Origin of the sequence: Virgisporangium aurantiacum (assembly GCF_016863635.1) — a bacterium.
In the GTDB taxonomy this organism is placed as follows: Bacteria; Actinomycetota; Actinomycetes; order Mycobacteriales; family Micromonosporaceae; genus Virgisporangium; species Virgisporangium aurantiacum.
In genome coordinates this window covers 115,343-171,048 of sequence record NZ_BOPG01000004.1, presented here as the reverse complement: position 1 = coordinate 171,048, position 55,706 = coordinate 115,343, and the positions used below count along the sequence as shown (strand labels likewise).

Annotated in this window: 54 protein-coding genes, 2 tRNA genes, 1 pseudogene and 1 riboswitch (2 of these 58 running past the window's edge); of the genes and pseudogenes, 34 read left to right on the top strand and 23 right to left on the bottom strand. The window is 71.2% G+C overall.

Annotated features, from left to right (window positions below; all coding sequences use genetic code 11):
• A protein-coding gene (locus tag Vau01_RS03265; RefSeq protein WP_203986961.1) for an electron transfer flavoprotein subunit alpha/FixB family protein crosses the window boundary here: on the top strand, nt 1–41 show its 3' end. The gene continues 910 nt to the left of window position 1, outside the view; the window shows 41 of its 951 coding nt (coding positions 911–951); the start codon falls outside the window, past its left edge; its stop codon occupies nt 39–41.
• 36 nt (nt 42–77) lie between these two features.
• Here the strand turns inward: Vau01_RS03265 and Vau01_RS03260 are convergent, their stop codons facing one another.
• Nucleotides 78–887: an anti-sigma factor gene (locus tag Vau01_RS03260; RefSeq protein WP_203986958.1), complete on the bottom strand. Its 810-nt coding sequence runs from the start codon at nt 885–887 to the stop codon at nt 78–80.
• Nucleotides 874–1,452 (bottom strand): RNA polymerase sigma factor, encoded by a 579-nt coding sequence (locus Vau01_RS03255; protein ID WP_373320159.1) that lies wholly within the window; start codon nt 1,450–1,452, stop codon nt 874–876. Before Vau01_RS03255 ends, Vau01_RS03260 begins: the two co-directional genes overlap by 14 nt.
• Nucleotides 1,453–1,632: 180 nt before the next feature.
• Between Vau01_RS03255 and Vau01_RS03250 the strand changes: the two genes are divergently transcribed.
• The 3 genes from Vau01_RS03250 to Vau01_RS03240 are packed head-to-tail and all read left to right on the top strand — an operon-like array spanning nt 1,633 to nt 4,326.
• Complete coding sequence (locus Vau01_RS03250; protein ID WP_203986955.1) at nt 1,633–2,454, top strand: DUF4397 domain-containing protein; 822 nt, start codon at nt 1,633–1,635, stop codon at nt 2,452–2,454.
• Nucleotides 2,451–3,092, top strand: a complete 642-nt coding sequence (locus tag Vau01_RS03245) for a class F sortase (protein ID WP_203986952.1) — start codon at nt 2,451–2,453, stop codon at nt 3,090–3,092. Before Vau01_RS03250 ends, Vau01_RS03245 begins: the two co-directional genes overlap by 4 nt.
• Before the next feature lie 55 nt (nt 3,093–3,147).
• Nucleotides 3,148–4,326, top strand: coding sequence for a cysteine desulfurase family protein (locus Vau01_RS03240; RefSeq protein WP_203986950.1), 1,179 nt, complete (start codon nt 3,148–3,150; stop codon nt 4,324–4,326).
• Here the strand turns inward: Vau01_RS03240 and Vau01_RS03235 are convergent.
• Both Vau01_RS03235 and Vau01_RS03230 read right to left on the bottom strand, forming a co-directional pair.
• Complete coding sequence (locus Vau01_RS03235; protein ID WP_203986947.1) at nt 4,323–5,573, bottom strand: hypothetical protein; 1,251 nt, start codon at nt 5,571–5,573, stop codon at nt 4,323–4,325. The two genes, Vau01_RS03240 and Vau01_RS03235, sit on opposite strands and share 4 nt — an antisense overlap.
• On the bottom strand, nt 5,573–6,082 hold the full coding sequence (locus Vau01_RS03230) for a SigE family RNA polymerase sigma factor (RefSeq protein WP_203986945.1): 510 nt from the start codon (nt 6,080–6,082) through the stop codon (nt 5,573–5,575). The genes Vau01_RS03235 and Vau01_RS03230 overlap by 1 nt, the downstream gene beginning before the upstream one ends.
• 73 nt (nt 6,083–6,155) lie before the next feature.
• Between Vau01_RS03230 and Vau01_RS03225 the strand changes: the two genes are divergently transcribed.
• From Vau01_RS03225 to ligA, 7 genes are all read left to right on the top strand, one after another.
• Nucleotides 6,156–6,332, top strand: a complete 177-nt coding sequence (locus Vau01_RS03225; protein WP_203986943.1) for a hypothetical protein — start codon at nt 6,156–6,158, stop codon at nt 6,330–6,332.
• Between the two features lie 22 nt (nt 6,333–6,354).
• Entirely contained in the window at nt 6,355–7,443 is a 1,089-nt protein-coding gene (gene mnmA / locus Vau01_RS03220; RefSeq protein WP_203986941.1) for a tRNA 2-thiouridine(34) synthase MnmA, read from the top strand.
• The gene (locus tag Vau01_RS03215) at nt 7,440–8,435 is read left to right on the top strand and encodes a uroporphyrinogen decarboxylase/cobalamine-independent methonine synthase family protein (protein WP_203986939.1); all 996 of its coding nucleotides are present in this window, start codon (nt 7,440–7,442) and stop codon (nt 8,433–8,435) included. Before mnmA ends, Vau01_RS03215 begins: the two co-directional genes overlap by 4 nt.
• A gap of 43 nt (nt 8,436–8,478) precedes the next feature.
• A complete protein-coding gene (locus Vau01_RS03210) occupies nt 8,479–9,285 on the top strand; it encodes an alpha/beta fold hydrolase (protein ID WP_203986936.1) in 807 nt (268 codons plus the stop codon).
• Entirely contained in the window at nt 9,278–9,895 is a 618-nt protein-coding gene (locus Vau01_RS03205) for a TetR-like C-terminal domain-containing protein (protein WP_203986934.1), read from the top strand. Before Vau01_RS03210 ends, Vau01_RS03205 begins: the two co-directional genes overlap by 8 nt.
• Before the next feature lie 146 nt (nt 9,896–10,041).
• Nucleotides 10,042–10,893, top strand: coding sequence for a slipin family protein (locus Vau01_RS03200; RefSeq protein WP_203986931.1), 852 nt, complete (start codon nt 10,042–10,044; stop codon nt 10,891–10,893).
• A gap of 157 nt (nt 10,894–11,050) precedes the next feature.
• Entirely contained in the window at nt 11,051–13,183 is a 2,133-nt protein-coding gene (gene ligA, locus Vau01_RS03195) for an NAD-dependent DNA ligase LigA (RefSeq protein ID WP_203986928.1), read from the top strand.
• A 71-nt stretch (nt 13,184–13,254) separates the two neighbouring features.
• Here the strand turns inward: ligA and Vau01_RS03190 are convergent.
• Nucleotides 13,255–13,404: pseudogene (locus Vau01_RS03190) on the bottom strand (alpha/beta fold hydrolase); the annotation flags it as partial.
• Between the two features lie 5 nt (nt 13,405–13,409).
• Nucleotides 13,410–14,669, bottom strand: a complete 1,260-nt coding sequence (locus Vau01_RS03185) for a glycosyltransferase (protein WP_203986926.1) — start codon at nt 14,667–14,669, stop codon at nt 13,410–13,412.
• Nucleotides 14,670–14,689: 20 nt separating this feature from the next.
• Between Vau01_RS03185 and Vau01_RS03180 the strand changes: the two genes are divergently transcribed.
• From Vau01_RS03180 to Vau01_RS03165, 4 genes are read left to right on the top strand one after another with little or no spacing between them, the layout of a single operon-like run.
• Nucleotides 14,690–15,181 carry a MarR family winged helix-turn-helix transcriptional regulator gene (locus tag Vau01_RS03180; RefSeq protein WP_203986923.1) on the top strand — a complete coding sequence of 164 codons (492 nt, stop codon included), beginning with the start codon at nt 14,690–14,692 and terminating at the stop codon, nt 15,179–15,181.
• Between the two features lie 48 nt (nt 15,182–15,229).
• On the top strand, nt 15,230–15,529 hold the full coding sequence (gene gatC, locus Vau01_RS03175) for an Asp-tRNA(Asn)/Glu-tRNA(Gln) amidotransferase subunit GatC (RefSeq protein WP_203986920.1): 300 nt from the start codon (nt 15,230–15,232) through the stop codon (nt 15,527–15,529).
• A 22-nt stretch (nt 15,530–15,551) separates the two neighbouring features.
• Nucleotides 15,552–17,009: an Asp-tRNA(Asn)/Glu-tRNA(Gln) amidotransferase subunit GatA gene (gene gatA, locus Vau01_RS03170; protein WP_373320157.1), complete on the top strand. Its 1,458-nt coding sequence runs from the start codon at nt 15,552–15,554 to the stop codon at nt 17,007–17,009.
• Between the two features lie 23 nt (nt 17,010–17,032).
• The gene (locus Vau01_RS03165; RefSeq protein WP_203986914.1) at nt 17,033–17,398 is read left to right on the top strand and encodes a PH domain-containing protein; all 366 of its coding nucleotides are present in this window, start codon (nt 17,033–17,035) and stop codon (nt 17,396–17,398) included.
• On the opposite strand, the gene fxsT is transcribed toward Vau01_RS03165, so the two are convergent.
• Complete coding sequence (gene fxsT / locus Vau01_RS03160) at nt 17,395–19,815, bottom strand: FxSxx-COOH system tetratricopeptide repeat protein (protein ID WP_203986911.1); 2,421 nt, start codon at nt 19,813–19,815, stop codon at nt 17,395–17,397. The two genes, Vau01_RS03165 and fxsT, sit on opposite strands and share 4 nt — an antisense overlap.
• Nucleotides 19,816–19,904: 89 nt before the next feature.
• Nucleotides 19,905–20,072 (bottom strand): DUF4236 domain-containing protein, encoded by a 168-nt coding sequence (locus tag Vau01_RS03155; RefSeq protein WP_203986908.1) that lies wholly within the window; start codon nt 20,070–20,072, stop codon nt 19,905–19,907.
• 118 nt (nt 20,073–20,190) lie between these two features.
• Between Vau01_RS03155 and gatB the strand changes: the two genes are divergently transcribed.
• Nucleotides 20,191–21,675: an Asp-tRNA(Asn)/Glu-tRNA(Gln) amidotransferase subunit GatB gene (gatB, locus tag Vau01_RS03150; protein ID WP_203986906.1), complete on the top strand. Its 1,485-nt coding sequence runs from the start codon at nt 20,191–20,193 to the stop codon at nt 21,673–21,675.
• Here the strand turns inward: gatB and Vau01_RS03145 are convergent.
• The 5 genes from Vau01_RS03145 to Vau01_RS03125 all read right to left on the bottom strand — a co-directional run bounded on the left by Vau01_RS03145 (nt 21,668) and on the right by Vau01_RS03125 (nt 27,998).
• Complete coding sequence (locus tag Vau01_RS03145) at nt 21,668–22,753, bottom strand: PQQ-dependent sugar dehydrogenase (RefSeq protein WP_203986904.1); 1,086 nt, start codon at nt 22,751–22,753, stop codon at nt 21,668–21,670. The genes gatB and Vau01_RS03145 overlap by 8 nt on opposite strands.
• A 70-nt stretch (nt 22,754–22,823) precedes the next feature.
• The gene (locus Vau01_RS03140; protein WP_203986902.1) at nt 22,824–23,510 is read right to left on the bottom strand and encodes a lytic polysaccharide monooxygenase auxiliary activity family 9 protein; all 687 of its coding nucleotides are present in this window, start codon (nt 23,508–23,510) and stop codon (nt 22,824–22,826) included.
• A 216-nt stretch (nt 23,511–23,726) separates the two neighbouring features.
• Nucleotides 23,727–25,331, bottom strand: a complete 1,605-nt coding sequence (locus tag Vau01_RS03135) for a metallophosphoesterase family protein (protein WP_203986900.1) — start codon at nt 25,329–25,331, stop codon at nt 23,727–23,729.
• Nucleotides 25,328–26,548, bottom strand: coding sequence for a PQQ-dependent sugar dehydrogenase (locus Vau01_RS03130; protein ID WP_203986898.1), 1,221 nt, complete (start codon nt 26,546–26,548; stop codon nt 25,328–25,330). The genes Vau01_RS03135 and Vau01_RS03130 overlap by 4 nt, the downstream gene beginning before the upstream one ends.
• 40 nt (nt 26,549–26,588) lie before the next feature.
• Nucleotides 26,589–27,998 (bottom strand): pectate lyase family protein, encoded by a 1,410-nt coding sequence (locus tag Vau01_RS03125; RefSeq protein ID WP_203986896.1) that lies wholly within the window; start codon nt 27,996–27,998, stop codon nt 26,589–26,591.
• Between the two features lie 170 nt (nt 27,999–28,168).
• Between Vau01_RS03125 and Vau01_RS03120 the strand changes: the two genes are divergently transcribed.
• The 3 genes from Vau01_RS03120 to Vau01_RS03110 are packed head-to-tail and all read left to right on the top strand — an operon-like array spanning nt 28,169 to nt 30,502.
• The gene (locus Vau01_RS03120) at nt 28,169–28,453 is read left to right on the top strand and encodes a GNAT family N-acetyltransferase (RefSeq protein ID WP_203986894.1); all 285 of its coding nucleotides are present in this window, start codon (nt 28,169–28,171) and stop codon (nt 28,451–28,453) included.
• Nucleotides 28,454–28,505: 52 nt separating this feature from the next.
• Entirely contained in the window at nt 28,506–29,024 is a 519-nt protein-coding gene (locus Vau01_RS03115) for a SigE family RNA polymerase sigma factor (protein WP_203986892.1), read from the top strand.
• A complete protein-coding gene (locus tag Vau01_RS03110) occupies nt 29,021–30,502 on the top strand; it encodes a hypothetical protein (protein WP_203986890.1) in 1,482 nt (493 codons plus the stop codon). Before Vau01_RS03115 ends, Vau01_RS03110 begins: the two co-directional genes overlap by 4 nt.
• Nucleotides 30,503–30,605: 103 nt before the next feature.
• Here the strand turns inward: Vau01_RS03110 and Vau01_RS03105 are convergent, their stop codons facing one another.
• Entirely contained in the window at nt 30,606–30,983 is a 378-nt protein-coding gene (locus Vau01_RS03105) for a PH domain-containing protein (RefSeq protein ID WP_203986888.1), read from the bottom strand.
• A 66-nt stretch (nt 30,984–31,049) separates the two neighbouring features.
• On the opposite strand from Vau01_RS03105, the gene Vau01_RS03100 reads away from it, so the two are divergent.
• Nucleotides 31,050–32,075, top strand: a complete 1,026-nt coding sequence (locus tag Vau01_RS03100) for a hypothetical protein (protein ID WP_203986886.1) — start codon at nt 31,050–31,052, stop codon at nt 32,073–32,075.
• On the opposite strand, the gene glyA is transcribed toward Vau01_RS03100, so the two are convergent.
• Nucleotides 32,064–33,332 (bottom strand): serine hydroxymethyltransferase, encoded by a 1,269-nt coding sequence (gene glyA, locus Vau01_RS03095; RefSeq protein ID WP_203986883.1) that lies wholly within the window; start codon nt 33,330–33,332, stop codon nt 32,064–32,066. The two genes, Vau01_RS03100 and glyA, sit on opposite strands and share 12 nt — an antisense overlap.
• A gap of 32 nt (nt 33,333–33,364) precedes the next feature.
• A riboswitch (ZMP/ZTP riboswitch) is annotated at nt 33,365–33,451 on the bottom strand.
• Nucleotides 33,452–33,506: 55 nt separating this feature from the next.
• Between glyA and Vau01_RS03090 the strand changes: the two genes are divergently transcribed.
• A complete protein-coding gene (locus tag Vau01_RS03090) occupies nt 33,507–33,665 on the top strand; it encodes a hypothetical protein (protein WP_203986881.1) in 159 nt (52 codons plus the stop codon).
• Nucleotides 33,666–33,679: 14 nt separating this feature from the next.
• Here Vau01_RS03090 and Vau01_RS03085 read toward each other — a convergent pair whose 3' ends face one another.
• From Vau01_RS03085 to ilvD, 3 genes are read right to left on the bottom strand one after another with little or no spacing between them, the layout of a single operon-like run.
• Entirely contained in the window at nt 33,680–35,698 is a 2,019-nt protein-coding gene (locus tag Vau01_RS03085; RefSeq protein WP_203986879.1) for a caspase family protein, read from the bottom strand.
• Between the two features lie 2 nt (nt 35,699–35,700).
• The gene (locus tag Vau01_RS03080) at nt 35,701–36,501 is read right to left on the bottom strand and encodes a gasdermin (RefSeq protein ID WP_444546017.1); all 801 of its coding nucleotides are present in this window, start codon (nt 36,499–36,501) and stop codon (nt 35,701–35,703) included.
• Between the two features lie 14 nt (nt 36,502–36,515).
• Complete coding sequence (ilvD, locus tag Vau01_RS03075) at nt 36,516–38,363, bottom strand: dihydroxy-acid dehydratase (RefSeq protein WP_203986875.1); 1,848 nt, start codon at nt 38,361–38,363, stop codon at nt 36,516–36,518.
• A 161-nt stretch (nt 38,364–38,524) separates the two neighbouring features.
• Here ilvD and Vau01_RS03070 point away from each other — a divergent pair, with 161 nt between their 5' ends.
• From Vau01_RS03070 to ilvC, 4 genes are all read left to right on the top strand, one after another.
• Nucleotides 38,525–40,756: a putative bifunctional diguanylate cyclase/phosphodiesterase gene (locus Vau01_RS03070; RefSeq protein WP_203986873.1), complete on the top strand. Its 2,232-nt coding sequence runs from the start codon at nt 38,525–38,527 to the stop codon at nt 40,754–40,756.
• A gap of 195 nt (nt 40,757–40,951) precedes the next feature.
• Entirely contained in the window at nt 40,952–42,817 is a 1,866-nt protein-coding gene (locus Vau01_RS03065; protein ID WP_203986871.1) for an acetolactate synthase large subunit, read from the top strand.
• Between the two features lie 9 nt (nt 42,818–42,826).
• Nucleotides 42,827–43,345: an acetolactate synthase small subunit gene (gene ilvN, locus Vau01_RS03060; protein ID WP_203986869.1), complete on the top strand. Its 519-nt coding sequence runs from the start codon at nt 42,827–42,829 to the stop codon at nt 43,343–43,345.
• Nucleotides 43,346–43,366: 21 nt separating this feature from the next.
• On the top strand, nt 43,367–44,380 hold the full coding sequence (ilvC, locus tag Vau01_RS03055) for a ketol-acid reductoisomerase (protein ID WP_203986860.1): 1,014 nt from the start codon (nt 43,367–43,369) through the stop codon (nt 44,378–44,380).
• Nucleotides 44,381–44,445: 65 nt separating this feature from the next.
• On the opposite strand, the gene Vau01_RS03050 is transcribed toward ilvC, so the two are convergent.
• Nucleotides 44,446–44,859 (bottom strand): hypothetical protein, encoded by a 414-nt coding sequence (locus Vau01_RS03050; RefSeq protein WP_203986857.1) that lies wholly within the window; start codon nt 44,857–44,859, stop codon nt 44,446–44,448.
• A 314-nt stretch (nt 44,860–45,173) separates the two neighbouring features.
• Between Vau01_RS03050 and serA the strand changes: the two genes are divergently transcribed.
• The gene (gene serA, locus Vau01_RS03045; protein ID WP_203986854.1) at nt 45,174–46,784 is read left to right on the top strand and encodes a phosphoglycerate dehydrogenase; all 1,611 of its coding nucleotides are present in this window, start codon (nt 45,174–45,176) and stop codon (nt 46,782–46,784) included.
• 1 nt (nt 46,785) lies between these two features.
• Here serA and Vau01_RS03040 read toward each other — a convergent pair whose 3' ends face one another.
• Nucleotides 46,786–47,016: a hypothetical protein gene (locus tag Vau01_RS03040; RefSeq protein WP_203986851.1), complete on the bottom strand. Its 231-nt coding sequence runs from the start codon at nt 47,014–47,016 to the stop codon at nt 46,786–46,788.
• 128 nt (nt 47,017–47,144) lie between these two features.
• On the opposite strand from Vau01_RS03040, the gene Vau01_RS03035 reads away from it, so the two are divergent.
• The 3 genes from Vau01_RS03035 to cimA all read left to right on the top strand — a co-directional run bounded on the left by Vau01_RS03035 (nt 47,145) and on the right by cimA (nt 51,160).
• On the top strand, nt 47,145–48,170 hold the full coding sequence (locus tag Vau01_RS03035) for a 3-isopropylmalate dehydrogenase (RefSeq protein WP_239151261.1): 1,026 nt from the start codon (nt 47,145–47,147) through the stop codon (nt 48,168–48,170).
• A 70-nt stretch (nt 48,171–48,240) separates the two neighbouring features.
• Nucleotides 48,241–49,338 carry a branched-chain amino acid aminotransferase gene (locus Vau01_RS03030; RefSeq protein WP_203986845.1) on the top strand — a complete coding sequence of 366 codons (1,098 nt, stop codon included), beginning with the start codon at nt 48,241–48,243 and terminating at the stop codon, nt 49,336–49,338.
• Nucleotides 49,339–49,549: 211 nt separating this feature from the next.
• Entirely contained in the window at nt 49,550–51,160 is a 1,611-nt protein-coding gene (gene cimA, locus Vau01_RS03025) for a citramalate synthase (protein ID WP_203986842.1), read from the top strand.
• Here cimA and Vau01_RS03020 read toward each other — a convergent pair.
• Complete coding sequence (locus Vau01_RS03020) at nt 51,130–52,095, bottom strand: endonuclease/exonuclease/phosphatase family protein (RefSeq protein WP_239151260.1); 966 nt, start codon at nt 52,093–52,095, stop codon at nt 51,130–51,132. The two genes, cimA and Vau01_RS03020, sit on opposite strands and share 31 nt — an antisense overlap.
• Nucleotides 52,096–52,110: 15 nt before the next feature.
• Nucleotides 52,111–52,863, bottom strand: coding sequence for a 3-methyladenine DNA glycosylase (locus Vau01_RS03015; RefSeq protein ID WP_203986997.1), 753 nt, complete (start codon nt 52,861–52,863; stop codon nt 52,111–52,113).
• 31 nt (nt 52,864–52,894) lie between these two features.
• Between Vau01_RS03015 and Vau01_RS03010 the strand changes: the two genes are divergently transcribed.
• From Vau01_RS03010 to Vau01_RS02995, 4 genes are all read left to right on the top strand, one after another.
• Nucleotides 52,895–53,704: a fumarylacetoacetate hydrolase family protein gene (locus tag Vau01_RS03010; protein ID WP_203986840.1), complete on the top strand. Its 810-nt coding sequence runs from the start codon at nt 52,895–52,897 to the stop codon at nt 53,702–53,704.
• A 63-nt stretch (nt 53,705–53,767) separates the two neighbouring features.
• Nucleotides 53,768–53,839: transfer RNA gene (locus Vau01_RS03005), tRNA-Gln, on the top strand.
• 69 nt (nt 53,840–53,908) lie between these two features.
• Nucleotides 53,909–53,981 (top strand) — tRNA-Glu (locus Vau01_RS03000).
• 101 nt (nt 53,982–54,082) lie between these two features.
• Nucleotides 54,083–54,640, top strand: a complete 558-nt coding sequence (locus Vau01_RS02995; protein WP_203986838.1) for a Uma2 family endonuclease — start codon at nt 54,083–54,085, stop codon at nt 54,638–54,640.
• Nucleotides 54,641–54,649: 9 nt separating this feature from the next.
• Here the strand turns inward: Vau01_RS02995 and Vau01_RS02990 are convergent, their stop codons facing one another.
• Nucleotides 54,650–55,336 carry an IclR family transcriptional regulator gene (locus Vau01_RS02990; protein ID WP_203986995.1) on the bottom strand — a complete coding sequence of 229 codons (687 nt, stop codon included), beginning with the start codon at nt 55,334–55,336 and terminating at the stop codon, nt 54,650–54,652.
• Between the two features lie 49 nt (nt 55,337–55,385).
• On the opposite strand from Vau01_RS02990, the gene leuC reads away from it, so the two are divergent.
• Nucleotides 55,386–55,706: the 5' portion of a 3-isopropylmalate dehydratase large subunit gene (gene leuC, locus Vau01_RS02985; RefSeq protein ID WP_203986836.1), read on the top strand. 1,083 nt of this gene lie beyond the right edge of the window; the window shows 321 of its 1,404 coding nt (coding positions 1–321); the start codon lies at nt 55,386–55,388; its stop codon lies beyond the right edge, outside the window.

The following is a 55,706-nucleotide window of genomic DNA, read 5'->3' as shown; positions in this document are numbered from 1 at the left end:
TCGTGCCGCAGGCCATGGAAGAGATCCGGAAACGCAAGTAGCACGAAAGGGCCGGTCCGCCAGGGCCGGCCCTTTCGCTATGTCGTCAGCTGGCCCCGGAGCAGGCTCTCGCCCGAGTGCGCCTGGTTGTTGTCGTACTGCTCGGCCGAGATGTCGACCAGCCGGTACTTCCGTAGATCCGTGGTCGACGCGAGCGGCAGCAGCACGTCGCCGCCGTCGCCGAGCACGCCGACCGCGGTCATCTCCATCGAGTCCGGGTCGATCAGCCACACCTCGTAGTAGCCCGGCTGCAGTGGCAGGCCGGCGACGTGCAGGTGCAGCCGGCGGTCGGGGCCGTTGCACAGCACGCGGGCCTCGCCGGTGGCACCGGGCGGCGCCAGCGGCAGCGCGGCGAGGTCGGCGCGGGCGACCACGGTGCCGCAGGTCGCGTCCGGAACGACGCGGTCGCGGGTCGCCACCAGCGTGCCGGCCACGCCGGCGACGAGCGCCAGCACGGCGGTGGCGGCGATCAGGGCCCAGCGCCGGGTCCGGCCGGGGCCACGCCCGGCCGCCGGGCCCGTCGTGCGGTCGCTACGGCGCGGTGACGCGGTGCGCACGCCGCCCCGCCGCCGGCGCGCCGGGGGAACGGTGCCCTCGACCGGGGCGTCCACGGTGGACCCGACGTTCGTGGCGGCCGCGATCCGGTCCCACACGACGTCGGGCGGCCGGTGCAGTTCGCGGACCTCCTGCGTCTCCGCGCCGATCGTCGCCACCCGCCGCAGCGCCGCGACCTCCGCCCGGCACGTGTCGCAGGTGTCGAGGTGGTCGGCGTGCGCGCTGCCGGCCTCGCCGAGTGCTGCTTCGCCGAGTGCCAGGAGCACCAACGTCTCCGCATCAAGATGCGCCACCGTCCACCTCCAATCGCTGCCGTAGCCGGGCCATGCCCCGGCGGATGTGACTCTTCACGGTGCCCAGCGGCAGCGCGGTGACCGCCGCGATCTGCGGGTGGGTCAGGTCGTCGTAGAAGGCCAATTCCAGCACCCGGCGCTGTTCCGCCGGCAGTTGCGCCAGTTCGTCGGCCATCACCAGGCGGTCGACCACCCGGTCGGGGGCACCGCTGGGATCCGGCGACGCGGGCAGCGCGCGCACGGCGTCTTCGACGCGGTTCTCCCGGGCGGCGGCCCGCAACCGGTCGACGACCTTGCGCCGCGCGATGGCCAGGAGCCAGCCGAGCAGGCTGCCGCGGTCGGGGTCGAACGTCTCGCGGCCCTGCCACGCGGCCACGAAGGTGGTCTGGGTGACGTCTTCGGCGTCGGCGCCCGTGCCGAGGGTGCGCAGCGCCAGGTGGAAGACCGCGCTCCCGAACCGGTCGTAGATCTGCCGCAGCGCCATGGGATCACCGCCACGGAACGCCTCCGCCAGCGAGTGATCCGGATGCGCGGCCCCGAGCGCGCTCATCCGGCGCGGTGCCATCGCCGGGTCACGCCTGACTGTAGCGACATTTCCCCCTCCACCGTGCGGTCCTCGGGCTTACTACGACGGCACCGGTGGCCGTGGATGCGATGTGTGGGCAATTTCCCTGCGTGCATCCGATACCCCCGTCGGCGGGCGAAGGACCGGCCGTAATTCGTCCCATGACGTTGGAGGCTTCACATGCATCTCGCACGATTGTTCGCCGCCGCCGGTCTGGCCGTGGTCGCCAGCGGCGCCGGGCTCGCGATCGCCGCGCCGGCCCACGCGGCCAACGCGAAGGTCTCGGTGGTGCACGGCATCCCCGGCACACCCGTCGACGTGTACGTGAACGGGAACCGCACCCTGCAGAACTTCCAGCCGAAGCAGGTCGCCGGACCGCTCGACCTGCCGCCGGGGCAGTACGACATCGCGCTCACCGCGCCGGGTCAGCCGATCGGCAGCGCGATCCTCAAGGTCGACGACGCGAACGTGCCCGACGGCGCCAACATCACCCTCGTCGCCCACCTCGACGCGGGCGGCCAGCCGAAGATCACGCCGTTCGTCAACGACACGTCGAAGGTGGCGGCCGGCAAGGCCCGGTTGGTGGTCCGGCACACCGCGGCGGCGCCGGGTGTCGACGTGCGGGCCGGCGGGCAGCCGGTGTTCCGTAACCTCACCAACCCCAACGAGGCCAAGGCCGACGTCGCCGCCGGCACCGTCTCGGCCGACGTGGTGCTCACCGGCACGACGACGGTGGTGCTCGGTCCGACCTCGCTGAACCTGAAGGAGGGCACGGCGACGATCGTCTACGCGATCGGTTCGGCCGACCAGAAGACGCTCGACGTGGTGGCGCAGACGATCAGCGGCCTGCACTCGTCGCCGGGTGGCGTGCCCAGTGGCACGGGTGGCCGGGCCGACACGGGTCCCGGCGTGTGGTTGTACGTGGCGCTCGCGGTCGGCGCGCTGCTGGTGATCGGCGGATCCGTGCACGCGTCGCGTCGTGCGGTCGCGGTGCGCCGATGAGGGCTGGTCTCGTCGCCGCGGCGGTGGGAGTGGTCGTTCTGGTCGGGGCCGGCACGCTTGCGTGCCGGTCCCGGCCGGCGGGGGACGCGGGGAGCGTGGCCGCCTCCGCACTGGCTTCCGCCGCGCCGTCGTCCACCGGTCCGGGCGTGCCGGTGGCCGACGGCGGGCTGCCCACCGCGCCGGCCGAGGTGCCGCCGGCCCGGCTGCGGATCCCGGCGATCGGCGTCGACGCGCGGGTGGGCCCGGTGGCGGTCGACCCGGCGACCAACGACTTCGCCGTGCCGCCCAGCGTCGACGAGGTGGGCTGGTACCGGTACGGCCCGGGGCTGACGGCGACCGCCGGTTCGGTGGTGATCGCCGGTCACGTCGACGGCGCGAAGCAGGGCGCGGGCGCGTTCTTCAAGCTGCGCGAGCTCGACACCGGTGACCGGATCGAGGTGCTCGATCCGGCCGGCGCGACGGTCCGGTTCACCGTCGTCGCCCGGGAGATCTACCGGAAGTCGGCGATCCCGCTCGACCGGTATTTCGCCCGCGACGGAGGGCTGCGGCTGACACTGATCACGTGCGGTGGCCCGTTCGACCGGGAAACCGGTCACTACCGGGACAATGTGGTGATCACCGCAGCGCCCACGACGTGAATGAGCAAGTGACCGGGAGGCTGGGGTGCCGTCGCGGCGGATACGCTTACCCGCGATGGTCTACTTCGATCACGCCGCCACCACCCCGATGCTGCCGGAGTCCATTTCGGCGTACGCGACGGTCGCCGGCACCGTGGGAAATGCGTCGTCGTTGCACGCGGCGGGCCGCGACGCGCGGCGGCGGGTCGAGGAGTCCCGGGAGCGCATCGCCGCGGCGATCGGCGCGCGCCCGTCCGAGGTGATTTTCACCAGCGGCGGCACCGAGTCCGACAACCTGGCCGTGAAGGGCATCTACTGGGCGCGGCGGGCCGCGTCACCCGGGCGGAACCGGGTCGTGCTGAGCGCCGTCGAGCACCATGCCGTGCACGACACCGCGCACTGGCTGGCCGAGCACGAGGGCGCCGAGATCACCTGGCTGCCCGTCGACCGGAACGGCCGGGTGGCGCCCGACACGTTCGCGGCGGCGCTCGGCGACTCCGGCGGTAGCGACGTCGCGGTCGCGAGCGTGATGTGGGCCAACAACGAGGTCGGCACGCTGCAACCGATGGTCGAACTGGCCGCTGCCGCAACCGCGGCGGGCGTGCCGCTGCACACCGACGCGGTGCAGGCGATCGGCCAGGTGCCGGTGCACTTCGCCGCGGCGGGCGTGGCCGCGTTGACGCTCACCGGTCACAAGCTCGGCGGCCCGGTGGGCGTCGGTGCGCTGCTGCTCGGGCGCGACGTCGAGTGCACGCCGTTGCTGCACGGCGGCGGCCAGGAACGCGACGTGCGCTCGGGAACGCTCGACGTGCCGGGCATCGTGGCGTTCGCGGTCGCGGTGGAGACCGCGGTGAAGAACCAGCAGGAGTACGCGGTGCGGGTCGGCGGCCTGCGCGACGAACTGGTGCAGCGGGTGCTCGAAGTGGTGCCCGACGCGATCCGCAACGGCCCGGCCGGCGACCGCCTGCCCGGCAACGCGCATTTCTCGTTCCCCGGCTGCGAGGGCGACGCGCTGCTCCTGCTGCTCGACGCGCAGGGCATCGCCTGCTCCACCGGGTCGGCCTGCTCGGCGGGCGTGGCCCAGCCGTCGCACGTGCTGCTGGCGATGGGCGCCGACGCCGACCGGGCCCGCTCGTCGCTGCGCTTCTCGCTCGGCCACACGTCGACCCGGGAAGACGTCGACGCGTTGGTGGCCGCGCTGCCGGCGGCAACCGAACGGGCCCGGCGCGCGGGCGCCCTGAAGGCCGCCCGCTAAGTGCATTTCCAGACGACGGCGCGGAGCGTCTCCGTGTTGTCGTCGCTCTGCCCGGCGATCGTGCGGCCGTCGTCGGAGAGCGTGTTCGGGATCACGCCGAGAACGTTCCCGCCGTTCTTCTGCGGCAACCCGGCCAGGGCGACGGTGCCCGTCTCCGTGCGGAGCAGCCCGCTCGCGTCGTGCGCGGGGCCGGTCACCCACCCGCGCGCGTTGACGGCGCTGGCCCGGATGTTGAACTCCGGGAACACCGTGGCCGCACCGGTGTACACGTTCCACCGGACCGCCCGCGTATCGAAGCCGACGTGCACCATGCCGATCGCCCAGCCGTTGCGGACGGCCGTCACGTCGCCGCCGTCCGCCGTCTTGCCGTCGACCGTCGGGAGGGGGAGCGGGCGGTGCTCGCCGTCCGGGAACCAGACGTAGGGCGCCTGCTGGTCACCGAGGTAGCCGACGATGGTGCCGTCCTCGTCGATGTCCTGTGCGCGTCCGGTGCTGTAACGCTCGGGCAGCGGCAGCCGCTCGGGCTGGCTGTCCGGGCCGGCCCAGCGTGCCGGCAGCGCGGAGCTCCGGTCGTCGCCGAGCACCCCGGCGATCGCGCCGGCCTCGTTGATGCCCCGGGCCTCGCCCTTGCCCCCCGCCAACCGCTTCACGGTGCCGTCGCGGTACACCACCGGGAACTGCCCCTCCTCGCCCGGCCCGTACTCGAAGCCGACCGCGGTGCCGGCCGTGGTGACATCGTTCAGGGACGGTTCGCTGCCGATCAGGGGCAGCTTCTGCACCTTCCCGTCGCGCCACATGAGCGCCTGCTTGTCGCCGTCGCCGAGGTAGGACCGGCCGACGATGATCCGGCCGGTGGGGTCGGCGCCGGTGACGATGGCCTTGCCCGTGCCGGCCGGCATCGGGAGCTTGGAGAGTTCGCACCGGGCCGGCGGTGCCGCCGGTGCGGTCGCGATCGGCGGCCGGCGGACCGGCGGGGTGGAGGCGCTCGCGGTCGGTCCGGCGACGTCCTGACTGGCGTCGGGCGTGGGGGAACCGGTGCCGCGCAGCGTGGTCACCGCGGTCGCGCCGCCGGCGATCACCAGGCCGGTCGCCGCGACCAGCGCCACCGACCGGGTCGCGGTCCGGCGGCGCCGGCGCCGCCGTCCCTCGCGCACGGCGCGGTCGATGTCGATGGTGGACGCGGTGGCAGGCTCGCCGTCGAGCGGACGGAGCAGGGCAACGGCGGAGTCGTCGTCGATGGGGTGCATCAGTGCCTCACTTTCGGGGTCACCGGTCGTGCGTCGAGCAATTTCCGGAGCCGGGCCAGCCCGTACGAGGTCTGGCTCTTCACCGTTCCGGGTGAACAGTTGAGAATCTCGGCGACCTCGTCGACCGGCAGGTCGCACAGGAACCGCAGCACCAGCACCGCCTGCTGCCGACGCGGCACCTTCGCGAGCGCCGCCCGCAGCACCGCGCGGTCTTCGACGCCCTCGTGCCCCGGCGCCGGTTCCGGCTCGGGCAATGACCCGAACAGCCGCACCCGCGCCCATTTCAGCCGGCGCTCGTCGATGAACGCCCGCACCAGCATGGTGCGGACGTAGTTGTTGAGGTGGCTGGCGGCTTGTGCCTTCGACCAGTGCACGAACAGGTTGGTGATCGTCGTCTGCACGAGGTCGTCGGCGCGGTGCTCGTCGCCGCAGAGCAGGAAGGCCAGCCGGCGCAGGGCCGGAATCCGGCCGCGGACGTACTCGGTGTACTCCGCCTCCGGATCATCCATGACTATCTCCCTTCCGTCGCCCCCTCAAGACGGTCGCCGGCAGCCGGTCGGTTGTATATGTCATCGTGGTCGGATGGATTGGGCACTGCGGTGGCGGTACTGGCTCGCGGGCGCGCTGGTGTTGTTCGCGATCTGGGGCGTCGAGGTGCTGCGCAAGGGCGACCTGATCCGCCCGTGGCCCATGGTGCCGCTGGCGATCTGGGCGGTGGTGCTGGTGGTGGCGGGAAGAATGCGAAGGTCCGTCGCGTAGCGCCTGGGCTACCCTTGCCGACGTGAAGGTGCTAGCTGCCATGTCCGGCGGCGTCGACTCGGCGGTGGCGGCCGCCCGTGCGGTCGACGCCGGCCACGACGTCACCGGGGTGCACCTGGCGCTGGCCAGGAACCCGCAGACGTACCGGTCCGGTGCCCGGGGTTGCTGCACCCTCGAAGACTCGCGCGACGCGCGTCGCGCCGCCGACGTCATCGGCATCCCGTTCTACGTGTGGGACCTGGCCGACGAGTTCCACGAAGACGTCGTCGACGACTTCGTGGCCGAGTACGCGGCCGGCCGTACGCCCAACCCGTGCCTGCGCTGCAACGAGAAGATCAAGTTCGCGGCGGTGCTCGACAAGGCGCTGGCGCTCGGGTTCGACGCGGTCGTCACCGGTCACCACGCGCGGCTCGGCGCCGACGGGCTGCTGCGGCGCAGCGTCGACCTGGCCAAGGACCAGTCGTACGTGCTCGCCGTGCTCACGCCCGCGCAGTTGGCCCACGCGGTGTTCCCGCTCGGCGACACCACCAAGGCCGGCGTGCGGGCGGAGGCGGCCGAGCGCGGGCTCACGGTCGCCGACAAGCCCGACAGCCACGACATCTGCTTCATCGCCGACGGCGACACCCGGCGCTTCCTCGGCGAGCGGCTCGGCACCGCGCCCGGCCCGATCGTCGACGCCGCCTCGGGCGATGTCCTGGGCGAGCACGGCGGTGCACACGGGTACACCGTCGGCCAGCGGCGCGGGCTGCACCTGAACCGGCCGGCGCCCGACGGGCGGCCCCGGTACGTGCTGTCGATCACGCCGGTCACCAACACCGTCAACGTGGGCCCGGTCGAGGCGCTCGACGTGGTCGAGGTGCGCGGCGAGCGGGCGATCTGGCTCACCGGCCCGCCCGAGGTTTCGTGCCAGGTCCAGTTGCGGGCACACGGCACGCCCACCGACGCGTCGGTGACGGTCGCCGGCGGAACGTTGACGGCCCGGCTGCGCGAGCCGGCCCGCGGCATCGCACCGGGCCAGGCGGTGGTGGCCTACCGGCCCGACCCGGCCGGCGACATCGTGCTGGGTTCGGCCACGATCGCGTCCACGGTCGGGGCTAACGTTGCCGCGTGACTGAAACTCTGTGGCCCGCCGGTGCCGCCACCGGCATCGGGTCGCTGCCCGGCACCGATCCGGCCGAGGCGTTGAAGTTCGTGCTGGGCGAGCTGCCCGACCTGCCGTTCCTGCCCGAACTCCCGGCCCGCGGCGCCGGTGCCGACATCATTGGCCGGGGTGCCGCGCTGCTCACCGAACTGCCGGTCGAGGTCTACGCCGGCCGCTGGAAGCTCACCGGCCGGCCCGGCCGCGACCTGCGGGTGGCCCGCGAGTTCTGGCAACGCGACCTCGACGCCCTGCACGAGCAGGCGGCGGAGTACGACGGCGTGATCAAGCTGCAGGTCGTCGGCCCATGGACACTCGCCGCGTCGCTGGAACTGCCGCTCGGCGGCCGGGCGCTGCGCGATCACGGCGCCGCCCGCGAGATCGCCGAGTCGCTGGCCGACGGCGTGCGCCGGCACGTCGCCGACGTCGCCGCCCGGCTGCCGCGGGCCCGGCTGCTGCTGCAGGTCGACGAGCCGTCGCTGCCGGCGGTGCTGGCCGGCCGGATCGCGACCGACAGCGGGCTGCACACGTACCGGCACGTCGACACGTCGACCGCCCGGGTGGCGCTGGCCGAGGTGGTCGCCGCCGCCGGGGTGCCCGTGGTGATCCACTGCTGCGCTCACGACGTCCCGTTGGCTCTGCTGCGGGAGGCCGGGGCCGCCGCCGTCGCGATCGACCTGGCCCTCGTCACCGATCTTGATGCCCTCGGCGAGACGCTCGACGCCGGCGTGGCGCTGGTGGCCGGCGCCGCCGACCCGCGCGAGCCGGCACCGGCGTCGGCCGAGATCGCCCAGCGGGTGCGTGAGCTGTGGCGCAAGCTCGGCTTCCCCGCCGCCCAGGCGGCCGAGCGGGTCGCGGTCGCACCCTCGTGCGGCCTGGCCGGCGCCACCCAGGGTGCGGCCCGTGCCCTCCTGGCCGCGTGTCGCGACGCCGCCCGCCGCCTGTTGGACGACGCCAACGCCTGACCCACGCTTGCGCCCGTCGGCTAATGGTGTTAGCTTTTTGGCTATGACTACTAGCTACTTGAGCGTCGACGGTGGGCGGATCGCGTACGAGGTTGCCGGGGACGGTCCGTTGGTGGTGTGCGTCCCCGGGATGGGTGACGTGCGGCAGGTCTTCCGGAACACCGCGCCGGCCCTGGTGGCGGCCGGTTACCGGGTGGCCGTCATGGATCTTCGGGGACACGGGGAGAGCGACACCACGTTCACCACGTACGACGACCCGTCGGCGGCCCGCGATCTGCTCGCGTTGATCGACCATCTGGGTGGGCCGGCCGTGGTGCTCGGCAGCTCGATGGGTGCGGCCACCGCCGTACTCGCGGCCACCGAGCGGCCCGCGGCGGTCACCGGGTTCGTGCTGCTGGGGCCGTTCGTGCGCGGCGGACCCAGCGGATTCGCCGCCCTGATGGTCAAGCTGGCGTTTCTGAAGCCGTGGGGCCCGGCCTTCTGGCGGTCGTACTACAAGAAGTTCTACCCGGGCCGGCCGCCGGCCGACCTGGCGGAGCACATCGAGCGCATCGGGCGCAGCCAGGCGCGGCCGGGCGCGTGGACGGCGTTCAAGCGCACCGCGTTCGCGGGGCACGGCGAGTCGGCCGCGGTGGTCGACCGGGTCCGTGGCGTTCCCACGCTGGTGGTCATGGGCGAGAAGGACCCCGACTGGAAGGACCCGGTGGCCGAGGCCAACTGGCTGGCCGACACGCTCGACGGCGAACTGCTGCTGGTGCCGGACGCCGGTCACTACCCGATGGCCGAGTACCCGGAGACGGTCGGGCCGGCGGTCGTGGCGTTCGTCGGCAAGGTCACCGCGCGTGCCTAGGGCCGGCCTGTCCACCGCCGTGGTGGTGGCCGGTGCGGCCGAGGCCGCCGACGAGGTCGGGCTGGAGAAGCTGACGCTCGCGATGGTGGCCAAGCGGTTCGGCGTCGCGCTGCCCAGCCTCTACAAGCACGTGTCCGGGCTCGACGCGTTGCTGCAGAAGGTCTCCGCGCTCGTCACCGCCGAACTGGCCGAGGAGCTGACGACCGCGGCGGCCGGCCGCGCCGGCGCGGACGCCTTGCGGGCCATGGCCTCCGCGCAGCGGGCGTACGCGAAACGCCATCCCGGACGGTATCCGGCCGCGCAGCGGGTGCCCGACCCGGCCGATCCCGCGCACGTGGCGGCCGGGGAGAAGGCGGTGGGTGTGTCGTATGCCGTGCTGCGCGGGTACGGTCTCGACGGCGACGACCTGATCGACGCCACCCGCGCGGTCCGCAGCGCGGTGCACGGTTTCGTGACGTTGGAGATCGCCGGTGGGTTCGGCCTGCCGCAGGACGTCGACCGTTCGTTCGACCGGCTCATCGAGATGGTGGATCTCGGTCTGCGGGCTGCCGCTGCTCCCGGCCCGCCGGGAAATCGCGTTGCGGCACCGGCAACCCAGCTGCGATCTTAGATCCGGCCCCGGCGGCTTCAGAAGCAAGCGCCTCCACAGTGGACGCACTGGCGATCAAACCTTGCTGGTCCATTGCCATCCTGGCGACCGATCCTTCACATCGGAATCGTTACGGGGCCACCCTTTCTTTCGTAAAGAGGTGAACCATGTCCACGGCATACGAAGTCACCGTTCGCAGCACGCACCGTGGGCTGCGCTACGTCGACGGCCGGCTCGAGAAGGTCCTGGAGCCGGGCCGCTACGAGCTTCCGCGTCCGTCGGCGTTCGGCCGCCGGCGGCCCAAGGTCGAGGTCGTGCTGGTCGACATGCGCGAGCGCGAGCTGCTCATCAAGGGCCAGGAGATTCTCACGGCCGACAAGGTCGCCCTGCGGGTCAGCATCATCACCCAGTACCGGGTGGTCGATCCGGCGGCGGCGGTCGAGCGCGTCGCCGGTTACGAGGACCGGCTCTACAGCGACGTCCAGCTGGCCGCGCGGCGGTCGCTCGCCACGATGACGCTCGAGGCGATCCTCACCAACCGCAACCAGCTCAGCGAAGACATCCTGCGCGACGTCGAGACGATCGCCACCGGCTACGGCGTCGAGATCCTGCGGGCCGACGTCAAGGACATCGTGTTCCCGGGCAACCTGCAGGACATCATGAACCGCGTGCTGGCCGCGCAGCGGCTGGCCGAGGCGCACCTCGTCGAGGCGCGCACGAAGGCCGAGCGGGAGGGCCTGGAGGCGGCGTCGCGGGCCGACGCGGCGCGGGTCGAGGCGGAGGCGAAGCGCGCGGCGACGCGGATCGCGGCCGAGGCCGACGCCGAGGCGTCCCGCATCCGGGCCGACGCCGAGGTCGACGCGCTGAACCGGCTCGCGGCGGCGGCGAACGCGTACGCCGAGCACCCGGCGCTGCTGCGGGTGCGCGAGCTCGACGCGATGCAGGCGCTGGGCGCCAACGCGGGCGCGCGGCTGTACATCGGGTTCGAGAAGCACAGCGACCGGCTCACCACGGACTGAAAGCGGGCGTTGCCGGCGCCGGTTCTGTCGTACCCAACCGCTAGAGTTTGCCTGGTCGACGGCCGTTTGGAGGCAAACTCGTGACCGAGCGAAGCGAGGGCACAATCAAGCAGAGTGCTCCCGGTCAGGGCGGCTCACCACGGAGTGGGGAGCCGGCATGAGCGAAGAAGCGGTACCGGGTGCTGGCGCGGTAACGGCTGAGCAGAAGGCGGCCGCGGGCGGTGATCCGCCGCCCGAGGTTCGCGAGCGCGCCAAGGCGCTCGCCGAGGAGATCGACGATAACCAGTACCGCTACCACGTGCTCGACGCGCCGGTGATCAGCGACGGCGAGTACGACCTGTTGATCCGCGAACTGCAGGGCATCGAAGACGAGTACCCGGCGCTGCGCACGCCCGATTCGCCCACCCAGCGGGTCGGCTACGCCTATTCGGCGCTGTTCACGCCGGTGGCGCACGCCGAGCGCATGATGAGTCTCGACAACGCGTTCACCGACGACGAGCTGAGCACCTGGGCCGAGCGGGTCGAGCGCGACGCCGGCAGCGCGCCGAAGTACCTGTGCGAGTTGAAGATCGACGGTCTCGCCATCAACCTCACGTACGAGAACGGCCGCCTGGTCAAGGCCGCCACCCGGGGCGACGGGCGCACCGGTGAAGACGTCACGCCGAATGTCCGCACGATCTCCGACGTGCCCGAGCGCCTCACCGGCGACGACGTTCCCGCGCTGCTCGAGGTCCGCGGCGAGATCTACTTCCCGGTCGAGGCGTTCACGGAGCTCAACGAGTCGCTGGTGGCACAGGAGAAGGCGCCGTTCGCCAACCCGCGCAACGCCGCCGCCGGCAGCCTGCGCCAGAAGGACCCGCGCATCACGGCCACCCGCAAGCTGCGCCTGCTGGTGCACGGAATCGGTGCGCGGAAAGGGTTCGAGCCGAAGCGCCAGTCCGAGGCGTACACGGCGATGAAGTCGTGGGGCCTGCCCACCTCGGAGCGGTGGCAGGTCGTCGACGGGCTCGACGGCGTACGCGAGTACATCGCCGAGTACGCCAAGCGCCGGCACTCGATCGAGCACGAGATCGACGGCGTGGTGGTGAAGGTCGACGAAACCGCCATCCAGCGCCGGCTCGGGTCCACCAGCCGGGCGCCGCGGTGGGCGATCGCGTTCAAGTACCCGCCGGAAGAGGTCACCACCAAGCTGCTCGGCATCGAGGTCAACGTCGGGCGCACCGGCCGCGTCACGCCGTACGCGGTGCTGGAACCGGTGCGGGTGGCCGGTTCCACCGTCACGTTCGCCACGCTGCACAACCCGCAGGAGGTCGCCCGCAAGGGTGTGCTCATCGGCGACACGGTGGTGCTGCGCAAGGCGGGCGACGTCATTCCCGAGATCGTGAGCCCGGTGGTCGACAAGCGCACGGGCGAGGAGCGGCCGTTCGTGATGACGCCGAACTGCCCGTCGTGCGGCACGGCGATCGCTCCCGAGAAGGAGAACGACATCGACCTGCGCTGCCCGAACCATCAGCACTGCCCGGGGCAGCGGGTGGAACGGTTGAGCTTCATCGGCGGCCGCAACGTGCTCGACATCGAGATCCTCGGCTACAAGGCGGCGCAGGCGCTGCTCGACGACAAGGTCATCTTCGACGAGGGCGATCTCTTCGGCCTCGACGCGGAGAAGCTCGCGGCGTCGCCGTTCTTCGTGAACAAGGACGGGTCGCTGGGCAGCAACGCCACCAAGTTCCTCGCGAGCCTCGCCGAGGCGAAGGAACGTGCGCTGTGGCGGGTCATCGTCGCGTTCTCGATCCGGCACGTCGGGCCGAAGGCCGGTCGCACGCTGGCGCAGCGGTTCGGCTCGATCGACGCGATCGACCAGGCCACCGAGGAGGAACTGGCGAACGCCGACGCGGTCGGCCCGACGATCGCGAAGTCGCTCAAGGAGTGGTTCGCGGTGCAGTGGCACCGCGACATCGTCGGCAAGTGGAAGGCGGCCGGCGTGCGGATGGCCGAGGAGCGGGTCGATACCGGTCCGCGCCTCCTCGAAGGGGTCACCGTCGTGGTCACCGGCACGCTGCCCACCTACTCGCGAGACCGGGCGACCGAGGAGATCGAGGAGCTCGGCGGCAAGGTCAGCGGTTCGGTGTCGAAGAAGACCGGTTTTGTCGTCGTCGGCGACTCGCCCGGTTCCAAGTACGACAAGGCCGTCTCGTTGAAGGTGCCGGTCCTCGACGAGGAGGGGTTGAAGGTTCTCCTCGCTGAGGGCCCGGAGGCGGCGAAGGCAGTGGCACAACCGGTTACGGAGTAACCGGCGGGCAGGTGGTGCCGGGGGCGGGCACGGTCAGGTCGATCAGGTAGCGGTCGACCACCGCCCGCGCTCTCCAGGACGATCGCGCGCACCCGGTGCGGGAACCGCTCCGCATACAGTCCGCCGAGGAGCGTGCCGTACGAACTGCCGTGGAACGTGAGCGTCCGCTCGCCGAGGACGGCCCGCAGGGCGTCGAGGTCGTGCGCGGCGGAGACGCTGTCGTAGCTCAAGGCATCGACGCACCGGCCAGGGCCAGGATGTGGTCCGCGGCCCGGGCCGGCCCGTCGACCGCGTCGTACCAGCCCTTCACGCGCTTCGCGGCGAGGCGGTATCCGTCGTCACCGAGCATTTTCCGAACGAGGGCGGCCGCCTTGGTGGTCGCGGCCGGCGGCAGGCGCCGGGCCGCGCCCAGTCTTTCCACGAGGACGGCGTTGAGCGTCTGTTCCGGCTGCAGGGGGACCGCGAGCAGCGGTGTTCCCGCGGCCATCGCCGTTTGCACGCTGCCCTGTCCGGCGGTGGTGATCGCCAGGTCCACCCGGGGCATCACGAGGTGGCTCGGCAACACGCCGGCGACGCACGTCCGTCCACTGTGGAGGTCACCGATGGCATGGACCGTCCCCGCGACCAGGACCCGCGCGGCCTTGCCGGCCTCGGCGGCGACGGCCCGGACCAGCCCGGGCGACGAGGACGTGAGGGCCACGTACACGATCGGGCCGGGTTGGTCGAGGAACTCCTCGACGTGGGGCGGGATCGGCACGTCGAGCTTCGCGTAGAGCGGGCCGCTGTAGGCGAGCCGGGTGCCCGGACGGTAGCCGCGGCTGCCCCGCCAGGCGGCCATGTCCTCCGCCGGGACGCCCAGCACCTCGGGGATCTCGGTGACGAGCGTCAGGTCGCCGAGCACCAGCGCGGCGAGGCTGGGGATCCGCTCCACGCCGAGGTCGTCGGCGACGCGGTTGAAACCGGCCGTGTAGTACCGGACGCGGTTCGGTGCGGCGTTGATGAGCCGGCGCCGCAGCAGTGCCGGGATCAGGCGCATGGCAGGGACGGGCGGGTCGGCGGGCAGCAGGCCGTTCTCCCACACCGGCGGCACCCAGCTACCGGTGTGCGTGGTGACGAGCGGGATGCCGGCGAGGCGGCTGGAGAGCTGGGCGGTGAGGAGGAACCCGGTCACCACGCATCGAGCGTCGTATTTCTTCAACCACGCGGCCTCGGCGAGCACGTAGGCGCGCAGTTCCGCGTCGGAGTACATGCTCTGCCGCACGTTGCCCAGCCCGAGCGCGTCGGCGACGAAGCGGGCGCCGCGTTCGTCGCTCATCGGTGGGCCGATCACCTCGTGCGGGATGCCCGCGGCGGTGAGCAGGTTCCGATGGACGCCGCCGTGGGTGGCGACCCGGACGGTGGCGCCACGGGCGGTCAGGGCCCGGTACACCTCGATCATGCGCGACGTCTCGGACAGGTACGCGCACTGTGCCAGCAGGGCGATCACAGTTAGGTAATATATTGCCTATGTCTTCCGACGTCTACGGTCTCGACCCCGGCGCGCCGGTCACCCCGGCGGTGCGCGCGTTCCGGGCCGTGCTCCTGCTCGCCCAGCGCCTGCGTTACCTCATGGACGACCGGTTGCGCGCCGACGGGCTCACCACCCAGCAGGCCGCGCTGCTCACGGCCGTGATCGCGCTCGACTCGCCGCCCCTGGGCGCGGCGGCCAACGCGCTCGGCACCACCCACCAGAACGCCGCTCAACTGGTGGCGGCGCTGGAACGGAAGGGACTTCTCACGGTCGAGCCCGATCCGGTCGACCGGCGCCGGAAACGGCTGGTGGCCACGGCGGCCAACGCCCGATACTGGCGCGAGCGTGACGCCGGCGACCATGCGGCCGTGGCGTCGTGGTTCCGGGCGTTGGCGCCGGCCGAGCTGGAAACACTCGGCACGCTGCTGGTCACGGTGTTGGACGACCTCGGTCGGGGTGGGGAACAGCCGCCCGCCGGGGGCAAATAGACTCGGTCGGTGCGCCGGTTCGGCGCGGATCACAAGTGAGGAGCCGTCATGGCCGCGATCTCCCGCGACGAGGTGGCGCATCTGGCGCGCCTGTCGCGCCTCGCCGTCACGCCCGACGAACTCGACATGTTCGCCGGCCAGCTCGACGTGATCCTGCAGTCGGTCGCGCGGGTCGGCGAGGTGGCCGCCGACGACATCCCGCCCACCTCCCACTCGGTGCCGCTCACCAACGTGTTCCGCGACGACGTCGTCGTGCCCGGCCTGTCGTCGGAGGAGGCGCTCGCCATGGCGCCCGACGTGGCCGAGCAGCGCTTCCGCGTCCCCCGGATCCTGGAAGAAGAGGCGTAGAGCCGTGAGTGACGTTACGAGAATGACCGCGGCGGGCATCGCGAAGTCGATCGCCGACGGTGAGATCTCCGCCGTCGACGTGGCCCGCGCCCACCTCGACCGCATCGCCGCCGTCGACGGGCGGGTGCACGCGTTCCTGCACGTCGACACCGAGGGCGCGCTGGCCGCGGCCGCGAAGGTCGACGCCGCGCGGGCCGCGGGCGAGCCGCTCGGGCCGCTGGCCGGCGTGCCGGTGGCGGTGAAAGACGTGGTCACCACGAAGGGCGTGCCGTCCACGGCCGGCTCGAAGATCCTCGAAGGCTGGAAGCCGCCCTACGACGCCACGATCGTGTCCCGCATGAAGGACGCGGGCCTGGTGATGCTGGGCAAGACCAACATGGACGAGTTCGCGATGGGCTCGTCCACCGAGTACTCCGCCTACGGCCCCACCTTCAACCCGTGGGACCTCACCCGCATCCCCGGCGGCTCGGGTGGCGGCTCGTCGGCGTCCCTGGCCGCGTACGAGGCGCCGCTGGCGGTCGGTACCGACACCGGCGGCTCGATCCGGCAGCCCGGCGCCGTCACCGGCACCGTCGGCGCCAAGCCCACGTACGGCGGAACGTCGCGGTACGGGCTGATCGCGTTCTCGTCGTCGCTCGACACGCCCGGTCCGTGCGCCCGCACCGTTGAGGACGCGGCGCTGCTGCACGCGGTGATCGCCGGCCACGATCCGCGCGACTCCACGTCGATCCCGGCCACCGTGCCCGACGTGGTCGGCGCCGCCCGGCTGGGCGCCACCGGCGACCTCACCGGCGTGAAGCTGGGCGTCGTCCGCGAGTTCGCCGGCGAGGGCGCCGAACCGGGCGTCATGGCGGTGTTCCGCGACAGCCTCGAGACGCTGGTGAAGCTCGGCGCCGAGGTGGTCGAGGTGTCGTGCCCGCACTTCCAGTACGCGCTGCCGGCGTACTACCTCATCGCGCCGAGCGAGTGCTCCTCGAACCTGGCCCGCTTCGACGGTGTGCGCTACGGCCTCCGCGTCGGCGACGACGGCCAGCGGTCGCTGGAGGAGGTCATGTCGCTGACGCGCGAGGCCGGCTTCGGCGCCGAGGTGAAGCGCCGCATCATGATCGGCACCTACGCGCTCTCCAGCGGCTACTACGACGCGTACTACGGCCAGGCGCAGAAGGTCCGCACGCTGATCAGCCGCGACTTCGCGGCCGCCTTCGACCAGGTCGACGTGCTGGTCTCGCCGACGACGCCGTTCGTGGCGTTCGAGTTGGGCGCCCGCACGGCCGACCCGTACCAGATGTACCTGGCCGACCTGTTCACGATCCCGTCGAACCTGTACGGCGGGCCGGCGATCTCCGTGCCGGCCGGCCTGTCGTCGGGTCTGCCGGTGGGTCTGCAGGTGATGGCGCCGACCCTGGCCGACGACCGGATGTACCGGGTGGCCGCCGCGCTGGAGACCGCGGTGCCGCCGCTCACGCCCCCGGCGCTCTAGCTTGATCGGCTTACGCTGGTGGCATGGCGAACACCATTCCCCACGACCGTAGGGACCAGCTTCAGCAGATCCAGAACGGCCTGCTTCAGGGCGAGACGATCATCGCCGTCTACGATGCCGTCGGCATCGGAACGGGGTTCATCGGGCTCACCGACCGCCGGGTGATCCTGCAGGACAAGTCGTTCGCCGGCCGGAACCTGGCGATCACGTCGATCCCGTACTCGAAGGTGAGCGCGGTGTCGCTGGTGAGCGACCGGTCGTTCGCGGGAAACTTCTTCAGCACGGGGAAGATCGCGGTGCACGTCGGCACGCACACGTACGAGATCGAGGTGCGCGGGGTCGACAAGACCAAGCACATCCACGACGTGATCCTGCACTACGCACGTTAGTCTCCGCCGAGCGCGAGACGGTCGGCCAACTTCAGGGTGTCGGGGTGGTCGGCGCCGAGGACGCGCCGTCGTCGGGCGAGGGTGTCCTCTTCGAGTTGGCGGGCCTGTTCGTGCTTACCGAGTACGCGGAGGCCGATGGCGAGATTGCTGGCCGAGGTCAAGGTGTCGGGGTGGTCGGCGCCGAGGATGCGCCGTCGTCGGGCGAGGGTGTCCTCTTCGAGCTGGCGGGCCCGTTCGTGCTGGTCCAGTTCGTAGAGGTCGACGGCGAGATTGCTGGCCGAGGTCAAGGTGTCGGGGTGGTCGGCGCCGAGGATGCGCCGTCGTCGATCGAGAGTTTCCTCGTCGAGTTGGCGGCTCGATTCGTACTGGCCCAGCTCGTAGAGCTCGACGGCGAGGTTGTTGGCCGAGGTCAGGGTGTCGGGGTGGTCGTCGCCGAGGATGCGCCGTCGTCGGGCGAGGGTGTCTTCGTCGAGTTGGCGGGCCTGTTCGTGATCGCCTAGTCCGCGAAGGTTGCCAGCGAGGTTATTGGCAGACGCCAGGGTGTCGCGGTGGTCGTCGCCAAGGATTCGCCGTCGTCGAGCAAGGATGTCTTCGTTGAGCTCACAGGCCCGCTGATCGTCGCCGAGGAGTCTGTACGCCGAAGCGAGATTGTTGGCGATCCACAGGACATCGTCGTCATCTGACGAAGAGTTGGCTTGCCAGTGCTGATGCCAGGTCTGTGCGAGCGGCAGCGCGGTTCTGTACTCGCCCCGCATCAGCACGTACCAGATCGCGTTACAGGCCGCCGGCCGCAACCGTTGGGTCGCGGTGGCGGGATCGAGCATCAGCAGGTGCGGCAGGAGCGTGGCCCATGCGGGCCACGACGCGGGGTCGCTGCCGTTGTCGTTCGGCTTGGCCGCTGCAATCAGTTGCTCGGCCCGGTTGCGATCCCGCAACCGCTGCTCAGGTGTGCGCCCGTCGCGCAGCACGGCCTGCGTGAGCCGGTGCAGTTGCAGCGTCTCTTCGGTGACCCGGGCCAGCCCGAACCGGACCAGCCGCCCGAGCGTGTCTCGGAACGCCATCCGGGCGGCGGCCACGGTGGCCAGCGGCTCGCCGAGGGCGTCGGCCGGGGCCGTGGTGAACCAGGTCAGCGGGATCGGTTCCGGAGCCAGCGACGCGCACAGGTGCAGCAGCGCCACCGCGGCCGGATCCTCCCTGGCGAGTCGCTCGACGGAGAGTTCGATTGCGGCCGCCAGCGGTACCGGGTAGGCCAGCGGCTTGTTCCTGCTCAGCAACTCCGACGCTTGGCCCGACAGCTCCGCGAGATAGTCCGCCACGGGCATGCGGGTCTGGCTCATCAGGCCGGCGGCCTGGGCCAGCGCCAGCGGCAGGTCTCCCAACGTACCGGCCAGTTTGTCGGCGTCGGCCCCGGCCAGGTGCGGCAGATGGGTCCGCAACAGCGCGACCGACTCGGCGCGGGCGAACACGTCGATCTCCACCGGTATCGCCAGCTCCCGGAAGCCACCGCCCCGGGACGTGATGATCACGTGGCCGGGGCCGTCGGGCAGCCACTCGGCGATGTGCTCCGCCAGCTCGGCGTTGTCGAAGACCAGCAACCAGCGGGGCGTGCCCCGCAACCGGTCACGGACCGCTCGCACCCCGGCCGCCACCGACGCGCCCTCGGCGGCCCAGTTCGCGGCCGACGCCAATGCCGACAACTGTTCCGCGATCAGCTCCGGGCGCTCCGCGTCGATCCACCACACCAGTCGGTAGTCGCCGGCGAACAGGTGGGCGTACTCGATCGCCAGCTGGGTCTTGCCGACCCCGCCCATCCCGTGCAGCGCCTGTACCAGGGCGCGCGTCCCGGACGTGAGCTGTCGCCGCAATGCGACCAGCAACGCTTCCCGCCCGGTGAACGCCGGATGGCGACGGGGGACGTTCCACACGTCCGGAACCGTGCCCGGTACCCGCGAGCCCTCGGCCGGAGCCGTGCCCGGAGCACGAGGAAAGGGCACCGGCCCGGTGGGACGGCGGGGTCCCTCGACCGCGGCCACCAGCTCCTGGCGGGCCCGCTCTTCGTCCAGACCGAAGAGGTCGCGATAGGCCAGCGACGCCAGGATCGGTGGTGGCCTGACCTCCTGCACCCGCACAGGCACCAACCGCACCGTGCGGTCGACGTCTGGACGCTGGGCCAGCGCGTTGGTCCACTCCTCGACGGTGAACCGGTCGCGTTCGAAGTAGGCGGCCGAGTAGAGCATCAGGACCCGGTCCGCACGGCCGAGCGCGTCGTTGATGTTCAGCACCCAGTTCGTGCCGGTGGCCCAGTCCCACACGTCGAGTTCGACCGTGTGTCCGGCCGCCTCCAGATGCTGTGCCGCCCACTCCGCCCACGGCCGGTCCGGGCCCGCGTAACTGACGAACAGGTCGACACCGGCCATGGTTACATCCTGACGGACGACACCCACCGAACACGACGGCCCGGTGAGTACGGGACTCACCGGGCCGTTTCCTGCGGGGGTTGGGGTGCCTAGCGGCTGCTCCAACTTGTGGGACCCGGAAGGTCGACCCGCTGCGCGCGGGTCTTCGAGTTCCACGACCAGCGGCCGATCTTGATACCCCACGAGGTGAAGCCGCTCTTGCCGAAGTTGAAGATGAGCGGGCCGAACTTCATCCGCTTACGGAAATGGACCGGCATCGTTCGTTCCTCCCTGGAAAGCTGTGCTCCAGGTTTACCCAGCGACGTCTCGCATTATTCGTCGACCTTGAGTTAACCCGGCTGCGTGCCCATCGGCGCGGCCACTACGCTGGGCGGCGTGACGAGTACGACGGTCGAAGGCGTGGTCGACGGGTTCGAGCCGGTCATCGGGCTCGAGACGCACGTGGAGCTGGGCACGAACACCAAGATGTTCTGCGGCTGCCCCACGGAGTTCGGTGCCGAACCCAACACCCAGGTGTGCCCGGTGTGCCTGGGCCTGCCCGGCAGCCTGCCGGTGGCCAACCGGGCCGCCATCGAGGCGACCATCCGCATCGGCCTCGCCCTCAACTGCACCATCGCCACCTGGTGCCGGTTCGCGCGGAAGAACTACTTCTACCCCGACATGCCGAAGAACTTCCAGATCAGCCAGTACGACGAGCCGCTGTGCGTCGACGGTTACCTGGATGTCGACGTCGACGGTGAGATCGTGCGGGTCGGCATCGAGCGCGTGCACCTGGAGGAGGACACCGGCAAGACGCTGCACATCGGCGGCGCCACCGGTCGCATCCACGGTGCCACCGAGTCCCTTGTGGACTACAACCGCGCCGGCATCCCGCTGGTCGAGATCGTCACCAAGCCGGTCCCCGGCACCGGGGCGAAGGCGCCGGTCGTCGCCCGCGCGTACGTCACCGCGCTGCGCGACCTGCTGCGCGGCCTCGACGTCTCCGACGTGCGCATGGAGCAGGGCTCGATGCGGTGCGACGTCAACACGTCGCTGAACCGGCCGGGCGAGGAGTGGGGTACCCGCACCGAGACCAAGAACGTCAACTCGCTGCGCTCGGTCGAGCGCGCGGTGCAGTCGGAGATGCTGCGCCAGGCCGCGGTTCTCCGCGCGGGCGGCTCGATCACGCAGGAGACCCGCCACTTCCACGAGAACACCGGCGACACCACCTCGGGCCGCAGCAAGGAAACCGCCACCGACTACCGCTACTTCCCGGAGCCCGACCTGGTGCCGATCGCACCCGATCCGGCGTGGGTCGAGGAGCTCAAGGCGGGGCTGCCCGAGGCACCGCGGGCCAAACGGCTGCGGCTGCAGCAGGAATGGTCGCTCAGCGACCTCGACATGCAGTCGCTCGCCAACGCGGGCGCGTTCGAACTGGTCGAGGCGACGATCGCCGCCGGCACCACCCCGGAGGCGGCCCGCAAGTGGTGGCTCGGCGAGCTGGCCCGGCGCGCCAACGCCGACGGCGTCGACCTGGCGGCGCTGCCGGTGACGCCGGAGCACGTCGCGGCGCTGCAGAAGTTGGTCGACGACGGCAAGCTCACCGACAAGCTGGCCCGCACCGTGCTCGAAGGCGTGCTCGCCGGTGAGGGGACGCCCGCCGAGGTGATGGCCGCCCGCAAGCTGGAGGTCGTCTCCGACACCGGCGCGCTCACCGCGGCCGTCGACGCCGCGATCGCGGCGAACCCCGACGTCGCGGCGAAGATCCGCGACGGCAAGGTCGCGGCGGCCGGCGTCCTGGTCGGCGCGGTCATGAAGGAGACGCGCGGTCAGGCCGACGCGAAGACCGTCCGCGAACTGATCATCCAGCGCCTTAGTTGAGTGCTTCCGGAGCGATCCGGATCAGCGTGTCGGCCGTCGCGACCCACACCGCGTTGTCGGGTGCGGTCGCGATGGCCCGGAGCCGCCCGAACTTCCCGTCGAGCAGGGTCTGCGGCTCGGTGCCCTCCAGCCAGATCCGGTACAGCTTGGTGCCGGCGAGGTAGACGCGTCCGCCCTGCACCGCCAGTCCACCGAACCCGGCCTCGCCCGGCTGCCAGGCGGCCACCGGCGTGACGTACTTCCGGTCGCGGGTGAAGCCCGTCGCCGCCGGCCAGCCGTAGTCGCCGTTGGCCTGGATCAGGTTGAGCTCGTCGTGCCGGTCGGGTGCGCCGTCCGGGGTCGAGCCGGCCTCGGCGAGGAACAGGTCGGTCTGGCCGTACCAGGCGAGGCCCTGCGGATCGCGGTGGCCGCGCGAGTAGACCATCGAGTCGGGCACCGGGTTGCCCGGCGCGGGTGTGCCGCCCGGTGTCAGGCGGAGCACCTTGCCGGCCAACGATTTCGGGTCGGCCGCCGCGGTTTCGTCGCCGGCGTCGCCGGTGGCGACGTAGAGCATGCCGTCCGGGCCGGCCACCACCGCACCGCCGTTCCGGGCCGCGCCGCGCGGGATCCCGGTGAGCACCGGCTCGACGGTTCCGTTGCCGTGCACCCGCACCACGCGATTGTCCTCAGTGGACGTCTGCAGCGCGTACACGGTTCCGTCGGCGTACACCGTGAGGCCGAGCACCCCGGAAAGCGTCGCGAACACCGACGCCTGCCCGTCCGGCCGGACGGCGACGATGCGACCGGTGCGCCGTTCGCCCACCAGCGCGGTGCCGTCGGGGCGGAACGCGATCGCCGTCACGGTGTCGAGCCCGGTGGCGACGGTCCGCACGGCCGCGTCGGGAACGGCGAGCGCCGGGGCGCCGGCGATGAGCTGACCGGCACCGGACCGGTTTCCGTCGCCGTGGCCGTGCTCCGCGGCCGTCCCCTGCCTTTGATCCGGCCCCGAGCGGTCCCGGATCGCGATCGCCGCGACCACGATGAGCGCCAGCGACAGCGCGACCGCGACCGCCGCACCGCGCCGGCCGCTGGTCGCCATGCAGTCTCCAAGCCTCTCGAAGGAGCCGCCCACGCCGGCTGTGGGAGGACCGGCGTGGGCGGGGTCTCCGTCAGACGAAGTTCACGTCCGAGCAGAAGTAGAAGGACTGGTCCATGTGGCTCGCCTGCCACACCGCGTAGACCATGTGGCGGCCGGTGCGGCCGTTGGCGGTGACGGGGATGTTCATCTGGAACCCGTTGAACGGCGTGGTGACCCTGGTCCACTGGGCCGAGGGGGTGTAGCCGACCTGGGCCAGCAGTTCGAGGTTGCTCCAGCCGAGCGCCTGGGTGAGCGGGTTGAAGCCCTGCCTCGTCACGTACAGGCGGATGTAGTCGGCGCCGTGTCCGGCCTGGTCGAGCAGCTGGACCGTGAAGCTGCGCGAGACGTTCTTCGCCTGCCAGTTGCCGATGTTGTCCATGGCCCGGTACCGGCCGTCGCCGGTGCGCCCGGCGCTGCAGAGCTGACCGTTGGGGATGGCGGCCTGGTGGTTACCCTGCACGTTCTCGCGGTAGAGGCCGTTCCAGTTCCACATCGCGTTGGTGTCGGTCTGCCAGGCCTGCCAGCACATCGGGTCCTGGGTCTGCATGGCCGGGTTCTGGAACTGGTTGCCCCACCGGGCCCAGCACCCGTAGTTGCGGGACGGGGCGTCGATGGTGGTGCCGTGCGCCGATGCCGGCCCGGGGGTGACGGTCAGCAGGGCGGCGGCGAGAGCGATGATCGCGGGGAGCACGAACCGTTGGCGGCCGGTCGCTTTCATCTGGACTCACTCCAATCATGGGGGTGGATTGGTGTGATGACGGTAGTCAAACGCCCCCGTATCGGCTAGAGCCGCGCTGACCTGCGCAACCAGGTCGATTTCAGGCATCGCTTCACATCGACTGATTGACGTGCATCGTTCGACTCATCGATGATCCGCCCGATGGGGCAACAATTTCTGCCACCGTCCCACGTTTTGGGAGCGCTCCCAGGTGCGCTAGGACGGCGTGGGGGATCCCGGGAACGGGGAGCCCGAGGAGGACGACGAACCGGAGCCGGACGGGGAGCCGCCCGACGGGGACGGGTTGCGGACCACCGGGGCCTTGTCGTCGGGGCGGACGAGGTTGCGCTGCAGCGTCACCTCGGACTCGCCGGTGCCGCCGACCGTGATCTCGTCGTACGCCTGCAACGACTTGTCGACGTCGTCGAAGTAGAGGACCGACATCTCCAGCGGGGTCGGCTTCTCGTCCTCCAGCCCGCGCAGGCCGGCGCCGCCGGTGGAGCCCTCCACCATCAACAGCGTGCGGCCCAGCGGCGGGATCTTGCCGTCCTGCTGGTCGATGCGGGTCACCTCGCGCTCGTGCCGGTGCCCGGCCAGCACGACGGGCACCACGCCGGCCAGTGGCCCGGCGGCGATCGGGTCGTGCACCATCGCGAAGTTCACCGGCCGCCCGGCCACCCGGATCGTGGCGGCCAGCGACTCGCCCGTCCCCTCGACCGACGCCGCGCCGTCGGCGGTCTTGTCGGGGGTGAAGCGGGGATCGGAGATCCCCGCGATCACCAGGCCGTCGACCTCGGTCACGGTGTTGTCGAGGACGGTCGCGTTCGGCTGCCGCGCCACCGCGGCCGCCGTCGCGGCGGAGTCGTGGTTTCCGCGGATGTAGACGTAGGGGACGCGCAGCGCGGCGATCGCGTCCACATAGGACGACTCGGGTTCGCTGCCCCAGTCGTTGATGTCGCCGGTGTCGACCACCATGTCGATGTCGAACTGCTCGACCACCGTGCGGATGATCGACCAGGCGGCGGGGTTCAGGTGCAGGTCGGAGACGTGCAGCACGCGGGTCGTGGTGGTGTCGGGCTCGTAGACGGGCAGGTTCGACACCGTCCCGTAGATGCGGCCCACGTTGGCCACCAGCCGCTGCAACTGGTCGCGGTACTCCTCGTACCGGTCGGCGATCGCCCGCGCGTCACCGACGACGGCCGGCGCGTTGACGAGCAGGCCCTCGAACCGCGGCTCCTGGATCGACTGCGCGCGGAACGTGCCCGCGGCGCTCAACCCGGTGCCCAGCACCACGACCAGCGCGATCGCGCCGCAACCCGCGACCCGGCGGGTGTTCCGGTAGATGATCGCGCCGAGCAGCATCGCGCCCAGCACGGACGCGCCGGCCACCTGCCAGATCAGCCGTCGCACACCGCGGGAGACGTCCTCGACCGCGTTGTCGCTGGCGTTCTCCAGCGCGTTCGGGTCGGTGACGATGGCCTCGGTGCGCTTCTGGTCGAGGGCCTGCAGGGTGACCTGCAGGTGCGCCGGACCGTAGTGGCTGGCCAGGTGCAGCGAGCCGAGCGGCGGGATGGCCACCTCGGTGCCGCCGGTGAGCGACGGCGTGGCGGAGTACTTCGCCTGGAACGGGCCGACGTCGTCGGTGGTGCTGCCGGCCAGCAGCACGCCGATGACCACGCCGATGAGCGAGATCGCGACCACGCCGATCGCGGAGAACGTGCGCCGCACGCGCGGGCGGCGCAGGAACGACGATCGCCGGATCTGCCGACGCAGGGTCAGGCGCGTGGCCCGCGCCCGCACCCGGAAGCCCTGAAGGCTCAACCCTTACCTGCCTCGCCGGCGTTGGCGATGATGACGCGGATGATCCGATCGTCTTCCGGCTTCGGCGACCCGCGACCGTCCTTGTTCGACGTGCTGATCCAGATCGACCCGTCGGGCGCGACGACCGCCGCCCGCAACCGCCCGTACGACTTGTTGAGCACCGACTTCGGCGCGCCCAGCGTGCCACCGGTGGCGGTGGTCTGCACCATCCAGACGCGTTCGCCGCGCAGGCAGGCCGTGATGTAGACGTTCTCCAGCATTGCCGCGCCCGAGCACGAGGCCTCGTCGGTCTTCCACTGGACGATCGGGTCGACGAACGCCGGGTTCTGGCCGATGCCCTCGACCGTCGGCCAGCCGTAGTTCTTGCCGGCCTCGACCGCGTTGACCTCGTCCCAGGTGTTCTGGCCGAACTCGGTGGCGAACATGCGTCCATTCTTCGCCCACGCGAAGCCCTGCACGTTGCGATGTCCGAAGGACCACACCAGATTGCCGAACGGGTTGCCGGGCGCCGGCTGCCCGTCGGCGGTCATCCGCAGGATCTTGCCGCCGAGGCTGTTCACGTCCTGCGACAGGCCGCTGTTCGAGGCGTCGCCGGTGCCCGCGTACAGGAAGCCGTCGGGGCCGAACTTGATCTGGCCGCCGTTGTGGATGCCCGACACCGGGATGCCGGTGACGATCGGTGTCGGCGGCTGGCCGAGCACCAGCTTCGCGATCCGGTTGTCGGTACGGGTCGTGTAGTAGATGAACAGCGTCTTGTCGGTGTCGTACGTGGGGGAGAGGGCGATGCCCATGAGGCCGCCCTCACCGCCCGAGTACGCCTCCTCGATCGTCTGCACCGGGGTGACGACCAGGCCGTCGGCGTTCTGCTCCGGGCCGAGCTTGACGATGCGGCGGTTGTCGCGCTCGGTGACGAGGGCCGACCCGTCGGGCAGGAACGCGATCGCCCACGGAACCGCGAGGTTCTGGGCGATGACCGTGGAGGCGATGTTGAGCTCGGCCTCTTCGTCTGGCCCACTGGACGCCGTGCTGGGCGTCGGCAGCTTCGGTGGCGTGCCGGCCTCATCGGGCGGCGGGTCGCCGAACGCACACCCACCCACGACGACCGTGGCCGCGATCGCCGCGGCCGCTGCCGAGCGGCGGAACCGGAGTCGGGGAGCCTTCACCCGGCCTAGGGTAGCGGGCGCACCTGCGAGTCCCGGCCTCCCACCGCTGGTCATGCTGCGGTAGGAGGCCGGGATCGCTGTTGAACCGTGACTCTTAGACGCTGATCCGCCCGGCGCCGGCGCCGCCGGAGACGATGGACTTCACGTTGCAGGCCGTGTCGACCGAGTACGAGTAGGGGATGCTGCCCACGCTGCCGCCCGCCTGGCCGGAGCCGGAATTGACGAAGCAGTTGTTCCGCGCGACGAGCGTTCCCGGGCCGGAGTCGGCCTCACCCAGGTGGTACGGGTCGCTGGTGTTCTCGAAGTAGTTGCCCTCGACGAGCACACCGGCACCCTCGGTGGAGGCCACGCCGTAGCCGCCCACGTTGCTGTACAGGTTGTTGTAGACGTGCACCGGGTTGGCGAACCGGACCCGCGGGTGGCGCTGGTTGCTGCCGTCGAACCAGTTGTGGTGGTAGGTCACCCGCAGGTGGCCGCGGTCCTGGCTGCCGTTGTCGTCGCTGTGGCCGAGCAGCATCGACTTGTCGTGGCCGAAGACCCGGTTCCACGAGACGGTGATGAAGTCGGAGCCGCGCTTGATGTCCACGGCGCCGTCGTAGCCGTTGGTGAAGCTGTTGTGGTCGATCCAGATGTTCGTGGCCGACTCCTGCACGTTGATCGCGTCGTCGTCCCAGTTCCGGAAGTTCAGGTTCCGGATGATGACGTTGCGGTCGCCGTTGATGTTGAAGCCGCAGCCGGAGATCGTGGCGCCGGAGTTGCCGAGGATCGTCTTGTTCGAGCGCACGCGGAGCATGCCCGAGCAGGAGATCGTGCCGGAGACCCGGATCACCGCGGCGCTGGTGGAGGCGAGCGCGGTGGTCAGCGCCGACGCGCTGGTAACGGTCGTGGTGGCGGCGCTGCCACCACCGGTGGTGCCGCCGTTCTGGGTCGCCCAGCCGGCCAGGCCGGTCTGCGGGGTGCCCGGGTTGCCGGGGTTGCTGCCGACGGTGGCGAGCTGCCACTGCTGGTTGGCCCCGTCCAGGTCGGTGTACTGGACCACGTGCGCGCCGTCGGCCGTCGACCACTCCCAGACCTCGACGGCCTTGTTGGAGTGCCGGCTGATGAACCGCACGTAGCCGCCCGACGAGTCCGCCAGCCGGAAGTGCTGGCGGGTGTTGCCCGACGACGAGGACCGCTGGACGACCTGCGCCCCGTCGGTGGCGTCGGGAACCTCCAGGACCTTGCCGCTGTGCGTCGAGCGGATCTGGTAGTAGCCGCTGCCGACGTCGACGAACTGCCACTGCTGCACGGCGAGGTCGTTGCGGGTGAACTGGTTGATCGGCGCGCCGTCGGCGGTGGACCACTCCCAGAGGTCCATCGCCTTGCCGCTGTTGCGGTTCACGAACACGTAGTTGGTACCGGGGGTGACCGTCGCGGCCGAGGCCGGTGCGGCGGTGAGGTTGGTGGTGACCACGCTGGTGACCGTCGCGGCGGCGACGGTCGCGGTGATGGTGAGCGCGGCCATGACCACACGGTGGAGCCTTGCCATGAGCTACCTCCGAGGGGTGGGAAGCTTTTCCGATCGACCTTAGGAAAGCGCTTTCCTAGGATTGTTAACGCTTACATTTAGAACAGTCAATGAGTTGCAGTCGTTTGCATTAGGTGATCAACGGCGGCCGTGGCAGGCTCGATCGCATGCCTGAGGTGACCGTGGCCGACAACCCGGAGCGCTCGCGATACGAGGTGACCGTCGACGGCGCCGTGGCCGGGTTCGCGGCCTACGTCCGCCATCCCGACCACCTGAACTTCACGCACACCGAGATCGGCTCCGAGTACGGCGGCCAGGGCCTCGGCGGCAAGCTGGTGGCCGGCGCGCTGGCCGACGTCCGCGGCAAGGGCGGGCGGATCGTCGCGACCTGCCCGTTCGTGCGGTCCTACCTGGAGAAGCACCCGGAGCACCGGGACCTCCTGAAGAACTGACTCAACCTTCCCGGCCCGCCGGGCGTGCTCCCACGTGAAGGGAGGACAGCCGGTGACCACACGAGAACCCAGTCCGGAGTTCGCGGACTTCGTCGCGCTGCGGTACGGCGACCTGCTGCGAACGGCGTACCTGCTGACGGGGTCGCATCACGCGGCCGAAGACCTGCTGCAGGCCAGCCTGCTGAAGGCCATGCCGAGGTGGGACGCCATCGCCGAGCCGATGACGTACCTGCGCCGCGTCATGGTCAACCAGCGCGTGTCCTGGTGGCGCCGCCTGCGGCGGGAACTGCCGCAGGCCGACCCGCCCGACGGCGTCGCGCCCGACGGCGCCGGCGGCGCGGCCGAGCGCACCACGGTCCTCGCCGCCCTCGCCAAACTGCCGCCGCGCATGCGGGCGGTGCTGGTGCTCCGGTACTGGGAGGACCAGTCCGAGGCGGAGACCGCCGACCTGCTCGGATGCTCGATCGGCACGGTCAAGGCACAGGCCTCGCGGGGACTGACGAGGCTGCGCGTCGTGCTCGCTCCGGCAGCGGAGGAAGACCGGATGACCACGGAACGGAGGCAGCGGTGAACGGCACCATCGAAGACGACGTCCGTGCGGCGTTCGAGCGGATCACGGGGCCGGTGGTGCCCCGTCCCGACCCGCTGGGCCGGCTGCTCGTCCGGCGTCGCCGGCGCACCTGGCGCCGCGGGGTCGGCGCCGCGGCGGCCGCGATGGCGCTGGCACTCGCCGGCGGCACCCTGGCCGCCGCGCCGGTCGGCAGCCCGATCGGACCGTCGCCGGACCCCGACCCCACCCGTTACGGCGTGGACCAGGACGGCAACCGGGTCAGTCCCGACCCCCCGAAGGCACGCGTCAGCGCCTGGACCCGGCGGCTCATCGACTCGCCGACCCGCGGCAACCTCGCCGGCGACCCGGGCCTCGTCGAGGAGGTCGCCCGGCAGGCGACGGCGTCCGGTGGAGCCCCCGCGGGCCTGGACCGGGTCAAGGTGCTCGCGGTCGCCGACGTGAGCGGCGGGCGGATCGCGGTGATCGCCCACTACAACGACGAGTTCGCCAGCGTGCACCTGGCGCAGGCCGCCGCCGACGCCGGTCCGGCCGACCTGGCCCGGGGGACGCTCGGCGGGCAGTGGATCGGGCTGCGGCCGTTCTTCCAGACCTCCGCGGCGGTGCACCAGAGCCCGGACCGGGTCGAGAACGAGTCGACGGTCGCGCTCGCGCCGAGCGGTTGCTCGGTCGACACGTCCGGCACCGCCACGATCGACGCCGACGGCACCACCCACCGCACCTGGACCCCGCGCGGCGACCACCTGATCGTGGCCGGTGACATGGGCCAGTCGTGGTGGCGCGTCACCTGCGACGGCCGGGTGCGCTTCGAGGGGCCGCCCTACATCGGCGGTGACCTGCCGGTGCCGGGTTCCCCCGCGCCGCTGCGCGGAACCGCCGACCCGGCGCTGGTCGACTCGGCCGTCGGCGCGTGGACGTTCGCGACGCGCCACCTGGGCGGGGCCGCGCCGACGGTGCTGTGGGCGGGTCCGTCGGGCGACGACCGGACGACCGTCGTGGTCACCGGCGCCGGCCGCGACGGGCGCACGCTCGTGACCGCGGCGACGGGCGGCCCGGGTGGTGCGACGCGCGCACCGGCGGCAGCGGTCTACTACACCGGCCGCGAGCCGTACGTACAGGAGCCGATGGCCGGGCTCTCCGGGGACCGGGTCGTCGCGTTGCCGTACGGCACCGCGACCGCGGCGTCGACCGACCTGGTGGCCGTCCGGCTGCCCAGCCCGGAGGTCAAGGACTTCCGCCCGGTGGTCGGCGACCGGATCCTGGTGGTGGCGCCGCCGTCGGCCACGAAACTGAAGGCCGGGGCCGAGACCGTGCCGCTCACCGGCGGCGTCGGGTACCTCAATGCCCCGGCGCCGGTGGCCGACCTGACGCTCACCGCGCTCGACGCCACCGGCGCGACCGTCGCCACCGGGCGGTACCGCGAGCCCGACACGACCGGCCAGTTCTTCGGTGAAGGGCTGGTCGACGACTGGAATGCGTGACCAGGGAGGCCGGCGGGTCCACCGGCGGCCCCCTGCAGGAACCGACTCAGTACTGGAACGACGTCGCCGACCGTTCACCCCGGTGGTCGGTGGTAAAGCTCTGTCAGGGCTGACGCGGGGGAGTGCTGAGCTGCTCGCCGCTCGCCGCCACCAGTTTCGGGAGGTCGGCCGGTGTCACCGCGGTGAGCCGGACGGCCGAGCCGGCCGACGTGTGCGCGTACACCCGGTCGCGCTCGCCGACGACCAGCGAGTCGATCTTCGGCCAGGGCAGGAACCGCGAACCGAACAGCGCGCGCACCTGCACGCCGTTGACCGTGGCGTCGGTGCCGGCCCGCCACCCCCAGACGGCGACGGCCAGCGGGACCAGCAGCAGCGGCGCGGCGTACCAGGCGGCGGTGGCAAGCGGTAACCCGCCGATCACGGCGACCACCGCGGCAACCGTGATGGCGGCGTTGTAGCGGAACTTCACGCGCGCCTGCATCGGACCATCATCCCACCCGGTCCGACGGATTCCCCGGCCGGCCGCCGGGTGGTTGACTGGCTGACCGTGACAGCCAGCCACCGACGATCGGCCGCACACGGCTACGACACCGGAGCCTGGGTGGCGCCGCGGACCCCGCCGTCGTGGCTGGCCGGGATCGGGGCGCCGCGGGTGGTGCTTCGGCCCGGTCACGTCCTGCCGCTGGTGGTGTGCGGCCTGGCCGGCGCGCTGTGGGTGGTCGTCGTCGGCTACGGGGCGATCCGGCTCGACGCGGTGTGGAGCGGCCTGGCCGGGCTGCTCGGCCTCGGCGGGCTGGCCCTGCTGCTGCGCGGGCTGCCGGTGCCCGCCGCCCCGGTCCTGCTCGCCGCGGTCGCCTGCTGGGCGTTCGTCGCGCGCGGCTGGGTGCCCGACTCGGCCGGCGACCTGGCCGGGATGGCCCGGCTGATCGCCGGGAACCTGGCGTTCGCCGTGCCGCTGCTGCTCGCCGGCTTCGCGGCGGTCTGGGCCGACGGTCGCCGCACCGCCACCGCCACGGTCGCCGACGGGCTGGGCGGACGGCGCTGGTTCGGCGTCAACCAGGGTGACCCGGAGCCGCAGCTGCCGGCCCTGGAGCAGGTGCCGTCGGCCCTGTTCTTCGCCCTGGCCGACGGCCAGTGCTCGCACCTGGTGGTGGCCGGCCGGCGGGCCGCCCTGGTGGCGACCACGGTCTGGCCGCGCGGGGAGTACGGGGTCGAGGGCGTCCGGGTGGCGCGCAACGGCCGCCCGTACGGGCCGGGCACCGACGAGGTCGACGGCGCGGTCGACGACGTGCGGCGCTGGCAGCGCCGGCTGGCGCCGGTGGGCGTCACGTGCCGGGCGTTCCTGACCGTGCACCCGGCCAGCGGCCGGTTGGCCGACACCATCCACGTCGAGCTGCCGCTGGTGGAGGGCGTGCAGGTGCTGGCCGCCGACCAGTTCGTGGAGACGGTCGGCGCGTTCCTGGCCGCCGACGCGAACGAGATCGCTGTCGACGTCCTCATGGAGCTTTCGGACCTGTACCGGGACCCGGCGGTGGCGCCGGATCCCGGTACGGCCCCGGCCTCAGACGCGTGACCAGCCCGGCATCGGGAAACCGGCGAGCAGGTCGGCGATCTCGCCGGCGATGCGCGCCTCCGCCTTTTCGTCGTCCTTGATCAGCGCGTCGACCGAGTCGGAGAACCAGGCCGCGACCTGCGGCATGTGCTCCTCGGTGAGCCCGCGGGTGGTGATGCCGGCCGTGCCCAGCCGCAGGCCGGACGGGTCGAACGGCGTGCGCGTGTCGTACGGCACGGTGTTGAAGTTCAGCTCGATGCCGGCGCGGTCGAGTGCCTGCGCCGCCGGCTTGCCGCCGACGCCCTTGCCGGTGAGGTCGATCAGCAGCAGGTGGTTGTCGCTGCCGCCGGTGACCAGGTCGAAGCCCCGGTCGATCAGCGCGGCGGCGAGCGCCCGGGTGTTCTTCACGATCTGCGCGGCGTAGTCGCGGAACGACGGCTCGGCGGCCTCCTTGAGCGCCACCGCGATCGCGGCGGTGGTGTGGTTGTGCGGGCCGCCCTGCAGGCCCGGGAACACCGCCTTGTCGACCGCCTTGGCGTGCTCGGCGGTGCTGAAGATCATCGCCCCACGCGGTCCCCGCAAGGTCTTGTGCGTGGTGGTGGTGATCACGTCGGCGTGGCCGACCGGAGACGGGTGTGCGCCACCGGCGATGAGCCCGGCGATGTGCGCGACGTCGGCGGCGAGGATCGCACCGGCCTCCCGGGCGATCTCGGCGAACCGGGGGAAGTCGATGGTGCGGGGCAGCGCGGTACCGCCACACCAGATGATCTTCGGACGCTCCGCGAGCGCGAGGTCGCGGACCTGGTCGAAGTCGATCAGGCCGTCTTCCCGGCGCACGCTGTAGTGGACGGCGTTGAACCAGGCGCCGGTCGCCGACACCTTCCACCCGTGGGTGAGGTGCCCGCCCATCGGCAGCCCGAGGCCGAGGATCGTGTCGCCCGGCTTCGCGAACGCCATGTAGACGGCCAGGTTCGCGGGTGACCCCGAGTACGGCTGAACGTTGGCGTGCTCGACGCCGAACAGTGCCCGCGCCCGCTCGATCGCCAACTCCTCCAGCGGGTCGACGATCTGCTGGCCCTCGTAGTACCGCTTGCGCGCGTAGCCCTCGGAGTACTTGTTGGTCAGCACCGAACCGGTGGCCTCCAGCACGGCGGGCGACACGTAGTTCTCGGAGGCGATCATCCGCAGCTTGTCGTGCTGGCGGGCGGCCTCGCTCTCGATCAACTCGGCGACCCGCGGGTCTTCGACGGTGAGATTCGGGAGCGGTGGAACGTGCATGGGCGTCCTTCCTCCGGCTTTGCAGCCTCAAGGTCGGGCACCCAGGCGCGCGATGCTCGATGCTGAATGCTCCCCGGTGGTCGGTTCCACCTCAGGTTGCGCCAGTCGCGGACGAAGCGGCGAGCCTACCGCATGGCGCACAATGGTGACGAGAAGCCGACGAAAGGTACCCACATGAACCTCGGCAAGATCGCGGCCATCGCCCGCAAGCTGCTCAAGGACACCCCGACCGACACCGACCCCCGGCGCCCACCGGCTCAGGGCCGCGACGTGATTTCGGGCTGGGGCGACCGTCCCCGGGTTCCGGGCAGCACCCAGGACCGCACGTTCTGATCTGCGCCGGAGTCTCAGACCCAAGTGGTGGCGGGCGCGGCCGGTAGGCGGGTCGTGGCGGCCAGGCGCAGGAACTCCGGCGGCTCGGCCCGGGCGGCGCGGTACAGGCGCAACGCGGCGTCCACCGCGAGCGACAGCCGGGGTACCGCGGTGAGGTCGGGCGGTGCCGGCCGGGCGCGGGGGTTGCCGTAGGTCCTCGCCAGCGCGGTCAGCACGGCCGTGTCGGGGAGGTCCGGTGCGGTGCGCCGCAGGATGGTGGCGGCGCGGGCCACGTCGTCGACGGCGGCGGCTCCGTCCCGGGTGGCGAGCAGGCCGAACAGCGTCAGGTCCAGCGGCTCGGCGTCCAACGGCTCGGCCGGGCCGGTGGCGAGCACCGTCCGGGCCTCGGCGATCCGGCCGGCGGCGGCGAAGCGTTGGGCCCGGGCAGACCGGTTCCGCGACCCGGGCTCCGCCGGCAGCGCGAGGACGAGCGGGCCGTCCACCAGGATCAGGCCGGGTGCGTACGCGGCGACGTGCAGGGGACGGTCGAGCAGGCCCGTCAGCACGATCTCCGCCGGCCCGGCCGGCAGCGGTAGCACGGCGGTGGCCACCGCACCGCGTCCCGAAAGCTCCACGCCGTCGGCGGTGACGGTCCCGCGGGGGCCGACCACCGCGACCATCAGCCCTTCCCCGGCCGCGGGAAGCGGCGGGACCGGTGGCCGGGCCGGTGGCTCCGGGTGGTACCGGTCGGGCCGGTCGGCGGTCACCTCGGCGATCAGGTCGGGACCCGCGCCGTGCGGTTCCACCACGCGCAGCCGGTACCGGCCGACCAGGCCCAGCGTCAGCTCGCCGGCGCCCAGCCGGACCCGCCCGCTCTCGTCGACGGCCTCCAGCAACGCCGACGGGTCGGGCCCGACCACCGTCGACCCCTCGTCGAGCGACACCGGCGTGACACCGGGCCGGGCCACGAACGTCGGCGCCGCCGGGAAACCCGTGCCGGTTCCCAGTTCGATCTCCACCGTCGTGTCGTCGTACAGGTCGACCATCGCCGGCGCGCGTCGGGCGGCGAGACCGGGTGCCCGCACGCGCAGCGTGTACGTGCGCGGCGGCAGGCGCAGGGTCAGCGGGTTCGCGACCGGCGGCCGGTTGACGCGGTCGTCGTGCTCGGTCGCGCCGAAGGTGGACACCGTGGTGACCCGCGCGGCGTCCGCCGGGGTCAGGGTCACGGTGAGCGTCGCCGGCTTGACGACGTCGTCGGGAACGTGGACGAGGACGGGGTTCGGGTCGTTGTACGAGTCCATCCCGCGCGGCTGCTGCGCCACCCCGGCCCGGGCGAGGTCGGTGCGCACGAAGTCGAACAGTTCGCGGACCCGCACCACGTAGCGCTCGTTCTCCGCGTCCCACCGCTTGGCCGTTCCGGTGCCGTTCAGGCCGCGCAGCAGGGCGCGGGTGAACTCCCCGCCTTCGGCGTTCTCGACGGCGACGTCGCCGGCACTCGTGGCGACCAGGACGTACTGGTCGGGCTCGCGGCGGCTGTAGTCGCGCGGGCGCCGGTCGGCGAGCCCGTTGGCCCGGAACGCCCGCCCGGCCGGCACGCCGCGGCACGCGTCGACGATCATCAGCTGCCGGGCGAGCGACGCCGTGGCGAACTGCTCGCGCAGCGCCCGGATCGGGAGCGCCGGATCGCGGTAGCGGGGCTGGAAGTCGCTCGGGAGCAGGCACGGCTCGTCGTAGCCGTCGGCCTCCGCGGTGAGCCCGTGGCCGGCGAAGTAGAAGTAGAGCGTCCCCTCGTCGCCGTCGGCGCGCATCAGCACCGACTCGACGGCCGCCACGATGTGGGGCCGGGTCGCGTCCGGAACACCGGCCAGCGCCGGCGGCAGCTCGGTGCCCGGGGTCGGGCTCAGCAGCAGCGTCAGGTTCTGCCGCGGTACCGCCCCGCGCTCGGGGTCGAGCAACCACCGGCGGACCTCGAGCGCGTCGCGCACGGCGCCCTCGAGCGCCGACGCGTCGTCCCAGTACCGGTCGCAACCGATGACGAGCGCGTGGTTCGCCACCGCTAGGCGTCGTTCAGCCGCACCATCGGGCCGGGCGCGACGAACCGCTCGGCACCGTCGTCGGGTGCGTCGGAGAGCGGGGCGCGGACCCGCACCTTCGAGACCGGTTCGATGGCCCGGTAGAACCCGTCCTCGAACAGCAGCCGGACCGCCTGGAACCCGAACGCGAGCTTCGCGGGCCCGGAGTAGGACAGCAGCGCCTCGTCGGCGGCGGTGGTCGCCACGGTGACGTTGCCACCCACGATCTCCTGAACCAGCGGTACGTCGAGGGTGATCGCGATGTCGGCGTTGTCGCTCGCCCGCACGGCGATCGTCGAGGTTTTCAGGATCGAGGTGACGATCAGCAGGTCGCCCTCGGACAGCAGGCGCGACGCGTGCACCGACAACGGGTCGACGTCGGAACTGGCGAGATACCGGTCGAGGGCGGCCACCTCGACGCGGTTCTCGAACACGTCGCGGAACTCGAACGTCACCGTGGCGGCCTTGTTGTACGCGGCCTCCAGCCCGATCGGCGAGCCACCCATCGCGGCGACGACGTTCGCCAGCACCGACAGGCCGACGCCCGTCTTCAGGCTCGACGACGACCGGCCGGTGATGCTGGCCGCGGGCACGTCGGCCGACACCGGCGGCAGCGGAACCGTTCCGTCGCCCTTCAGGGACGTGTCGAGCCGGCCGAACCGGTCGAACGTCCCGCGGCCGCCGGGCGACAGCAGGTACAGCGGTTCGAGGTCGGCCTTGGGCAGAAGCACCACGTTGTATCCGAGCGCGTGAAGATAGTTCAACGCATTCTCGCGGCAGGGCATCTAACGGCTCCCCGTCAGTCCGGGACGCGGCGGTAGGCGCCGTCGCTCGCGCTGGTGGCCATCGAGGCGTAGGCGCGGAGCGCGGCGGACACCGGACGCTCGCGGTCGAGCGGGGTGTACGGGCGGTCGCGCTTCTCCTGCGCCACCCGGCGGGCGTCGAGCACGTCGGGGGCGACCCGCAGCTCGATCGAGCGGGCCGGGATGTCGATCGTGATGTCGTCGCCGTCCTCGACCAGCGCGATCAGCCCGTGCGACGCCGCCTCCGGCGAGATGTGCCCGATCGACAGGCCGGAGGTGCCGCCGGAGAACCGCCCGTCGGTGATGAGCGCGCAGGCCCGCCCCAGCCCGCGTCCCTTCAGGAAGGACGTCGGGTAGAGCATCTCCTGCATGCCGGGGCCGCCGCGCGGGCCCTCGTACCGCACCACCACGACGTCGCCGGCCACCACCTCGCCGCGCAGGATCGCGTCGACGCAGGACTCCTGCGACTCGAACACCTTCGCCGGGCCGTGGAACGTCAGGTTCTCGGCCGGCACGCCGGCGGTCTTCACGACGCAGCCTTCGGGCGCGAGGTTGCCGAAGAGGATGGCCAGGCCGCCGTCGGCGGAGTAGGCGTGCGCGACGTCGCGGATGCAGCCGTCGGCCGCGTCGGTGTCCAACGTGGACCAGCGGGCGGTGGACGAGAACGGCTCGGTCGTGCGCACGCCGCCCGGCGCCGCGTGGAACAGCTCCGCGGCCTCCGGCGTGGTCTTGCCGCTGCGGATGTCCCAGGCGTCGAGCCACTCGTCGAGGTTCGTGGCGTGTACGGCGTGCACGTCGCGCTTGAGCAGCCCGCCGCGGTCGAGCTCGCCCAGGATCGCCGGGATGCCGCCGGCGCGGTGGACGTCCTCCATGTGGTACTTCGGCGTGTTCGGCGCCACCTTCGACAGGCACGGCACCCGGCGCGAGATCTCGTCGATGTCGCTGACGTGGAACTCCAGCTCCGCCTCCCGCGCGGCGGCGAGCAGGTGCAGGATCGTGTTGGTGGAGCCGCCCATCGCGACGTCGAGGGACACCGCGTTCTCGAACGCCGACCGGGTGGCGATGTTGCGGGGGAGGACGCTCTCGTCGTCGCCCTCGTAGTACCGCTTCGCGAGGTCGACGACGGTCGTGCCGGCGTCGCTGAACAGTTGCCGCCGGGCCTCCGACGTGGCGAGCGTCGACCCGTTGCCCGGCAGGGCCAGCCCGATCGCCTCGGTGAGGCAGTTCATCGAGTTCGCGGTGAACATGCCCGAGCAGGACCCGCAGGTGGGGCACGCCGAGCGCTCGATCGCGCCGAGCTGGTCGTCGCTGACGGCGTCGTTGGCCGACGCGATCATCGCGTCGATCAGGTCGATCTTCGAGTGCACGATGCCCTCGATCGCGACCGTCTTGCCGGCCTCCATCGGCCCGCCGGAGACGAACACGGTGGGGATGTTGAGCCGCAGCGCCGCCATCAGCATGCCGGGCGTGATCTTGTCGCAGTTGGAAATGCACACCAGCGCGTCGGCGCAGTGCGCGTTGACCATGTACTCGACCGCGTCGGCGATCAGTTCCCGGCTGGGCAGCGAGTAGAGCATGCCGCCGTGCCCCATCGCGATGCCGTCGTCGACGGCGATCGTGTTGAACTCCTTGGCCACGCCGCCCGCCTCGGCCACCGAGTCGGCGACGATCATGCCGAGGTTCCGTAGGTGCACGTGACCCGGTACGAACTGCGTGAAGCTGTTGGCGATGGCGACGATCGGTTTCCCGAAATCGCTGTCGGTCATGCCGGTGGCGCGCCACAGGGCACGCGCGCCCGCCATGTTCCGGCCGTGGGTGGAGGTCTTCGACCGCAGTTCAGGCATACCGCCAGTGTGCATCAGTCCGGGCGCCGGCAGGGTACCGGCCAAATTGGGTGTCGCATCGCGGGACGTGATCGGGCAGAGTGTGACTCGTGCCTCTCACTGGGGGTCTGGCCCATTCGGCGCCATTCGGCACTGCGGTTGCGATCTGTCTGCTTCCGACGGTGGTCGCCGCTGTAGCCCTGTTCCGCGCGATCCGTCACCGCCCGCCGGCGGCCCGGGTCGCTCTGTTGCTGCGTGTCTCCGGGCTGGCCGTCGCCGCCGTGGTGCTCGTCGTGGCCGCCGCCGTCCGGCTGCTGGCCGCCGACGGCACCGGCAGCATCGCCGACCACCCGGCCGGGCACGGCGTCGCGGTCACGATCACCGGGCTGGGGCTCGGGCTGGCCGTGCTGCTGCTCGGCGCCGGCCTGCTCTGGGCGCCGATGGTGGTGGCGCCGCGCAGCCGGTTCCCCCAGGTCCTCGACGGCACGCTGATGATGGTCTGCCTGCTCGCGTTCGTGTGGGCGGGCTTCCTGGAGTCCTGGCACGACCGCCTGGCCGACGGTCGGGTGCCGTTCCGGCTGGTCGCCGACTGCCTCGTGCTGGCGATTCCGGTCGTGGTGGCGGGCACGGTCATCGGCACGTCGGTGGTCACCGCCGCGAACCGGCCCCGGCTGCCCCGGCCGGCGCTCGTGGTGTGTGCCGGCACCGGCCTGTTCAGCGTCGGCCTGCTCGGTCTCATGATCGGCAGCACCGGCCGGGCGGCGCCCTGGGTGCTGCAGGGCAGCACGCTGACCGTCTCGGCCGGCGCGGTCGCGCTCATGGCGGCCGTCCACATCCCCGGCCGCTACGAGCGGATCCCCCCGGCCCGCGAGACCACTCCGTGCTGGCTGTCGCTGGCGGCCGTGGTGCTCGCGATGCTCACGCTCACCGGTCGGGTGATCACGGCCGGTGACGCCGGTCCCGACCCCGTGTGCGTCGTGCTCGCGCTCATCATCGGAACGCTGCTGACCGTCCAGCAGGTGCTGGCCCGCCGGGCGCTCACCTCGATCGCCGAGCAACTGGCCGAAAGCGAGGCCCATTTCCGGTCGATCGCGCACACCGACGCGCTCACCGACCTCGCGAACCGGCGCGAGCTCTTCCGGATCCTGGAGGAGGAGGTCCGGGGCGGGCCGGCCTGCGTGCTGCTCTCGATCGACCTCGACGGCTTCAAGAACATCAACGACATCCGCGGCCACGACGTCGGCGACGCGGTGCTGGTCGAGGTGGCCCGCCGGCTGCGGTCGAACGTGCGGCCCGGCGACTGCCCGGCCCGCCTCGGCGGCGACGAGTTCGCGGTGCTGATGTGGGCCAAGCCGTCCGAGGCCATGTCGATGGCGACGCGGATGCTCACCGTGCTGAACCAGCCGTACGAGCTGGACTCGGGAACGGTCTTCGTCACCGCGAGCATCGGGATGGCCGGTTGTCTGGAGGCCGACAGCATCGACTCGTTGATGCGCAACGCCGACCTGGCGCTGCGGTTCGCCAAGCAGTCGGGCAAGAACCGGATCGAGGCGTACGACGTCGCGTACGACGACCTGGTGCGCCGGCGCACCGAACTCGAACACGAACTGCGCGGCGCCGTCGACCGGGGCGAGCTGATGCTCGTGTACCAGCCCGTGGTGGAGGTGCGCACGGGCGCGGTGGCGGGCGTCGAGGCCCTGCTGCGCTGGCACCACCCGCGGCTGGGCACGGTGTCGCCGGCCGAGTTCATCCCGCTGGCCGAGGAGGTCGGGCTGATCCACGGGCTGGGCCGGTTCGTCGTCCACGAGGCCGCCCGCCAGCTCTCCCACTGGATCGCCGACGGGCACGACCTGTGGATGTCGGTCAACGCGTCGGTGCGGGAACTGCACACGCCGGAGTACGCCGACCTGATCCGCGAGGTGCTGCGGGTCCACCGGGTGCCGGCCGGGAAGCTGACGATCGAGGTCACCGAGCACGCCGCGGCCCGCGACGTCCAGCAGCTCAAGCAGCGGCTGACCGACCTGCGCGCCATCGGGGTGCGGGTGGCGCTCGACGACTTCGGGTCGGAGTACTCGTCGCTGAAGCTGCTCCGCACGCTGCCGGTCGACGCCCTGAAGATCGACCGCGAGCTCCTGGAGAACGACTGCATGACCCCCGACTGCGGCGCCGACACGTGCGAGGAGAGCCGGCACGCGCCGATCGTCGACGTCGTGGTCACCATCGGCCAGCGGCTCGGGCTCGACGTGGTGGCGGAGGGCGTCTCCCAGCCGCAGCAGCGGGCGCTGCTGATCGAATACGGCTGCCGGTACGCGCAGGGAACGCTGTTCGGCGACGGCATGCCGGCCGAGCGCGTCGAGACGTTGTTCCGAAATGTGGGAGAGGTTGACTCAGGGCGTGAGATCCGGCATGGTTAGCGCATGCTGTCCATCGGTCTTCGCGCGCCCATGACGAGTCGAGTACTTCTCGTCTAGCGCGTCCGCGATCGTCGCCGACGCGCTAACCCCCGTGCTTCGCACGCGGGGTTTTTTGTTGCCCGTAGGACAGCCCAGCAGAATCCGGCGAGACTCACAGTCGAGCCGCCTGACCCGAGTCGATTGGTGCGAACCGCGATGAGCAAACCGACGCCCGAACTCCTCGCCCACCGCCCGCACTCCGCCGCCCATGCCGGCGGCGCGGCGCACACCGGCGGCGGAGCGCAGCCGCAGGTCAGTTCCGAACGGGTCACGGATGTACCGATGACCGGCGCGCAGGCGCTCGTCCGTTCGCTCGAGGCGCTCGGGGTCGACACCGTGTTCGGCATCCCGGGCGGAGCGATCCTGCCGGCGTACGACCCGCTGTTCGACTCGCGCAAGGTGCGGCACATCCTGGTGCGGCACGAGCAGGGCGCGGGCCACGCGGCCACCGGATACGCGCAGGCCACCGGCCGGGTCGGCGTGTGCATGGCGACGTCCGGACCGGGCGCGACCAACCTGGTCACCCCGATCGCCGACGCGTACATGGACTCGGTGCCGATCGTCGCGATCACCGGCCAGGTGCCCAGCCCGGCCATCGGCACCGACGCCTTCCAGGAAGCCGACATCCAGGGCATCACGCTGCCGATCACCAAGCACAACTACCTGGTGACGACCGGCGAGGAGCTGCCGCGGATCATGGCCGAGGCGTTCCACCTCGCGGCCACCGGCCGGCCCGGCCCGGTGCTCGTCGACATCCCGAAGGACGTCCTGCAGGCGCAGACCACATTCAGCTGGCCGCCCACGATGGAGCTGCCCGGGTACCACCCGACGCTGCACCCGCACGGCAAGCAGATCCGCGAAGCGGCCCGGCTGATGACCACCGCGAAGCGTCCCGTGCTCTACGTCGGCGGCGGCGTGCTGAAGGCCGGCGCCTCGGCGAGCCTGCGCACGCTGGCCGAGCAGACCGGCCTGCCGGTGGTCACCACGCTGATGGCCCGGGGCGCGTTCCCCGACTCGCACAAGCAGCACGTGGGCATGCCCGGCATGCACGGCACGGTCTCGGCGGTCTACGCGCTGCAGAAGTCCGACCTGCTGATCGCGCTGGGCGCGCGGTTCGACGACCGGGTCACCGGCAAGCTGTCCTCGTTCGCGCCGAACGCGACCGTGGTGCACGCCGACATCGACCCGGCCGAGATCGGCAAGAACCGCCACGCCGACGTGCCGATCGTCGGCGACGCGAAGCACGTCATCGACGAACTGATCGGGGCGGTGACGGCCGAACACAACGCCGGCCGCCGTGCCGACCTCAGCGACTGGTGGAGCCAGCTCGACGACCTGCGCGAGCGGTACCCGCTCGGCTACGAGGAGCCGCCGGACGGCACGCTGGCGCCGCAGTACGTGATCAAGCGGATCGGCGAGATCGCCGGTCCCGACGCGATCTACTGCGCGGGCGTGGGACAGCACCAGATGTGGGCGGCCCAGTTCATCCAGTACGAGAAGCCGGGCACGTGGCTCAACTCCGGCGGCGCCGGAACCATGGGGTACGCGGTGCCGGCCGCGATGGGCGCCAAGCACGGCAGTCCCGACACGGTGGTGTGGGCGATCGACGGCGACGGCTGCTTCCAGATGACCAACCAGGAGCTCGCGACCTGCGCGCTGGAGGGCATCCCGATCAAGGTCGCCGTGATCAACAACGGTAACCTCGGCATGGTGCGGCAGTGGCAGACGCTGTTCTACGACCAGCGGTACTCCAACACCGACCTGGGCACCCACAAGCACCGCATCCCCGACTTCGTGAAGCTCGCCGAGGCGCTCGGCTGCGTCGGCCTGCGGTGCGAGTCGGCCGCCGACGTCGACGCGACGATCGAGGCCGCGATGCGCATCAACGACCAGCCGGTCGTGATCGACTTCGTGGTCGGCAAGGACGCCATGGTGTGGCCGATGGTCGCGGCCGGCACCAGCAATGACGAGATCATGTTCGCCCGCGGTGTGCGGCCGATCTTCGACGACGACGACGTTTAAGGGACGGTCATGAGCAAGCACACGTTGTCAGTGCTCGTCGAGAACAAGCCCGGCGTGCTCGCGCGCGTCTCCGGTCTGTTCTCCCGGCGCGGCTTCAACATCGACTCGCTCGCCGTCGGCGAGACCGAGCACCCCGAGATCTCCCGCATCACGATCGTGGTCAACGCCGAGGCGAACCCGCTCGAACAGGTCACCAAACAGCTCAACAAGCTGGTCAACGTCCTGAAGATCGTGGAACTGGACCAGGCTGCCGCCGTTCAACGCGAACTGCTGCTGGTCAAGGTGCGTGCCGACCGCGCCACCCGGTCCCAGGTGATGGAGACCGTGCAACTGTTCCGCGCCCGCGTCGTCGACGTGGCGCCGGAGACCCTGACGATCGAGGCGACCGGCACGTCGGAGAAGCTCGACGCGCTGCTGCGCGACCTCGAACCGTTCGGCATCAAGGAAATGGTCCAGTCCGGCGTGGTAGCGATCGGTCGGGGATCACGTTCGATCACCGCCGGCCCGGCGCTCCGCGCCGCCTCGTAAGCCCGCATCTTTAGGAGAGAAATGTCCGTCGAGATCTTCTATGACGACGACGCCGACCTGTCGGTGATCCAGGGTCGCAAGGTGGCCGTGATCGGCTACGGCAGCCAGGGGCACGCACACGCGTTGTCGCTGCGCGACTCCGGCGTCGACGTGCGGGTCGGCCTGCCGGAGGGCTCGAAGAGCCGGCCGAAGGCCGAGGAGCAGGGCCTGCGGGTGGTGACTCCGGCCGAGGCCGCCGCCGAGGCCGACGTCATCATGATCCTCGCGCCCGACACCGCGCAGCGGTCCATCTACACCGAGTCGATCGAGCCGTCCCTCACCGAGGGGAAGGCGCTGTTCTTCGGGCACGGGCTGAACATCCGGTACGAGCTGATCACCCCGCCGTCCAATGTGGACGTCGCGATGGTGGCGCCGAAGGGCCCCGGCCACCTGGTGCGCCGCCAGTACGTCGACGGCAAGGGCGTGCCGTGTCTCATCGCGGTCGAGCAGGACGCGAGCGGTGGCGCGCAGGCGCTGGCGCTGTCGTACGCGAAGGCGATCGGTGGCACCCGCGCGGGCGTCATCAAGACGACCTTCAAGGAGGAGACGGAGACCGACCTGTTCGGTGAGCAGGCGGTGCTCTGCGGTGGCGCGTCGGCGTTGGTGCAGACCGGTTTCGAGGTGCTCACCGAGGCGGGCTACGCGCCCGAGGTGGCGTACTTCGAGTGCCTGCACGAGCTGAAGCTCATCGTCGACCTCATGTACGAGGGCGGCATCGCGCGGATGCGGTACTCCGTCTCCGACACCGCCGAATACGGTGACTACACGCGCGGACCGCGCGTGATCAACGACCAGGTGAAGGCCGAGATGAAGCGCATTCTCGGCGAGATCCAGTCGGGCGAGTTCGCGCGCGAACTGGTCGCCGAGGACGACGCCGGCCGGCCGAACTTCCAGAAGTTCCGCGAGCAGGGCGCACACCACCCGATCGAGGAGACCGGCCGGCAACTGCGCGGCATGATGAGCTGGGTCGACCGCCCGCTCACCGACACCGCCTGAAAGCACACATACAAAGGCCGCCCCGCGACGCTGCGGGGCGGCCTTTGTGTATTGCCGTGCGGGAACTACTGGGCGCTGGTGCCGCTGGTGCTGGTGCCCTGGGTCGGCTGCGCGTACTCGCCGCCGTCGGCCGCGTAGTTCGGCTCGCCCTCGGGCTGGTCGCCACCGGTGTACGACGGGTCGTACTGACCGGTCTCGCCGGCCTCGTGCTCGGTGCCGGCGTAGTCGGGCTGGTCGGCACCGGTGTAGTTCGGGTCGTACTGCGGGTCGGCGGCCTCGGGGGCCTCGTCGCCGCCGTAGTTCACGACCTCGGGGCCGTAGCCGTCGTTCGCGGTGAATCCGCCGACGGTCTGCTCGTGGTGGGGCGCGTCGAATCCACCGTCGATCGGCTGGCCGATGAGGCTGTCGTACTGGTCGGCCGGCGGGTAGTCGGCGGTGGGCTCGTCGGCCGTGGGCTGCTCGTACTCGTACTCGCTCATGGGGTCTTTCCTCCGGGTTCACGGTTGTGAGGGGTTGCGCCAGGAACTACGAGGTGTTTCGAACCGAGGTTCACAGTGGACGGTAGTGGGCGCTATCGAATAGCAGACTCACAATGATCGCGAACGGCACCAAGTAGGGAGACCGGGGTGTCGCGGGAACGGGTGATGTTAAATCGAACTTAACGGGATCTTTCCGGCAATCTGTGAGCGCACTCACGTGCCTCGGGTGGGGTCCCGGTGGTCGCCTCGGCCTACGATCGCGGAAGAGTCGCGCGCTGTGACGCGCCCAATCTCCCCGCCAATCTGAGGATCTGATGACGTTTTCCGCTGACCGTCCGGTCGTGCTGATCGCCGAGGAACTGGCACCGGCCGCTCTCGAAGTGCTCGCCGACGACTTCGATGTCCGTCATGTCGACGGCACCGACCGTCCGGCCCTGCTCTCCGCGCTGGCCGACGCGCACGCGATCATCGTGCGCAGCGCCACCCAGGTCGACGCCGAGGTCATCGGGGCCGCGCCGCGCCTGAAGGTGGTCGCCCGCGCCGGCGTCGGGCTCGACAACGTCGACACGTCCGCCGCCACCGCGCGCGGCGTGATGGTGGTCAACGCACCCACGTCCAACATCGTGTCGGCGGCCGAGCAGGCCGTCGCGCTGCTGCTGGCGGTGGCGCGGAACACGGCCAGCGCGAGCGCCGCGCTGAAGAACGGCGAGTGGAAGCGTTCCAAGTACACCGGTATCGAGATCGCCGGCAAGACGGTCGGCGTTGTCGGCCTCGGCCGCATCGGCGTGCTGTTCGCGCAGCGGATGGCCGCGTTCGGCACCCGGCTCATCGCGTACGACCCGTACATCCAGCCGGCCCGCGCGGCCGCGCTCGGCGTGCGCCTGGTGGGGCTCGACGAACTGCTCGCCGAGAGCGACTTCATCTCGATCCACCTGCCGAAGACCCCGGAGACCGTCGGGCTCATCGGCGCCAAGGAACTGCACCAGGTCAAGCCGACCGTCCGCATCATCAACGCCGCGCGCGGCGGGCTGATCGACGAGGCCGCGCTGGCCGAGGCGCTGGCCGAGGGCCGGGTCGCCGGCGCCGGCATCGACGTGTACGCGAAGGAGCCGTGCACCTCGTCGCCGCTGTTCGGGTTCGACAACATCGTCGTCACCCCGCACCTGGGCGCGTCGACGGCCGAGGCGCAGGACAAGGCCGGTCTCGCCGTGGCCCGTAGCGTCAAGCTGGCGCTGCAGGGCGAGTTCGTGCCCGACGCGGTGAACGTGCAGGCCGGCGGCGTCGTCGCCGAAGACGTCCGGCCGCTGCTGCCGCTGGCCGAGAAGCTCGGACAGGTGTTCACCGCGGTCGCCGGCGGCGTTGCCGCCTCGGTCACCGTCGAGGTGCGTGGCGAGATCGTCAACAACGACGTCACCGTGCTCAAGCTGGCCGCCACCAAGGGCCTGTTCGCCACCGTGGTCGAAGACCAGGTCACCTACGTCAACGCCCCGCTGCTCGCCAGCGACCGCGGTGTCGAGGTCGTGCTGGCCACCAGCCCCGACTCGATCGACCACCAGAACCTGGTCACGATCCGGGGTGCCCTGCCCGACGGCCGCGTGGTGTCGGTGTCCGGCACCCACCAGACGACCCCGCGCGAGGCCCTCAAGCTCACCGAGCTCGACGGCTTCGCCCTGGAGCTCGACGCGGTCGGTCATCTGCTGTTCTTCCGCTACGCCGACCGTCCCGGTGTCGTCGGTACGGTGGGTTCGATCCTCGGCGACGCGGGCGTGAACATCGCCGCGATGCAGGTGGCCCGGCGCGAGGCCGGTGGCGAGGCGCTGATGACGCTCACCGTCGACGGGTCGGTGGCGCCGGAACTGCTCGACCGGGCCGCGGCCGCGGTGGGCGCCACCGCCGCGTCGACGGTCGACCTGACGGTCGACTGACTCAGTCCGTGGGGAGTTTGGCCGTCAGACCGGCGGCCAACACCTCGGCGTCCACGTCGGTGATGTCTTCGCCCAGCTCCTCGACAAGCTGAACCTTCGTCAGGATCACCTGGCCGGCGGTCACCTCGAAGCCGGGCACCACCCGGAGTTCGTTGTTCACCACGGCCAGCACGGCTTCTGGGTCGTCGGACTGGGCCAGGACCCGGAGATCGTCTGCGGTAACGACTGCCATGCTGGCAGGTGTGCCCGGTCATGACCATCGGTAAACGGTCTCATTGGGTGGGAGCGGCGTACCGCAAAGCGGGAAGAGTCGTAAGGTCTGGGGCCGTAGTCAACCAGGGGTTCTCAGGGAGGTGTCGGGTGGCGCGCATCGCGGTGATCGCCGGAGACGGAATCGGTACCGAGGTGATCGCCGAGGCCCGCAAGGTGATCGACGCGGTCGCACCGGGGTTCGAGTACACCGAGTACGACCTCGGCGCCGCCCGGTACCACCGCACCGGCGAGGTGCTGCCCGACAGCGTCCTCGGCGAGCTTGAGGGCCACGACGCGATCCTGCTCGGCGCCGTCGGCGACCCCAGCGTGCCGCCCGGCGTCCTCGAACGCGGCCTGCTGCTGAAGCTGCGGTTCGTGTTCGACCAGTACGTGAACCTCCGGCCGTCGCGGCTGTGGCCCGGCACCACGAGCCCGCTCGCCGGCGTGAAGCCCGGTGAGATCGACCTCGTGGTGGTCCGCGAGGGCACCGAGGGTCTGTACGCGGGTGCCGGCGGCGTGCTGCACCGCGACACCCCGGCCGAGGTCGCCACCGAGGAGAGCCTGAACACCCGGCACGGCGCCGAGCGCGCGATCCGGGACGCGTTCGCCCGGGCCGCGAAGCGGCCGCGCCGCAAGGTGACGCTGGTGCACAAGACCAACGTGCTCACCCACGCCGGTGGCCTGTGGGCCCGCGCGTTCGCGGCCGTCGCGGCCGAGCACCCCGACGTCGAGACCGAGTACCAGCACGTCGACGCGGCCGCGATGTTCCTGGTGACGAACCCGCAGCGGTACGACGTCGTGGTCACCGACAACCTGTTCGGCGACATCCTCACCGACATCGCCGCCGCCGTCACCGGTGGCATCGGGCTGGCGGCCAGCGGCTCGATCAACCCGACCCGCGAGAAGCCGTCGATTTTCGAGCCGGTGCATGGCTCGGCACCCGACATCGCGGGCAAGGGCGTGGCCGACCCGGTCGCCGCGATCCTGTCCGGCGCGCTGCTGCTGGAGCACCTGGGGAACGGCGAGGCGGCCAACCGGGTAACCGAGGCGGTCGCGGCGGAACTCGCGTCCCGCACCCCGGGCGCCACGCCGCGCACCGCCGAGGTCGGCGACCGGCTCGCGTCGAACGCGTGAACCCGCTCACGGCTTAACGGACGTTCGGGGTAAGTTTCAGGCACTCAGCCGAACTACCCGGAGGACCGTTATGAGCGGCGGTGACCACCTCGACTTCGAGATTCGTCCGAATCCTGCCCCGGTAGCCGCCGCCGAGCGGGCGGCGCTGATCGCGAACCCGGGTTTCGGGCGCATCTTCACCGATCACATGGTCACGATCCGCTGGGCCGACGGGAAGGGCTGGTACGACGCCCGCGTCGAGGCGCGCGCCCCCATCCCGATGGACCCGGCCAGCGCGGTGCTGCACTACGCGCAGGAGATCTTCGAGGGCCTGAAGGCCTACCCCTGCGACGACGGCGGCGTCACCATGTTCCGCCCCGACGCCAACGCCCGCCGCTTCCAGGAGTCGGCCACCCGGATGGCGATGCCGCACCTGCCCGAGGAGCTGTTCATCGGGTCGCTGCACGAGATCATCAAGGCCGACCGGGGCTGGCTCCCCACCGATGCCGAGGGCAGCCTCTACCTGCGGCCGTTCATGTTCGCCAACGAGGTGTTCCTCGGCGTGCGGCCGGCCCTGGAGTACCTGTACGTGCTGATCGCCTCGCCGGTCGGCCCGTACTTCTCGGGCGGCATCAAGCCGGTCACCGTGTGGGTGTCCGACGTCTACACCCGCGCGGCGCCCGGCGGCACCGGCGCGGCCAAGTGCGGCGGCAACTACGCGGCCAGCCTCTCGGCCCACGCCGAGGCCATCGAGCACGGCTGCGACCAGGTCATCTACCTCGACGCCGTGGAGCGGAAGTACATCGACGAACTCGGCGGCATGAACGTCTTCTTCGTGTTCGACGACGGCAGCATCACCACGCCGCCGCTCACCGGCACGATCCTCCCGGGCATCACCCGCGACTCGCTGATCACGCTGGCCCGCGACGCCGGCGCCGACGTCCGCGAGGAGCCGTACAGCCTGGCCCAGTGGCGGGAGGACGCGGCCAGCGGCCGGCTCCGCGAGGCGTTCGCCTGCGGAACCGCCGCGGTGGTCACCCCGATCGGCCGCGTGCGGTCCGTCGAGGGCGAGATCGTGATGGGTGACGGTGGAAGCGGCGCCGTCACGATGAAACTGCGCCAGCAGCTGGTCGACATCCAGCGCGGCCGCGCCGAAGACCCGCACGGCTGGGTGCACCGGGTTTCCTGAACGAGTATTCACGTCGTCCCAGTTCGTGGAAGCTGCTTCCACGGGCTGGGGCGACGTGGCATATTGGCGACGTGACTCGGCTCATTATTGGCCCCTAGCGCGCCCGCGACCGTCCAGGACGGCTTTCCGCAGCGCGCAGACCTCTCGCTTCCGGCGAGGGGTTTTTTGTTGGCCAAAATCAGGAGCGTCAAATCCTTAAGGACGGACACCAATGCAGGTCTACGACACCACGCTGCGGGACGGGGCCCAGCGCGAGGGAATCACGTACTCGGTCGTCGACAAGCTCGCCGTGGCGCGGCTTCTCGACGAGTTCGGCGTCGGCTTCATCGAGGGCGGCTGGCCGGGCGCGCTGCCCAAGGACACCGAGTTCTTCCGCCGGGCGCGCACCGAGCTCAACCTCAGGCACGCCCTGTTCACCGCGTTCGGCTCCACCCGCAAGGCCGGCACCACCGCCGACAAGGACCCGCAGGTCAAGGCGCTGCTCGACGCCGAGACGCCGGTGGTGACGCTGGTCGCGAAGTCCGACGTGCGGCACGTCGAGCGGGCGCTGCGCACCACGCTGGAGGAGAACCTCGCGATGGTGCGCGACACCGTGGAACTGCTCGTCCGCGAGGGGCGCCGGGTGTTCCTCGACTGCGAACATTTCTACGACGGGTTCCACTTCAACCCCGACTACACGACGCTGGTGGCCTATACCGCGCTGGAGGCCGGCGCGGAGGCCTCGGTCATGTGTGACACCAACGGCGGCATGCTCCCGTCGATGGTCACCCGCGTGGTCGGCGACGTGGTCGAGCGGCTGACCGCGCTCGGCGTCACCGACCCCGTCACCCGGCTCGGCATGCACGCGCAGAACGACACCTCGTGCGCCGTCGCGAACACGATCGCCGCCGTCGAGGCCGGCGTGCCGCACTTCCAGGGCACCGCCAACGGCTACGGCGAGCGGCCCGGCAACGCCGACCTGTTCGCCGTCGTCGCGAACCTGCAACTCAAGCTCGGGCGGAAGGTCCTACCGGACGGATGCCTGGAACAGATGGTGCGCGTCTCGCACGCCATCGCCGAGATCGCCAACATCGCCCCGGACACCCACCAGGCATATGCCGGGTCGTCGGCCTTCGCCCACAAGGCGGGCCTGCACGCGAGCGCGATCAAAGTGGATCCGTTGCTGTACAACCACGTGGAACCCACGGTGGTCGGCAACGACATGCGGATCCTGGTGACGGAGATGGCCGGCCGGGCCAGCGTCGAGCTCAAGAGTCGCGAGCTGGGCGTGGATCTGGCCGGCCATCCCGAGGCGCTCGCCCGGGTCACCGACCAGGTGAAGCAACTGGAGGCGCAGGGCTGGTCGTTCGAGGCGGCCGACGCCTCGTTCGAGCTGATGATCCGGTCGGAACTCGGTGACGCCGCCGCGCAGCGCCCGTTCTCGCTGGAGTCCTACCGTGTCCTGGTCGAGCACCGGGAGGACGGCGCGGTCGTCTCCGAGGCGACCGTGAAGGTCCGCGTCCGCGGCGAACGGGTGATCGCCACCGCCGAGGGCAACGGACCGGTCAACGCGCTCGACAACTCGCTGCGGGTCGCGCTGACCAAGCACTTCCCCGAGCTCGCCGACTTCGAGCTCGCGGACTACAAGGTCCGCATCCTCGAAGGCAGCCACGGCACCGGCGCCATCACCCGCGTGCTGGTGGAGACGCGTGGCTCCGGCAAGGACTGGACGACCGTCGGCGTCCACGAGAACGTCGTGGAAGCGAGCTGGCACGCCCTCGTCGACGCGCTCACCTACGGTCTCGCGCGCACCTACGCCCTCGGGAGCACCAGCTCGGCGTAGAACGCCTTGTGGTCACTGCCTTTCACGCGGTACGGGCGGGCCGATCGGACGCCGATCCGGCGGTCCGCCAGCACCCGGTCGAGCGTGGTACCGGGGATGTACCACTTCTCGTCGTACGGCCACGTGGTCCGGAACCCGCTGCCGACCGTCGCCGCGGCGTCGCGGTAGCCGGTGTCGATGAGCCTCCGCAGCGCCGCGTGGTCGAGCGTCGCGTTGAAGTCACCGGCCAGGACGCGCAGCGGACCGTCCACTGTGGCCCCCGGCTGGTCGCGGAGATCCCGTTCCCAGTAGTCCATCCGATTCCGGTCCGACGGTGCCGTCGGGTGCACCGACTCGACCAGCACCCGGCCGGCGCCGGGAACGTCCACTGTGGCCTGTGCCTGCGTGAAGCCGCCACGGTGGACGCGCACGGACTTCTCCGTGATCGGATACCGGCTCAGCACGGCGGAACCCACGACGCCGTCCTGCGGGTAGAACGCCGCGTACGGCAGCACATCGGTGACGCCCGCCGCCTCCAGGCCGGCCTGGTCCTGCGGGGTGAACTCCTGCAACGCCAGCACGTCGACCTTCAGGCGGCGCACCAGCTCGAGCACCTGCCGCTCGTCACCGCTGCCCGCCAACAGGTTCGACGAGAGCACGCGCAGAACCGGGCCGTTCGCCGTGCGTCCACCATCGGGAATCGCGCGGGGAGCGACCACCGCGCAGAGCGCGGCGGCCGCGACCACCGCGACCGCACCAGCCACCCAGCGGCGGGTGGCCAGCGCGACGACCGCGACCACGACCGACCCGGCCGCGACATACGGCGTGAACGCCATGAGCTGCACCCACGGCCAGCCGCTCTCCCACCCGAAGACGCGGGTGGCCGACCAGCCCGCCGATCCCACGACGACTGTCCACAGGGCGACGGCGAGCACACGCTTAGCGACCGGGTTCACCCGGCCGACGGTAACTCACGCGGTAAACGCCCGATCGACAATGTCGATGAGGCGACGGCGCAACGGCGCGGACCGTTCGGCGAACGCCCGCTGCGCGGCGGCGTATTCGGCGCGGCCCTCGGTGGTTTCCACCCGCACCGGCGCGTAGCCGAGGCCGGCCAGGTCGTACGGGCTGGCGCGCATGTCGAGCGTGCGGATGTCGCGGGCCAGTTCGAAGCAGTCGACCACGGTCTCCGAACCGACTGTCGGCGCGAGCTTGTAAGACCACTTGTAGAGGTCCATGTTGGCGTGCAGGCACCCCGGTTGCTCGTTCTCGTGCTGGGTTTCGCGGGTGGGTTGCAGAAGGTTCAGCGGACGCGCCGGCGGCGTGAAGAACCGGAACGCGTCGAAGTGGCTGCAGCGCACGCCTTTCGCCTCGATCATCGCCGCGATCTCGGGCCGCGGCAGGCGGAGCGGCCAGGCGGTGTGCCGGATCTCCTGCTGGCCGAGCCGGTAGACCATGGCCCACTCGTGCAGGCCGAAGCAGCCGAGGTGCGGCGGTCGTCGTGCGGTGGCGACGAGGAGGTCGCGGATCCAGCCGACGGTCTGTCGCCGTTCCGGTGCCACGGTGGACGTGTCCGGGCGCCACTTCCGTAGCTGCGCCGGGCGGTACGAGTAGTAGGTGAAGAGGAAGTCCTCGACCGGGTGCTTGATGCCCTCTTTCCGGCGGCGCAGGTGGTCGCGCAGCAGAGCGTCGACCCGCTGCTCATGCTCCTCGACCGCGGACATCACGCGTCGAGCCTACGACTATGTTGTTGGCATGCGGTTCGCTCGGTTCGTGCACCCCGGTGGCATGTCGTTCGGCGTCGTCGAGGGCGAGGCCGGTGCGCCGGTCTCCGCGTTGACCGTCGCCGAGATCGACAAGATCCCGTTCGAGGAGGTCCGGTACACCGGCAAGCGGTGGGCCCTGCCCGACGTCCGGCTGCTCGCGCCGATCTTCTCCAGCAAGGTGGTGTGCGTCGGTCGCAACTACGTCGAGCACGCGCACGAACTCGGCAACGAGGTGCCGAAGGAACCGCTGATCTTCCTCAAGCCGTCGACGTCGGTGATCGGTCCCAACGACGCGATCCGGCTCCCTCCGCAGAGCAAGCAGGTCGACCACGAGGCCGAGCTCGCCGTGGTGATCGGCGTCGGCCCGGGCCCGGCCCGCCGCCTCGACCGCGCCGCCGCCGAGAAGGTCATCTTCGGCTACACCTGCGCGAACGACGTCACCGCGCGCGACCTGCAGAAATCCGACGGCCAGTGGACCCGCGCCAAGGGCTTCGACTCGTTCTGCCCGCTCGGCCCGTGGATCGTCACCGGCCTCGACGTCAGCGACCTCGAGGTGCGCTGCGAGGTCGGCCCGCCCGGCGCGGTGGCCGAGGTGCGCCAGCTCGGCCGCACCAAGGACCTGGTGTTCGACATCCCGACCCTGGTGTCGTACGTCTCACACGTGATGACCCTGCTCCCCGGCGACGTCATCCTCACCGGCACGCCGGCGGGCGTCGGCCCGCTGACCGCGGGTGACGCGGTGACCGTCCGCGTGGAAGGCATCGGCGAGCTGACCAACCCGGTGACGACCCTGGATTAGCGGAACCGATTTGGCCGGGCGCGGGGCGCCCTGTACAGTTTCTCTCCGGTGCTTCGGCGCCTATGGGGTATGGGGTAATTGGCAGCCCAACTGATTCTGGTTCAGTTAGTCTAGGTTCGAGTCCTGGTACCCCAGCGGCTGATGTTGTTCGTGAGGTGGCCTGATATTCTGGCCGGGAACAACAGCAGACTGGCAAGTTTCTAGGGCCCCGTCGTCTAGCGGCCTAGGACGCCGCCCTCTCAAGGCGGTAGCGAGGGTTCGAATCCCTTCGGGGCTACACATGGTGCGGCGCTCTCCCACTCGGTCGGGGAGCGCCTTTTGCGATCTCCGATCCGACCGGCTGGGCCGGTATCGTGAGGTGTCAGAAGAGGAGGTGCGATGACCACTGTGAGTGTGCGCCTACCGGCCGCTGCGCGGCCGCTGACTCTCGACGATGTCGCCGAACTCGCCGAGCGCGATCCCGACCACCGCTACGAGCTACAGGAAGGGAACCTCCTCATCATGCCTCCGCCCGACGCCGAACATGCGGAGATGAGCGTCCGGATCAGCGCCTGGTTGTTCGCCAACGGATATCAAGGGCGGGTTCTCGCAACCCCCGGAGTCCGCGTTGGCAACTCTGGTCGGAGCCCGGACGTCGTTGTGCTGGTCGCCCCGAGTTCGGTCCGCACCGTGTGGATCGAGCCGGCCGACGTGTTGCTGGCGATCGAGATCGTGTCGCCGGGTTCGATGGAACTCGACCGGCACACCAAGCCGCGTGAGTACGCCGCGGCGAAGATTCCGAACTTCTGGCGGGTCGAGCGCGAGGGCGCCGCCACCGTGCACTTCTTCGGCCTCGGCACGGGTGCCGACGGCTCACCCACCTACGTGCCGCGCGGTACGGCACTGCTCGACGACCTGCTCACCGGGCCGGTGCCCAACCTCATCCCGGCGGGGTGAGCGCGGGCCTCAGAGGCCCGAGAGGCGTTGGCCGGCGCGTACCACGGCCATCGCGTGGCGGTCGCCGGGGCGGCGGCCCAGCCGTTCGATCGGGCCGCTCACGCTGATCGACGCGATGACGCGGCCGGTCCGGTCGCGGATCGGGGCGGAAACGCTTGCCACGCCGGGTTCGCGTTCGGCGACGCTCTGCGCCCAGCCGCGGCGGCGGACCTCGGCCAGCGTGCGGCCGGTGAACTTGCAGCGGGGGAGCAGCGGCATCACGGCCTCCGGCGGCTCCCACGCCAGCAGCACCTGCGCGGCGGAGCCGGCGGTCATCGGCAGGACGGCGCCGATCGGGACGGTGTCGCGGAGGCCGCTCGCGCGTTCGGCGGCGGCCACGCAGATGCGTTCGTCGGCCCGGCGCAGGTACAGCTGGGCGCTCTCGCCGGTGGCGTCGCGCAGGGCGGTGAGGATCGGCTCGGCCGCGGTGAGAAGGATGTCGGGGGCGGCGTTGGCCAACTCGCCGAGCCGCGGCCCCGGGCGCCAGCGGCCCTGGGCGTCGCGGACGAGCATCCGGTGGATCTCCAGCGCCTGTGCGAGGCGGTGCGCGGTGGCCCGCGGGAGCTTGGTTCGCTCGACCAGTTCCGCGAGGCTGGCGCCGTCGACGCAGGCGGCCAGGATGGTCACCGCCTTGTCGAGGACGCCGACGCCGCTCATACTGTGTCCCACAAGCCGAAACTTACCTCCCAAATTTTAGGATGTCCAGATGTCGGGAGAACAGTCACCGCGCACTCTCGCGCAGAAGGTATGGGACGCCCACGTCGTCCGCGAGGCCGACGGGGAACCGGACCTGCTCTACATCGACCTGCACCTGTTGCACGAGGTCACCAGTCCACAGGCGTTCGACGGCCTGCGGATGGCGAACCGTCCGGTCCGCCGCCCGGACCTGACGATCGCCACCGAGGACCACAACACGCCCACCGACAACCTGCTCACGATCTCCGATCCGATCTCGCGCACGCAGATCGAGACGCTGCGCAAGAACTGCGCCGACTTCGGGATCAGGCTGCACCCGCTCGGGCACGAG

Bases quoted from the DNA above. Each gene is read 5' to 3' on its own strand.
- gatC (WP_203986920.1), top strand. From the start codon at position 15,230: ATGGCCGCGATCTCCCGCGACGAGGTGGCGCATCTGGCGCGCCTGTCG.
- Vau01_RS03120 (WP_203986894.1), top strand. From the start codon at position 28,169: ATGCCTGAGGTGACCGTGGCCGACAACCCGGAGCGCTCGCGATACGAG.
- Vau01_RS03225 (WP_203986943.1), top strand. From the start codon at position 6,156: ATGGATTGGGCACTGCGGTGGCGGTACTGGCTCGCGGGCGCGCTGGTG.
- Vau01_RS03145 (WP_203986904.1), bottom strand. From the start codon at position 22,753: ATGGCGACCAGCGGCCGGCGCGGTGCGGCGGTCGCGGTCGCGCTGTCG.
- Vau01_RS03180 (WP_203986923.1), top strand. From the start codon at position 14,690: ATGTCTTCCGACGTCTACGGTCTCGACCCCGGCGCGCCGGTCACCCCG.
- Vau01_RS03245 (WP_203986952.1), top strand. From the start codon at position 2,451: ATGAGGGCTGGTCTCGTCGCCGCGGCGGTGGGAGTGGTCGTTCTGGTC.
- Vau01_RS03125 (WP_203986896.1), bottom strand. From the start codon at position 27,998: ATGGCCGCGCTCACCATCACCGCGACCGTCGCCGCCGCGACGGTCACC.
- gatA (WP_373320157.1), top strand. From the start codon at position 15,552: ATGACCGCGGCGGGCATCGCGAAGTCGATCGCCGACGGTGAGATCTCC.
- Vau01_RS03210 (WP_203986936.1), top strand. From the start codon at position 8,479: ATGACTACTAGCTACTTGAGCGTCGACGGTGGGCGGATCGCGTACGAG.
- Vau01_RS03015 (WP_203986997.1), bottom strand. From the start codon at position 52,863: ATGTCCGCGGTCGAGGAGCATGAGCAGCGGGTCGACGCTCTGCTGCGC.
- ligA (WP_203986928.1), top strand. From the start codon at position 11,051: ATGAGCGAAGAAGCGGTACCGGGTGCTGGCGCGGTAACGGCTGAGCAG.
- ilvC (WP_203986860.1), top strand. From the start codon at position 43,367: ATGTCCGTCGAGATCTTCTATGACGACGACGCCGACCTGTCGGTGATC.
- cimA (WP_203986842.1), top strand. From the start codon at position 49,550: ATGCAGGTCTACGACACCACGCTGCGGGACGGGGCCCAGCGCGAGGGA.
- Vau01_RS03040 (WP_203986851.1), bottom strand. From the start codon at position 47,016: ATGGCAGTCGTTACCGCAGACGATCTCCGGGTCCTGGCCCAGTCCGAC.
- ilvN (WP_203986869.1), top strand. From the start codon at position 42,827: ATGAGCAAGCACACGTTGTCAGTGCTCGTCGAGAACAAGCCCGGCGTG.
- ilvD (WP_203986875.1), bottom strand. From the start codon at position 38,363: ATGCCTGAACTGCGGTCGAAGACCTCCACCCACGGCCGGAACATGGCG.
- Vau01_RS03240 (WP_203986950.1), top strand. From the start codon at position 3,148: ATGGTCTACTTCGATCACGCCGCCACCACCCCGATGCTGCCGGAGTCC.
- Vau01_RS03105 (WP_203986888.1), bottom strand. From the start codon at position 30,983: ATGCAGGCGCGCGTGAAGTTCCGCTACAACGCCGCCATCACGGTTGCC.
- Vau01_RS03235 (WP_203986947.1), bottom strand. From the start codon at position 5,573: ATGCACCCCATCGACGACGACTCCGCCGTTGCCCTGCTCCGTCCGCTC.
- Vau01_RS03065 (WP_203986871.1), top strand. From the start codon at position 40,952: ATGAGCAAACCGACGCCCGAACTCCTCGCCCACCGCCCGCACTCCGCC.
- Vau01_RS03230 (WP_203986945.1), bottom strand. From the start codon at position 6,082: ATGGATGATCCGGAGGCGGAGTACACCGAGTACGTCCGCGGCCGGATT.
- Vau01_RS03165 (WP_203986914.1), top strand. From the start codon at position 17,033: ATGGCGAACACCATTCCCCACGACCGTAGGGACCAGCTTCAGCAGATC.
- Vau01_RS03130 (WP_203986898.1), bottom strand. From the start codon at position 26,548: ATGACCAGCGGTGGGAGGCCGGGACTCGCAGGTGCGCCCGCTACCCTA.
- Vau01_RS03155 (WP_203986908.1), bottom strand. From the start codon at position 20,072: ATGCCGGTCCATTTCCGTAAGCGGATGAAGTTCGGCCCGCTCATCTTC.
- Vau01_RS03255 (WP_373320159.1), bottom strand. From the start codon at position 1,452: ATGGCACCGCGCCGGATGAGCGCGCTCGGGGCCGCGCATCCGGATCAC.
- fxsT (WP_203986911.1), bottom strand. From the start codon at position 19,815: ATGGCCGGTGTCGACCTGTTCGTCAGTTACGCGGGCCCGGACCGGCCG.
- Vau01_RS03140 (WP_203986902.1), bottom strand. From the start codon at position 23,510: ATGAAAGCGACCGGCCGCCAACGGTTCGTGCTCCCCGCGATCATCGCT.
- glyA (WP_203986883.1), bottom strand. From the start codon at position 33,332: ATGCACGTTCCACCGCTCCCGAATCTCACCGTCGAAGACCCGCGGGTC.
- Vau01_RS03200 (WP_203986931.1), top strand. From the start codon at position 10,042: ATGTCCACGGCATACGAAGTCACCGTTCGCAGCACGCACCGTGGGCTG.
- Vau01_RS02995 (WP_203986838.1), top strand. From the start codon at position 54,083: ATGACCACTGTGAGTGTGCGCCTACCGGCCGCTGCGCGGCCGCTGACT.
- Vau01_RS03030 (WP_203986845.1), top strand. From the start codon at position 48,241: ATGAGCGGCGGTGACCACCTCGACTTCGAGATTCGTCCGAATCCTGCC.
- Vau01_RS03010 (WP_203986840.1), top strand. From the start codon at position 52,895: ATGCGGTTCGCTCGGTTCGTGCACCCCGGTGGCATGTCGTTCGGCGTC.
- Vau01_RS03080 (WP_444546017.1), bottom strand. From the start codon at position 36,501: ATGCCCTGCCGCGAGAATGCGTTGAACTATCTTCACGCGCTCGGATAC.
- serA (WP_203986854.1), top strand. From the start codon at position 45,174: ATGACGTTTTCCGCTGACCGTCCGGTCGTGCTGATCGCCGAGGAACTG.
- Vau01_RS03250 (WP_203986955.1), top strand. From the start codon at position 1,633: ATGCATCTCGCACGATTGTTCGCCGCCGCCGGTCTGGCCGTGGTCGCC.
- Vau01_RS03090 (WP_203986881.1), top strand. From the start codon at position 33,507: ATGAACCTCGGCAAGATCGCGGCCATCGCCCGCAAGCTGCTCAAGGAC.
- Vau01_RS02990 (WP_203986995.1), bottom strand. From the start codon at position 55,336: ATGAGCGGCGTCGGCGTCCTCGACAAGGCGGTGACCATCCTGGCCGCC.
- Vau01_RS03050 (WP_203986857.1), bottom strand. From the start codon at position 44,859: ATGAGCGAGTACGAGTACGAGCAGCCCACGGCCGACGAGCCCACCGCC.